The sequence below is a fragment of the Arthrobacter sp. zg-Y750 genome, assembly GCF_020907365.1.
GTDB lineage: Bacteria > Actinomycetota > Actinomycetes > Actinomycetales > Micrococcaceae > Arthrobacter_B.
In genome coordinates, this window is the sequence record NZ_JAJJOC010000023.1 from 1 (window position 1) to 57671 (window position 57671).

Genomic DNA, 57671 nt, shown 5'->3' on the forward strand with positions numbered 1-57671 from the left:
TCAGCCGGACGAATTCACCCCAACAGGTAAATCCCTTTCCGCTTGCCGGTAACCCCTATCAAACCCACCAAAACAAAACCGGTCAAGGAAAACACATGGGCAGAACTACCCATCCCCCGCCCATCCCCCGGACGCACGGCGCCGTCGCCGCTGTCGTCCGTCCGGACCCGCCGTGCTTGCAGCGGCGGCCCGCGGCTGCTAGGCCTGTAGGTAGGAGAACCCCGTGCCGGAACACTGCCGCCCGGGTGGACCTGCAACGGAGCGATGAAGGGAAGTGCGGCGTGGCCAGGAAAGAACCCCGGATAGAAGACGTCAACGAAAAGGACATCAAGGTCGAAAAGGGGCCCAAGGAATGGGCTGCGGGTATGCCTGCGGTCTACCACTCCATGAAACCCGCCATCGAGCACATGGGGCTTGCCCGGGCGCTGGGAACCACGTTCCGGATGAACCAGAAGCACGGTTTCGACTGCCCCAGCTGCGCGTGGCCGGATCCCAAGGACCGCAGCCCCTTTGAGTACTGCGAAGAAGGCGTCAAGGCCGTCACCTGGGAAGCTACCCCTGTAGTGATCTCTTCCGAATTCTGGGCCGAGCACAGCCTCACTGAACTGCGCGGACGCACCGAATACTGGCTCGGCATGCAGGGCCGCCTGACCGAGCCGCTGTACAAGCCGGCGGGCGAGGACCACTACCGGCCGGTCAGCTGGGACGAGGCGCTGACCATTGTTGCGGACCGGCTTAAGGCCTTGGAATCCCCGCATGAGGCGGCGTTCTACACCAGCGGACGTACGTCCAACGAGGCCGCGTTCCTCTACCAGTTGTTCGTGCGCGCCTTCGGCACCAACAATCTGCCCGACTGCTCCAACATGTGCCACGAATCCTCAGGATGGGGCATGGGCCAGACCATCGGCATCGGCAAGGCCACAGTCACCTATGACGATTTCGGCCAAGCGGACCTGATCATCCTGATGGGCCAGAACCCGGGCACCAACCATCCCCGGATGCTCACCGCCCTGGAACTGTGCAAGCGCAACGGCGGCAGCATTGTCGCCGTGAACCCGCTGCCCGAGGCCGGCCTGCGCCGCTACAAGAACCCGCAGAAACCGCGCGGCATCGCCGGCAAGGGCACCGAGCTGGCGGACCAGTTCCTGCAGATCCAGCTCGGCGGGGACATGGCCCTGCTCCAGGCCATTTCCAAGCGCGTCTTCGAGGCCGAGGAGAAAAACCCCGGCTCCGTCCTGGATCACGACTTCCTGGCGAAGCACTGCGAGGGACTCGAAGACCTCAAGGAACACCTGGCCATGCTCGACGACGAGGAAGTCCTCACCGCCACTGGCCTCCGCCCCGAGGAAATTGACGAGCTGGCCGAGCGCTACATCAAGGCCGACAAGGCGATTATTTGCTGGGCGATGGGCATCACCCAGCAGAAAAAGGGTGTCGCCACCATCAAGGAAATCATCAACCTGCTGCTGCTGCGCGGAAACATCGGCAAACCCGGGGCCGGCGCCGCACCCATCCGCGGCCACAGCAACGTCCAGGGTGACCGCACCATGGGCATCTGGGAACAGATGCCGCCGGCCTTCCTTGACTCGCTGGGCAAGGAGTTCAACTTCGACCCGCCGCGCGACCACGGAGCCGACGCCGTCGAGACCTTCCTGCAGATGCAGGACGGGAGGATCAAATTCTTCATGGCGCTGGGCGGCAACCTGGTTTCGGCCATCTCGGACACGCAGTTCGCCGAGGCGGCCATGGAGAAGACGGACATGACCGTCCAGATGTCCATCAAGCTCAACCGGTCGCATCTGGTCACCGGCAAAGAAGCGCTGATCCTTCCGGTGCTGGGCCGAACGGAGATAGACGTCCAGGAGACCGGCCGCCAGTTCGTCTCCGTAGAGGACACCGTCTGCGTGGTCCACGCTTCGCACGGCGGGGTAGAGCCCGTCTCCAAGAACCTGCTCTCCGAACCCGCCGTCATCGCACGGCTCGGAGCCATGGTGATCGGCGACCGGATCGACGCCGACTGGGCAGGCTACGAAAAGGACTACGACCTGATCCGCGACCACATCTCCCGGGTGGTGGAAGGCTGCGAGGACTACAACGAGCGCATCCGGCACGAGGGCGGTTTTGTGCTCCCCAACGGTCCCCGGGACTCCCGGACCTTCAACACGCCCACCGGCAAGGCCATCCTGACGGTTAATGACCTGGAAGCGGTGAAGCGCCCGGCCGGGACCCTGCTGCTGCAGAGCATGCGGTCCCACGACCAGTGGAACACCACCATCTACGGCCACAATGACCGTTACCGCGGCATCAAAGGCGGCCGGCACGTGCTGTTCTTGAACGCCGAGGACATCACGGAACTGGGCCTGGCGGACGGCCAGTACGTTGATATCCACGGCGTGCACCACGACGGCGTCCAGCGGGTGCTGCGCAACTTCCGCGTGGTTTCCTATCCCACCCCCAAGGGCTGCGTGGCGGCGTACTATCCCGAAGCCAATGTGCTGGTGCCGCTGGACCATGTGGCCGAGGGCAGCAACACCCCGGTGTCCAAGACGGTGGTGGTCCGGGTGGAACCCGCGGCCCATGCTGCCGCCGGTCCCGAGGACAAGATGCGGCGCGCGGCAGCACCTGCCTAACGTTCCGGAGATACAACGGACGAGGGCTGAACCGCCGCGGCGGTTCAGCCCTCGTGTCTGTGATGCGGCCGCAGGAATTACTGGGCGGAGCCCTTCCACCCGGGGTTGTCCGGCCCTTCCAGGCCTGTCTCGGCCAACTGGAAGGCGGTGTCCGCCGCCTTCTGCACCGCTGCCTCCGCCGACTTCCGTCCACTGGTTTTGGTCAGTCCGGCGGCATAGCCCACCACGAAACCGCTGATGATGTCCGCGCCGCCTCCGACCGTCTCTTCGGATTTCCTCCCCAGCTCCAGCAGCATGGGGGTATCCACCTCCAGGTCCAGGATCTGCAGTGCCTGGGTCAGGCGCCTGCTCCAGTCGTCGAGCCGGCGTTCTTCAGTCTCCGGGTTGGTGCTCATGTTGTGCTCCTTCACTGGGGCGAATTGCGGGTGCTGGTCCCCTCAAGCATTAGCACCCGGGGCATGGCAGGCACAACGTACGGCAACCCCTGCGCTTGTCTTCGGCGACGGCGCCCCGGCGCGTGTGACGCAGACCGCTCCCGGATCGTGTAAGGATATGTCCGGTACTTGTCCATGTGGTGGGGGGACTTATTTTGGCGAGCGACTATGACAATCAGCTGATCGAATCCGTTGCCGTGCGCCGGAACCGGCTGCTGACTGCCCTGCTCTACGGCGAAAACGAGAACGAGCGGCGCTGGGTGGACAGTGTCCGCCTGTTCCTGTTCAGTGTGGCCGCTGCCGCGGTGATCGCGGCGGTCTGTGTGGGGTACTCCTTTGTGAGCAACCTGCTCGAGGAGAACCGGCAGAAACAGGAACAGCAGCGTCAGCAGCAAAGCTCGGCTGCCTTTCATCCCATGGACTACGACGCCGGCCCCGCCGCGGGCAGCTTCCGCCTTTCCTTCCCAGCGCAGACAGGATCCTAGCCGCCATGGCGCATGCCTTCACCCGAGTGACCCTGATTGGTTCCCGGCGACACCTGGACCTGCTGCTGCCCTCCGACCAGCCCGTCGGCGCACTGATGCCGCAGGTACTGGAAATGCTCAACGATCCCCCGGCCGACGAAGTGGCGGCCAAGGTACTGGTGGGACCGGACGGCACCGAACTCTCCGCGGAAGCCACGCTGAGCAGCGCCGAGGTTGCCGACGGTTCCTCCCTGATGCTCACCAACGCGTCCGAAGCACCGCCGGCTCCGGTGGTGTACGACGTGACCGACCTGGTGGTTCACGAAACCGAAGCCGTCGCTGGCCGCTGGACCGACCGGTTCCGCGACCTGACCGCCGGGGTGTCCGCCGCCGTCGGGCTATGGGCCGGTGCCGAACTGCTGCTGGCTGCCCTGGCGCCCGGCGACGCCTGGTGGCTGCTGCTCTCAGCATCCCTGATCCTTTTGGTTGCCGGGACCGCTGCCGCGCGGCCGCCCCGGACCTCCGCCATCGGGCCCACCATGCAGGGCGCCGGCTGGCTGCTCGGCTTCGGCGCCCTGCTGCGCGCAGATCTGCCGTTAAGCGGCACCGCCCTGCTGCTGGCAGCCCTGTCCGTCCTGACCCTGGTCGGCATGGGCCTGAGCGCGGCCAATCCGCGGGCCCTGTTTACCGGAGCCGGCACCCTCGCCCTGGCCGCCGGCGTCTGGGCGGTTGCCGGGCTTGTTTCCCAGGAACCGGCACGCGCGGCCGCGCTGGCCTCAGTGGCCAGCGTCCTGCTGCTGGGGCTGCTGCCGAAGCTGGCACTGGCCACCTCCGGCCTGGCCACCCTGGATGACCAGCGCGCAAAGGGCGGTACCATCGGCCGGACCGACGCCCTCGAAGCCGTAGCCGGCGCCCACCGCGGCCTCACCCTGGGCACCGTCCTCACCGCCTTGTCCATTGCCCTGGGCCTGTGGGTCCTTGGAACCGATACGGCGCACCAGAAATGGACGCTGCCGCTGCTGCTGGCCCTGACACTGGCCGTGTTCCTGCGGGCCCGCTCCTTCCCGCTGGCCGCGGAACGAATCTCGCTCTACGCGGCCTCCGGCGTTGGCGTAGTTGCACTTGCCGCCGCGTCACTGCACTTCTTCGCGGACCGGCCCTGGCTGACCGGCCTGGCCGTGCTGATCCTGGCCGCAGGGATCGCCGTGAGCCTCACCCTGAACCTGCCGGACCACACCGAGGCCAGGCTGCGGCTGCTGGCGAAGCGCCTGGAGACCCTGGCCATCCTGGCCTCGGTGCCCCTGGTCATCGGCCTGTTCGGCATCTTCAGCCAGCTGCTGGGCAGTTTCTGATGCTGCCCGCACCGCAGGCACCCATTACCTTCCGCACCGCTGATCCGGCAGCTGCTGCCGGTGGAGGACACCTGTCATGACCCAACCGCCAAACGCCGCTCCCGCCGCCTACGGAGCCCCGGGCATCGCCACCGCTGACGGCTTCGAGTCCACGCCGCAGCGCCTGCGCCGCACCTTGAAGACCCGGCCTGCCGAAGGGCCGGTCCGCCGCGCCCTGGGCACCGCCGGAAACCTCTTCCGCGGGGACGACTATCCCCGCCGGCTGGCGGAGGCAGCCGCCGGCGCCCAGGTGCCGGTGTCCACGGGCCGCCGGATAGCCGTCATCGGTTCGCGCGGCGGCGCCGGGAAAACCACGGTGGCCGCCCTACTGGGCGCCGTGTACGCCTCCATGCGCACCGACGCCGTCACGGTCCTGGACAACGCTCCGGCCGGCGGAACGCTGGCGCTGCGCACCGGGGCGCCCGACGCGCCGTCGCTGGATGCCGCAGCGGAGCAGCTCGCCCGCCGCCAGCCCTCCTCACTGTCCGATCTGGCCGCCCTGCTGACCCAGGCCGGCCCCGGCAACCTCCTGGTGACCGGCCGGCGGGGCACCCTTCCCCGTCCTGCCGGCGACGGCGCCGCCAGCGCACTCCTGCTGGCCGTCTCCCGGTACTGCCCCATCACCGTGCTGGACTGCGGCACCGGGCCGGACCTGCCAGCCACGCGCTGGGCCCTCGGCCAGTCACACCTGGCCGTTTTCGCCACCCCCGCCTCGGTGGCCGGGCTCGAAGACGCTGCATCCTATGCCGCCGCTTGGCGACGCGACCCGGCGCTGGCCGCCAAGCCGCTGCTGGTGGTGGTGGTGCAGACGCTGCCCGACGGGCCGTTCCGGGCAGACGTCGAAGCGCGCCGGCTCGCCCGGGCCGGGATCGACGCCGTCGGCCTGGGGTATGACCGGCACCTGGCGGCAGGAGTGGAGATCAGTCTGGGGCTGCTGGCCCGCCGCACCCGGCTGGAGGCCGCCGGCCTCGCGGCCGGAGTCCTGGCAAGGGCATCGGCATGAGCACCCGGGTAATCCACCGGCCGGCACGCACCACCGCGCCTGCCCGCGGGCTGGAACCGTTCACCATGGATGCCCCGCCGCAGATGGAACAGGGCAAGGGCGGCATGAACATGATGTCGCTGGTGCCGCTGCTCGGCGCTGGCGTGTCCATGACCGTGATGATGCTCTTCCGTGGCTCGCCCCTGGCCGCCGTCGGCGCCCTGATGATGATCGTGACCATCCTGGCGTCCGTGATCATGATGGTCAGCCAGCGGGGCAAGCAGGGCCGCCAGCGCAAGGACCAGCGGGAAAACTACCTCGAATACCTGGAGCGCTGCCGCGCCACCCTGCGGACCGAGGAACACGACGCCGCGAAGGTGGCCCGGGTGGCCAGCCCGCCACCGGAAGCCCTGTTCGACATTGTCCGCAACACGAGGCGGCTGTGGGAACGGCGCCGCCACAACGAAGACTTCCTCGATGTACGCATCGGCACCGGACCCCGCCAGAACCGTGAAGTGCAGATCACGAACTCCGGTTCCGCGGTGGCCCAGGGTGACACCTTCATGACCACCGAGGTGGAAATCCTCAAGCGGCGGTATGAATCCAGCCCCGATCTTCCCCTGACCGTGCCGCTGGACTGCGCCGGGAACGTCAGCATTGTGGGCTCGCGGGAATTCGTGCTGCGCGTAGCCCGGCTGCTGCTGGTGCAGGGTGCGGCGTTCCACTCCCCGGAAGACCTGCACGTGGCGCTGGCCGTGCCCGACGCCGAACGGGACAACTGGGAATGGGCCACCTGGCTGCCGCACCTGGCGGACCAAAAAGCCGCGCACCGCACGGGTCCGGTGCGCCGCCTCGCGCCGTCCATGGACACCCTCTCCGACCTGCTCGCAGCGGACCTGCACGGACGGTCCACACTGGCCGCCGAATCGCGGAAGAACTTCCTGCGCGGCGGCGTCGGCACCGCCCTGCCCCGCCTGCTGGTGGTGGCCGACTCCTACGGCGAGCTGCCAGTGGAACTGGCCGTCCCGGACAAGCAGGCCGCTCCCGGCACGCTGGGCATCACCACGCTGTTCCTGGTCCGGGAACGCCGGGAAGAGCCCGGCGAGGTAGCCATCCGCATCAGCGAAGAGGGCGAGGGGTTCCGGGTGGAAAACTTCCGCGCCGATCCCGTGGAGCCCGTGATCGAGGCCGGCACCCTGGACCTGCTTCCGGTCCCGCTGGCCGACGCGCTGGCCCGCACCCTCGCCCCGCTGCGGCTCTCGCCCGACTCCCTGGAACACGATTCCTCCGAAAGCTCCGAAGGCTTCCTGGAAATGCTCGGCCTGTCCCCGCGGCTGGACGAAGCCGACATCCGCCGGCTGTGGAAGCCGCGCGGCGAGGTGGACTTCCTTCGGGTTCCGCTCGGTCCCGATGACCGCGGCCGCCCGGCCCTGCTGGACCTGAAGGAATCCGCACAGTTCGGCCACGGCCCGCACGGCCTGTGCGTGGGCGCCACCGGTTCCGGAAAATCGGAAATGCTGCGCAGCCTGGTGGTTGGCCTGCTGGCCACCCACTCCCCCGAAGTGCTGGCCATGGTGCTGGTGGACTACAAGGGCGGCGCCACCTTCGCCCCCTTCGCCAACGCCCCCCAGGTCACCGGTGTCATCACCAACCTCTCGGACGACGTCAGCCTGATCGAGCGGGTCTACGCCAGCCTGTCCGGTGAAATCCAGCGCCGCCAGGAAGTCCTCAAGGACGCCGGCAACCTGGCCAACATCACCGACTACCAGCTGCACCGGCAGGAACTGCTGGCCCAGGGCAAGGACCTCGCCCCGCTGCCCCACCTGGTGGTGATCATCGATGAGTTCGGTGAACTGCTCACCGCCCGCCCTGACTTCATCGAGCTGTTCCTGTCCATCGGCCGGATCGGCCGGTCCATCGGCGTCCACCTGCTGCTCTCCAGCCAGCGGATCGAAGGCGGCAAGCTGCGCGGCCTGGACACCTACCTGTCCTACCGCATCGGCCTGCGCACGCTGTCCGAGGCGGAATCCCGGACGGTCTTGGACACCCCCGACGCGTTCCACCTGCCGCCGGTGCCCGGTTTCGGCTACCTGAAGGTGGACACCACCACTTACACCCGGTTCAAGGCCGGTTACGTTTCCGGGCCCCTGGAAATGGAAGACGAAGAAGACGAGCCGCAGACCAACGACGCCGGGCAGCAGGCCGTCCTTCAGGTGCCGCGCTACGCGGCCACGCTCCAGGACGCGGCCGCCGCCCGGACCGACGCGGGCAAACCGGCGTCCACCTCCGGGTCCAAGCGGACCACCGGCCCGACCGTGCTCTCCACCCTGATGGACACGCTGGCCAAGTTCCCGCGCGCCGTCGCTCCCATCTGGCTTCCCCCGCTGCCCGGCGGCATTGCCCTGGATACAGCCGCCGGCGGCCTGGACGTCACGAGCCAGGGCATCCGGCTGGCCACCGGCGGCGGGCTGAAAATCCCCGTAGGCCTGCTGGATGACCCCGCCAAGCAGTGGCAGGGCATCTGGGAACTGGACCTCACAGCCAACGGCGGGAACGCCGCCATTGTCGGCGGGCCGCAGACCGGTAAAAGCACCGCGCTGCGCACCATCGTGGCGAGCCTGTCCCTGACCCACAGCCCCGCCGAGGTGGGCATCTACGCCGTGGACCTGCTCGGCAGCGGACTGGTTCCGCTGGAAGGCCTGCCCCACGTGGGCGGCGTGGCCGTGCGCACCAACCGGGAGGTGGTCCGCCGCACGGTCGATGAAATCCTGGCCATGCTCTCGCAGCGCGAAAGGATTTTCGAGAAGTACCAAATCGATTCGCTGCCCACCCTGCGCCGGCTCTGCGCCCAGGGCAGCATCCCCGAACTGCCCAGCGCCGACATAGTGATGGTGCTGGACGGCTACGGGCAGCTCTCCGACGAGTTCGAGGAAATCGAGAAGTCCGTGCACGCCCTGATCGGCCGCGGCGGCGGATACGGCATCCACGTGGTGGTGACCTGCTCCCGGATGAATGAAATCCGGATTGCCCAGCAGAGCTTCTTCGGCAACCGGGTGGAACTTCGTCTGTCCGATCCCGGGGAATCCGCCCACGGCCGCAAGCTGGCGGAGTCGGTGAGCCCGGGCACCCCCGGGCGGTCCATGACCGACCGCAAGCTGCAGGGCCACTTCGCCCTGCCCCGTATCGATTCCAACCCTGACCAGGACACCGCCGTAGGCGGTATGCGCGATCTGGTGGAAGCGGTCTCCGCGTCCACCGACGAGCGCGCCATGCAGGTACGCGTGCTCCCAGCCGTGGTGGACGCCGACGTCGCGCCCACCCCCGCAGCGCCCGCCACGGTGCCGCTGGGGCAACGCGAAACCGACCTCGGCACCGAACTGCTGGACCTGCACAGCAAGGAACGTCACCTCGTGGTGATGGGCGACGACGGCGCCGGCAAGACCAACGTGATGCGCTCGGTGATCCGGCGCATGGTGGCCCAGCACGACGCCGACGACATTGTCTTTGCCGTCTTCGATCCGCGCCGCACCCTGGCCGACGAGGTCCCCGACGCCTACCTGGGCGGCTATGCGACCAGCGCCGCCCTGGCCGAGCAGTTGGCCTCTGCCGTGGCCGGCGAACTGCAGAAGCGCGTCAACGCCACCCCGGAGGAAGTGGCAGCCCTCCCCCGGGTGGTCCTGGTGATCGATGACTATGACGTGCTTACTGCCGGCGGCTCCTCCCCGCTTGCCAGGCTGACGCCCTTCCTCCCGCTGGCGCCGGAGATCGGACTGCACGGGATACTTTCCCGGCGCGTGCGCGGCGCCAGCCGGGGCATGTACGAGTCCTTCTTCACCGCACTGCGGGATTCCGGTGCCGCGGCCCTCATCCTGTCCGGTGACCGCGGTGAAGGGACGTTGATCAACGGTGTCCGTGCCCGGGCACTGCCGCCGGGACGGGCCCAGTTGGTCCAGCCCGGACGGCCGGTGCAAACCCTGCAGCTGTTCTGGAACGAAACCGCCGACGAGGCCCTGGCCGCGGGAGCACCGTCGGCAGGAGTGCCCCGGTGAGCCGGGACTGGACGGTTCTGGGGGTGGAGGAACCCACGCAGCAGCGGGTGGTGGATTCGCTCGTGGCGACCATGCCCCACCTCACCCTCCGGCAGGGGGCGGACAGCAATATGCTTGCGGTACTCGACGACGACGGAACGGTCCTGCTTGCCCTGGAGCTGCCCCGCCTGGTCCGGGTACCTGAGGAAGCCCTGCGGCTGCTGACCGGTGCACCCGTCAGCGCCCCGGCCGGAGCGGCAGTGCCTGCCCTCTTCGCACCGGGGGGCAACGGGCACCCGGATGACCCCCTGTGGTGGCAGGAGATCCATGCCATGGGCGGGGAGCCCGCCACGGATGAACTCGCCGACCGGTTCAGCCATGTCCTGGCCGGCCTGTGCTGCGGCGTCGTCATAGCCCCCTTTACGGACGCCGACAATGTCTGAGGCCAGCTTCGACCTGGTGCTTGGTTCCAGCGCCGTCCTGTTCCAGGACAAGCCCGTGGCCGCCCTGACCCCCTGGGTGCTGCGCGCCCACACTGCCGCCGCTGCGGCTGGCCTGGACTTTGTGCTGCTTACCCCTGGCAGTACCCGGATCACCCTGCCGCTCGCCGAGCTGCTGGGCACCGGAGGCGGCCAGTGGCTGGTAACCGGCTCCGGGGGTTCCCTCTATAACGGGATGACCGGACGCGAATATGACTGGTCCGATGTTTCCCTCACTCCGAAGGATTCCCTGGCGGAGGAATTCCTGGCCGTGGAGCCGAACCAGACAGGTTACGTACACGTTCGTGCCGCCACCCTGCATCCGGCGTCCTACCGGACCCGGGCCGGCAGCTTCACCGAGCAGATTTTCGCCGCCGTAACCGGCCTGCCGCCGCGCGGCTGGGGCGTCTGCGAACCAGTCAGCGAGCCGTGGAACGTGGACGCGGCCTCGGCGTTCTGTTATGACCGCTCCCCCAACGCCACCCGGCTCGAGGTGGTGGGCTCCGCCGTGCGGCAGGAGGCCAAGGGCCGTGCTTCGGCCGGCTCCATCGGCGTGATGACCGTGGAGCGGACTTCACGGGGGGTCCTGGAAAGCATTGAGCTGCTGGCCGCCAGCCCGGATCCGCTCAGCCCGGAGCAGGTGCAACGTTTCGCGGACGGCGCCCACCGGGCCCGCGCCCGCACAGCGGTTCTGGGCCAGGGCATCGGCTATCACAACCTGAACCGGCCGGCGCGCTTCACCGGCCTGGTGGTGCCGCGCTGCGCACTTTTCGGCCCGGAGGCGCTGGCCGGCGTCGGGCCCGAGCGGGCACTGGCTGCTGCCGGAGAGGGGTCGCGGCTCACCGGCGGAGCGCCCCTGCAGTCCCTGGTGGTGGAATACCCCGCCGAACCGCTTGCCGGGCGTGTCCATCCCGTGGAGGCCTACGCCGTGCTCGCCGCTGCACTGGGCGCCGGTGAGCCCGGCGCTGTGCCGGGCCGGTAACACCCCACCGCTAAAGCCCGTGCCGGTAACTAGACCGGAGCGACCGTGAAGCTGCGGTCGCCGAAAAAGACCGTGCTGCCGGGCGGAGCCAGGACCGGACGGCCCGGTTCGAGTTCCTCGCGCAGCCCCTGGACGGTTACGACGGCGCTTCCGTTAGTTGAGTTGCGGTCAGTCACCCAGATGCCGTTCGGGTCGGCCTGCAGATGCAGATGCGTCTTGGATACTGAACGGCCCATATCGGCAAAGTCAAGCAGTTGATCCGCTGTCTCCTGCGGCTTGGGGCCCGGATTGCGGCCCAGCAGGGCGGTGCCCGTGATGACCGAGGAGTTGCCGTCATCAAAGCGGATCCTGATGCCGGCGGAACGGCGGCGACGGGCCACCCGGGTCATTTCCAGTTCCTCGTCCGGATGCACTCCCGGCGGGGCGGGTACCGGCGCGGGTGTCGGTGCTGACGCCGGCACGGGTACCGACTGGAACGGCATGCTCTGTGCGGCCGGGGGTGCCGGGACGGCCTGGGCCGCGGGCGCCTGGAACTGTTGCGCCTGGTACTGCGGTGCCTGGTACTGCGGAGCCGCGACGGGGGCAGCCTGGAACTGGGGTGCGGCAGCCTGGTGCCGGCCTTGGGCCGGCTGTGCGGCGGCGGAGAGACCGGGAACGGACGTCAACGGGCCCGGCCCCGGGACAGCGGTGGATGCAAGGGGACCAGCCGACGCAAGGGAACCGGCCGGACTGGTCCGCCCCGCCCCGGCGGCTGTATGGAGCCCGCCGGTCAGCAGCGGATCCCGGCCTGCCCGGACGTCCACCACCAGGGTCCGGGCCACTTTGTCGTGCCATCCCTGCCGCTGGCTGTTCCGGTCCCAGAGGTTGGAGAGGAGCAGCACCACGGGGCCGGCCACGGTGATACCTGACAGGGCCAGGAGCACGTTGCGCAAGAGGACGGGTATCAGGCCGGGAGCCCGCCCGTCTTCACTGGTGGTCCGGATGCCCATGGCCAGGTTTCCGGGGGTCTTCCCGGTTCCTGCTTCCCAGATCCACAGCCAGAGGGCAAAGCCGCCCGCGAGTGCTCCTCCGGCGGCGAAACCTACGGGCAGGGCGTCACGGCCGGGCATGGCCAGTGACAACAGCAGCGGAGCTGCCGCCAGCAAAGCGGCAACCGGCAGTGCGTCGAGGATTTTCGCTCCCAGCCGTTGTGCTGCTGTGGCGTTGACGAGATTCGGGCTTGGAGACATCTAGCTGTTCCTTGTCATTCCGCGGGCCGCTGTTCGGCTCACCGGGGAAACCGCCCCGGGGACTGGACCTGCTGCAGCGCGCACCGGGGACTGCCGCCCCGTCGCCGGTTCCGGCCGCTCGGCGAGCTGGTCCAGCAACGGCAGGTCTGCCGAGGTCACCAGCTGTGAAGTCACTGCGTGTTCCACGAGGCGGGCACGGCGGTTCGACGCCGGTTTGCCTTCCTCTCCGCGCAGTCCCGCCACGCCTACGCGGGCCAGTTTGTCGCACACATTGTCCAGTTTCCGGTTGAACCGGGTTTGCGACCAGCCAAGACGGCGGGCCGCTTCGGCAGAGGTGGGCAGGGCACTGTAGCCGGTGCCGTCGCGCCGCAGCAACGGCTCTGCCAGGGCGACCATCACCGCTTTCTGGGTCTCGGTGAACAGCACCGGGCCAATGGTGGTTTCCCCGCCGTCGCCGACGCTGAGCGGATCCTGCCGGAACGTGGGTGTCTTGAGGTGTACGTCAAACTCGTAGGTGGTGGACCCGGCACTGAAAATGACCCGTGTCTGTTCGAAGACCACCGGCATCCTGGCGCCGGGAGCCAGCCACGCCTGCATGCCTCCGCCGGAATCAGCGATGGTGGCAGAAATCCGGCTTCCGATGTTGGTGAGCCACCAGATCCCATTGTCCTTGGCAACGCTGAGGAACTTGCGGTGCAGGTAGGGGTTGTCGTCAATGGCGAGGTCGCCCTCCCGGCCAATGCTGAACGTTCCGCCTTCTTCCGGCTCGTACCATTCGCCGCAGTACTCTATGCCAAGCTCCCCCATGCTTTTCCCCCTCATCCGGTTGCCCGGCTGCCCGGACGGTTCCCCCATGGTTCCGTTCCGCCCCTCATTGTCCATGCCTGCACACCCCATACTCACTGCGGCGCGCAGAAGGCCACCGGAGCGGAAGACTTCCCGTTGCTCCGTGCCACCTGCACCTCGATGCAGGTTTGCGGCCCCGCCGCCGGCACCTTGGCCTGCGCCTCGGAGGTGCGCACCAGGTCTCCCTTAGCCGTGGCGCTGACCGTCCGCCAGAGGTAAATATCGCCGTCCTGCGGTGCCGGGTTCTCCCATCCGAACACGACCGCGTCCCCGGTGACCGACGCCGTCAGCGATTCCGGCGGCAATACCGTGCCCTCGCTTCCGGCCAGCGCGTCCCGGGCCGACTCCGACGGTGTAGGCAGCGCGCTTTTCGGTTCCGCACCCGGCAGGAGCAGGGCAGCAGCCACAATGCCGACGGCTGCAGCCGCTGCTGCCACTGCTGTGATGCGCAGGACCTTGCTCCTGCGCCGCGGAGGAGCCTCGGGCCATTGCAGGGCAACCGGGTGTGCTGCCTCACCGTTGGCTCCAGCCAGGTCTGAACGCAGCACGGTTCCCTCAGTGACTGAAGGATGGTGGGCCGACGGCTGCCGGGGTGCCGGCCCGCCCGAATTTGTCCCCGGGACCGGTGCCGAAGGCGGCTGCGGTGCCTGCCGCTCGCGCACGGACGGGCGCTGCAGCGGGGCACGCCGGGGCGGGGCGGTAGTGCCGGGGTCAATCGAGACCACACGGCGGATGCGTGTGCGGTCCTCTTCTTCCCCGCTCTCTTCTGCCTGATCGGGCTCGGCCAGCACTTCGAACGGCGTGTTGGCGAGGTTCAGTTCGCTTTGGATCCGCTGCAGCGCCAACCCGAAGGCATAGGCCGAGGAAAACCGGGACTCCGGAGCCTTGGCCATGGCCGTGGCCAGGGCAAGTTCCAGCGATTCCGGGACGTCGGCCCTGCCGGTGGGGCGCAGCGGCTGGCTGTTGATCCGGTCGATCAACTCCCGCTGGGTATTGCCAAGGCCCGGCACCACAAACGGGGACCGGGCCGCCAGCAGGGTGTAGAGGGTTGCTCCCAGCGCCCACACGTCCACCCGGATGCCGTCCGCCCGCCCGCCGGCCAACGCTTCGGGCGGCGACCAGGGAATGGACAGGCCCAGGTCCTCGTCCTCTGCCCCTTCGGTGGTCCCGGAAATACCGAAATCCGTCAGCGCGGGGCGGTTGTAGTCCGTGGTGAGGATATTGGCCGGTTTAATGTCGCGGTGGGCAATGCCGGCGCGGTGGGCGGTTTCCACGGCGGAAGCCACCTGGATCCCCAGCGTCAGTACCTCCGCCACCGGCAGTCCGCCCTGGCGGTAGCGGATATCCAGACTCGGCCGGGAGCAGTACTCCATGGCCAGGTAGGAATGGCCGTCGTCGGTGATGTCCGCTTCGTAGATGGTGACGATGTAGGGGTGGGAGGACAGCTGTGCCATGAGGTTCGCTTCGGCTTCGAAGCTGCGTCTGGCACTGTCCGTCCGCAGGTCCGAAAGCAGTACCTTCACAGCAACCCGGCGCCGGGGATGGTCCTGCTCATAAAGGTATACATCGGCAAAGCCGCCCGAACCGAGATGCCGGAGGTAGCGGTAGCCGGAAATTTCCGGAGGTGGTGCGGGAGCCCGCTTTTTGTTCACGCCAGGCCCTCGAACCGCACCCAGACGCCGTCGCCGAGCTCCGCCACGTCACCGTCGAGCACAATCACGGCCTCGCCCTGGCCTAGCCGGTGCGGCAGCTGGCCCTCACGGACCATGACGGTCCCGTTGGTGGAGTTCAGGTCACGCAGCATAACGTGCCAGCCTTCCAGGCGGATCTCGGCATGGGAGCGTGAAATGTCGCCGCCGCTGCTGGGCACCTGCACCATGCGCGGCATCACCGATCCCGGAGTACGGGCCACTGAAGGCTGCCGGCCAATCACCATGTTCTTGTCCAGCGGTTCCACCTGCCCGGTGGAAAACACTGCCGTGCCCAGGGACGGACGGGGCAGCGGCTGCGGGTCCTCGCCAAGCGGCTGGCCGCAAAGGACGCATACAGACCGGGTGGGAGGGTTGGCGTGCCCGGAGGGGCAGGTGCGGGCCAGCACCGTGGGAGCCGTGTTCGGGCGGCTGTCCGGCGCCGGCGGAGGCAAAACCTTGGCGAGGTCGCTGCTCATGATCGTGTCGCCGTCGTGGTCCAGGTCGGCGTCGTCCAGGTCCAGTACGTCCAGGCCGGTGGCAGCCGCGGGAACCGACGGGGCAGGGGCCGGCGGCGCAGGGACGGGGGCAGGGGCCGGCGGTGCAGGAGCGGGGGCCGGTTTGGGCGCTGCCGGCGCGGCTGCGGCAGCGCCGTTGCGGAGCCAGGGCACGGAATCGATGAGCTGCCCGGCCGGCGACGCCGAGGCGGCCGTCTGCAGGGAGGCGGTCGACTGCAGGGAGGCGGTCGACTGCAGGGAGGCGGTCGGCTGCAGGGTGTCCCCGGGGTCCACCGTTTCCGCCGGCACCTCGGTCTCCTCGGGCGGGCGGACGGTCAGTCCGAGGTCAGGGTTTTCCGCCTCTGCAGCTTCCGGGGTCCGCGGAGCTTCCCGGTGACGGCCGGGCTCACGGACATCCGCGTCGGGGGCATGCCCGGCCGAAACCGCCGGGTCCGGCGGAACGGGCGCAGCCGCCACAGCTACAGGCTCAGTTGCAGCAGGCGGAGCCGCCACAACGACAGGCGCTGCCTCAACAGGCGCCGTTTCGCCGGGTTCCCCTGCTCCGGGCAGGCTCCGGGCGGGAGCACCGGCCCGGGGGGCGGCATCCTGCGTTGAATCGAACTCAAGCACCGAGACCAGTGCTATCCCGCTTTCCAAGGGCAGCAGCATGCCTGCCCCCGGCGCTCCAGCGACGGCGGGAGCAGTGACGCGCATGGTGAATCGACCGGGCCCGCTGAGGACACGTTCACTCCACGTGGTGACGAATTCACCGGACGCTGCCGGTTCGCTGTGACCGGCCTGCTGCAGTTCCAGCGGACCGCGCAGCAACACGTGCCGGCGCTCCCCCAGGGAAAGGACACCGAAGGCAGGCATGTCCGCCAGGTTGGTGCCCAGTCCACCCGAGACCGCGGAAAACACACGGTCCAAAGCGGGCTTCGTGCCGAGCAGGGACCAGATCTCCTGCACACGGTCCTCGCCGGTATCCGGGGGCAGCAGACACAGGAGGGAGTCCTGCACCAAGCAGATCCAGGTGCCGGATCGGTAGCGGAGCCCCTCCATCAGGTTGCGGCCCTTCCCTGTTCGGCGTCGCCTTCGGCTGCGCGGGCCGCGCCGTCGGGGCGGACGGCCGTTGCACCGGCTGCGTGCCGCGGCGACGTGACCTGTTCTTCCATCGACATTCCCGGCAGCGTGATGGCGGCTGATTCGTGGACGTCAGGACCGCCTTCGGCATCCACGACCAAAACGCTGATGTTGTCCCGCCCGCCTGAACGCAGGGCTGCCTGCACCAGGGCGGCGCAGGCGTCCTGCGGGCTGCCCACGGATGTCAGGATCTGCAGGATGTGCCCGTCGGCAACCTCGCCGGTCAGGCCGTCGGAGCAGACCATGAGCCGGTCTCCCGGTTCCACCGGAATCAACCAGAAATCGGCCTCTGAGTCGTTGCCCGTGCCCAGGGCGCGGGTCACCACATGCCGGCGGGGATGGACCAGTGCCTCGTCGGCGGTGATCTGGCCCAGGTCCACCAGTTCCTGGACTTCGCTGTGGTCCACGGTGATCTGTTCCAGCACGCCGTGGCTGAGCCGGTACGTACGGGAATCCCCCACGTTGAATACCAGCCAGTATGGATTGCCCGCCTCCCGGACGAGGACGGCGCCGGTCAGCGTTGTGCCGGCCCGTCCGCCGGTGGCTTCGCGGATGCGGCGGTCGGCCTCCTGCAACAGTGCCTCGAGTTGCTCGGCGGAAACCTCCGGCAGGTGCCTGCCCACTATCTCGGAGTCGCCCAGGGTGCGGACACAGATACTGCTCGCCACCTCCCCGGCCTCGTGCCCGCCCATGCCGTCGGCTATGGCGAAGATGGGATCTGCGGCAATCAGCGAGTCCTCATTGAGTTCCCGCCGGAGTCCGCGGTCGGAGGCGTAGCCGAACACGGCATGCAGATCGGTATCCGGGGATGTCGTTTCGTCGGAGTTCATTCACGCCCTATCCGGAAGTATCACTAAAGTGATCTGGCTTACTAGTTCTCCTCCATACCCTAACCGACGGCAGCGCCCATCGGCCCGGGCTCAAGCGGCGGGTCCGCATCCGGGCATCCAGCAGCAGGGACCGCGGGGAATATCTTGCCCGCTGCCGCCGCCAGAACCCTACCGAACCGGTCATGGCACCCAGCTGTTCCTCCACCTGCTTCCAGTACTCCTCGACCTCTTCCTCGGAAGGCTCTCCGGGGCCGAAAATGCCGGCGTCGGCACGGCGTGCCAACAGCACCGTGGAGTCGGCTGCCGCCGGGAACGAGTCCTGCAGCAGGGCGGCGTGTTCGCGCCGGGTGGCACGGCTGGGCGGCTTGGCACCGAGGTCCGTTGCCATGCTCACCACCTCGTTCCAGCCGCCTCCGACCCGCCGCGAAGGCGGGCCGGTACGGCGCCGCTTCCGGCGCCGTCGGAGCTTGACCAGCAGGATCAGCAGCAGCGGACCGAAAAGGATGACGAGCGGCAGCGAAGCCAGCCCAACCAAACGCAGCCAGTAGCGGAAGGTGGCCCAGAAGTCCTCCTGCTGCTCCTCGGGTTCCTGCGCGTCCGCGTTGGTGTCCGGCGGCAGCTCGGCAGGTTCCTGCGGCGGAGGCGGCGGCTGCAGGACCTGGGGCTTGGGCGTGGACTTGGGCTGCTGCTGCGGGGGGACGGGCTCGTTGTCCTCGTCGGGGGTCGGGAAGAACGGCACCCAGCCCACGTGCTCAAACTCCACTTCCACCCATGCGTGCACGTCATCGCCGGTAATCTCCAGGGGTGCGGACGGATCGTCCACCTCCTCCCAGTCCGGATAAAAGCCCATCACCACACGCGCCGGAATGCCCAGCTTGCGTGCCATCAGGGCCATGGTGACGGCGTACTGCTCGTCGTCACCGACCATCTGGTCCGCGTCCATCAGGGTCTGCAGACGGGCAGCTCCGTGCCCGGGCAGGGACGGTGTTTCCCCTTCCTTGCCGTTGCTGAAGTAACCCTCCGACGCCAGGATCTGCTGGAGCCGGCGCACCCGCTGGACCGGGCGGGCTTCGTCGCCCACATAGTCGGCGGCTTTGGACCCCAGTATGGGCGGGTCGTTGAAGACCCGGGGAAGCTGCGTGCCGGAGAAGCGGTACTGCGCCAGCTGCGCGTCGTCGGGCTCGTCCGGCAGCAGCACGTTGGCTTCGTAGGAATCCCCGGGCTGCAGCTGGGCCACCGTCAACGCCGTGCCGGAGGTTTCGCTGTAGTACAGGCCGGAGGCCAACTCCGCCGCCCGCTCCCCGTTCACTTTGAAACCGGTTGCCAGGCCCGCGGCCGGCACCCAGACCCCGCGGTACTCGCCCACCGTAATCTTGAGGTGCGCTTCCGTGCCCTCGCCGCCGGCCTGGACCAGGTCGGATCGGGCGTCACCGACCCGGGTGAAGTTTCCGTCCGTGCCCGGATCAACGCTGTACACCACGCCGTCGTAGGCGTCCAGGGCGGCCAGGCGGATCCGCTGGCCTTCGGGCAGGCCTTCCACGGTAAAGAGGGTGGTATCCGGTTCATCCTTGACGTACCGCCGGAAGTCCGTGAGCGGGCTGGGATAGTCAAAGAGGTCAACGGGAGGCTCGACGACGTCGCGGAGCACCTTCCGCTCGGTCCCCTGGTCCAGCAGCGGGGCCACGCCTACGGAAGCACCCAGGGCCACCGCAAGCACCGCGGCACCGAAGCCCAGGCGCCGGGCCCGGGCAGCCCTTGCTGCTCCCGACACCTGCTCCGGCCCGTCGCGCAGGCTGCGCCGGGAGGCGTCCATGGGAGCTGCCGCACCGGTCCGCGCCGGGCTCTGCAGGGTAACGGTCTCCACGGTCCCGCGGCGCATCTCTCGCCGGTAGGCCAGCCAGGGCATCAGCAGGCCGATCAGCAGCGCGCCGCGGATTCCCGGCAGCGGGGCCTGATCCGTCCCCAGGGCAATCGCAGCCGTGAACAGCAGCACCACAGGAAGCAGCACCCAGTACTGACGCTTGGCACGCCAGGCCAGCAGCCCGGAGACCAGGGCGCAGGCAAACGCCAGCAGGAAGGGAACCACCAGCATCCCGGCGGCTGAGCCAACCGGCGGAGCAATGGTCAGCAGGTCCTTCCAGGCGAACACCACGCCCAGCACGATCACCCGGACGGAGGCGAAGGAAGGGAGAATTCCGGCCAGTGCTTCCCGGGGAGCCGCAAAGGCACTCCCCAGCAGTACGTACGCTGCGGCGGCAGCGCCGGTGGTTGCCCAGAAGCCCCAGCGGAGCCGGGCAGAAGTTTCCGCGAGTCCAAGCCCGAGCAGGATGCCGCCCAAACCGGCAACCAGGAACCGGGGATCCCATCCGAAGGTTGGGCCGAAGCCGAGTACCCCGAGGGACAGCATGGCGGTGAGCAGCGCCCAGTCCGCCAGCCGCGGCATCAGGGCGTTCGGCCTGGGGCCGGTTAGCCCGGCACTCATGCCACGGCCTTCCGCAGTACGGCCGGAAGGCCGTCGAGGTTCCCTACGTCCAGCACGGCCAGGTCGCCAATGGCAGCCAGGGCCGGTTCCAGGCCGGCGCCGCACCGCAGCGCAATGCAGCGGATGCCCGGTGGAACCTTGGTGGACGCGGACCGCAGTGCCGCACCGTTGGGTTCGGTGCCGGTCACCAGGAAAACCACGGAAGCGTTGGGAACTGCGTCCGCCGTCGTCCTGGCCAAATCAACAATCCCCGGGGTCCGTTCCTGCCCCTCCGCTTCGGTCAGACCGTCGAGCATGGTTCCCGGCGCTGTGCACCGGATCGGCCCGTCCTGGGAAAGCACCGATAGTGCCAGCTGTTCGCGGAATGCCTGCAGCCCCAGTGAACCGGCAACGGACACAGCCAGTTCCAGGTCATCTTCGGAGGAGTATTCGGCGGTGTTCAGGGACAGCGCCACCGCGACGTGGGAGCGCCGGGTCTCCTCGAACTGGCGCACCATGAGGGCGCCTGTCCTGGCCGTTGTTTTCCAGTGGATATGCCGGCGGTCGTCACCGGGGACGTAAGCCCGCAGGGCATGGAAGGCGACGTCGGAGCTGGACAGGTCCGTGGTCGGTTCCCCTTCGAGGTCGCGGATGAACCCCGTTGTGGATCCGCTGAGGGACACCGTGCGGGGATGCACATACAGGTCCACGGGGTCCGCCCAGGTGACGCGGCGTCCGATCAGCCGCAGCGGGTCCTGGCGGACGGATTCCACCGGGCCCACCACAATGACCGCGCGGCGGCGGGTGGGGATGCTGAACAGTTCTTCATGGGTCTGGCCCGGGCGCATGCGCGGCAGTTCGAAGGCGGCCGTGGCGCTGCCCACCGGCAGTTCAAAGGTCACCGGCAGCAAGGTTCGAGCCGCAGTGCTGGTGATGCTCAGGCTGCCAACCGCAGCGTCGCCCACGGCAACCCGGGTGCGGGCCAGGTCCAGCTCTACGTTGTAGGACAGCCGTCCCACCACAAAGGCGGTTCCCAGTACCAGCAGGACGGCGGAACCGACGGCGGCAACCAGGGCCTCCTGCCAGTCAAAGACCGCTCCCAGCAGCCAGAACATGGCAGTGAGCCCCAGAGCCAGCCAGCCGAGCGGGCTGACGGCGGCGGCGCCTGCGCGCAATCCTGCCGAAGCGGTTGCTGCGAGGCTTCCGGTCCGGGCCAGGACCGGGCGGAGGCGGCGGGCTGCCGGGGCAAGCCTTGGCGCTGCGGCCCGCCAATAAGCCGAGCGCTGCATGGTCCGGCGCAGGCGCTGGAAACGACGGCGCAACTGGACTGCGGCGCGCCGGCCCCGGCGGGCGCCGCGCTTGGTGATGTTGGGCATGGATCAGGCCTGCGCCTCTGCACGCTGCTGGGGTGCGGGTACATCGGCCAGCACGGACAGCAGGACTGCCTCGGGGCTGGCTCCGGCAAATTCCGCTTCGGGATCCATGACCAGACGGTGCGTCCAGACCGCCGGCGCCAGTGCCTTTACGTCGTCGGGCAGGACATAGTTCCGCCCTTCGGATGCAGCCCGGATTTTCGCCACCCGGACCATGGCGAGGGCGCCGCGGACGCTGACGCCGAGCCGGGTTTCGGTAGCCGTACGGGTGGCCGAGACCAGGTGGGAAATGTATTCCAGCACTGCGGGTTCCACATGCACGGTGGTGCCCAGCTCCGCCATGTCGCGCACGGCCGTTGTGGTGATGACCGGGGTCAGGGCAAGTGACCGGTCCCGGGTGGAGGAGCCGGAAAGCAGTTCCAGCGTGGCCTCGTGGTCCGGGTAGCCAATGGAGGTCTTGATCAGGAAACGGTCCAGCTGGGCTTCGGGCAGCCGGTAGGTGCCGGCCTGTTCAATCGGGTTCTGGGTGGCGATGACCATGAACGGCCGATCCTGGGTGTAGGTTTCACCGTCCACCGTGACCCGCGATTCCTCCATGACTTCCAGCAGCGCGGACTGGGTCTTGGGCGAGGCACGGTTGATCTCGTCGGCCAGCACGATGTTGGCGAAGATCGGCCCGCGGTGGAACTCGAACAGCTGGGTTTTCTGGTCGTAGATGGTGATGCCGGTGACGTCCGAAGGCAGCAGGTCCGGTGTGAACTGGATGCGGGAGTTCGAGCCCTGCACGGTCGCTGCCAGGGACCGGGCCAGCATGGTTTTGCCGGTACCCGGTGCGTCCTCGAGCAGCACATGCCCCTCGGCCAGCATGGCAGTAAGGACCAGCCGCACGACGTCGGTCTTGCCCAGCACCGCTTGCCCCACGTTGGCCGTGAGGCGTTCAAAGGTCTCGGCAAACCATGCTGCCTGTTCTTGGGTCATTGCCATGTTGTTCTTATCTCCAGTTGCTTGATTCGTAGTTAGTCGTGGTGCTACCAGGTGGCCGGACAGTTCCCGATCTGGCTGAGAGCGTTGCCCTCGGCAGGTGCCACGTCCCGGTTCAGTACGTATGCGGGGCGCCCTCCGCGTCCGGGCACACGCAACCACGTCTCGCCCTTCCACATGCCGGTGCACTCCGCCTGGACCTCTGAACCTGCGTCCACGCCTCCCCAACCGCTGCAATCGCCGCTGACGGAGTCGTCCGGGTTGCGCCAGCAGGTGTGGGCAGTCGCAGTGCCCGCGTAATAACGGCCGCTGTTCACCGTTACTTTGACCGGCGCGCCGGCCTCACCCCTGGAGTTCACGGCGCGTACCTCGAACGAGTGCGCCTCGTTCAGCTTGTCTTTGCCCAGGACCGTGTTGTCTGAGTAGACCGGGATAAACGGCTCATCGTCCTTTCGTGCCTCCAGATGATGGACGTCGAAACTTCCGGAATCCGGTGGGGTCCATGTGACCGTGCCTCCGAGTTTCAGCGGTTTCCCGTCGGTGCCTGTCACCGTGGGCAGGCCCGGCGCCCCGTAAGGCATGACGTCGCCCGATGGCGGTCCTGGCTGACCGTCATATGTAGAGCCCGGGACGGTCACCACTGCCATGATTTGGGCACTGACCGTACCTCCGTTGGTGAACCCGCGCACCACGTCTCCGCTTCGGACCTGCTGCCGGTTTCCGTTGGAAAAGACCGCCACGTAGGCGATTTCGTCCGCTTTGGCACCGTTGCGCTGGGATGCATTCAACTCTTGGAAGGTGACCTTGACTGCCCGGCCGGCACCAGCGGTCTCCGCCGGCTCCAAGACGGGAGCGGGCGGCCCGTCAGGAATACCCCGGGCACGCCGGGGCGCGGACTGCGGGCCGGTCTCGCCCCATCCTGAGCGGTTTTGTGCCTGTACGGCGTAGGAGTAGTCCTGCTCCGAGTTGGGGACGGTGATGGTCACCCGGGTTTCCCTGCCGGCCGGAATGGTGCGAATGAGGTTGCTGCCTTGGTATTCGTACACCTGATAGGCCAGGATTTCGGCCCCGTTTCCGGGAGCGGCACCCCATTCCACGGTCAGCTGGGATTCTTTCCCCACGCTTGGTGCCGAGGACGTGCTCGGTGCGCCGGGCGCGCCCGGCAGTCCATTGGGATGCTCGGGGGCTGAATAATCACTCCATTCGGAGGGATCCGGAGCGGAGTTCCGGGCCTGGATCCGCACCCGGTAGCTGGTGCCGTTATCCAACCCGGACCACACCAGGGTGCCGCCCGCTGCTGGTGCGGATTTCTGTACCGCTCCGTTCGGCGGGGCAGGGGAAATCTGCAGGTCGTACCCGGTGATGGGCGAGCCGTCGTTCGGCGGCGCAGTCCAGGCAACCTTCAGTTCCCGGTCACCGTAAACCAAGGTGGGCGGTGCCGGGCGCCCTGGCTGGGTGTCCGGGCGCGCGACGGCGGAGGTGGGCGACGGCGCGGACGTGCCGTGGGCGTTGGACGCCGTGACCCTGAAAACGTACTCCACGTTGTTGGTCAGCCCGGTAAGCGTGCACGTGGTTGCCGGGCAGGCCTGGCTGAAGCCGTTGGCTGCCGTGACGGTGTAACCGGTAATCGGCGAACCGTTGGCAGCGGGCGGATTCCAGGCGAGCACAACGGTGCGGCTGCGGGTTGATTCAACCACGGGCGTGGAGGGAGCATTCGGCTTGCCTTGTACGGTGAGCCGGATCTGGCCGGCGGCCCGGCGGCTCAGCTCACCCGTCCGGTCCCGGACGATGTACTGGACGTTCATGCTGCCCACGAAGTCCGATCCCGGTGTCACCACCACATTCGAGCCCTGCAGGACCGCGGTGCCGTTGGCGTCGGACCGCACTTCGACAATCTCAAGCGGGCGGTCCTGGAACGGGTTGAAGTCATTGTCCAGTACCGGCACCGTCACGGGACGTCCCTGGACTGCGTCCGGGACGACGTCGTCGGCCGCTACGGGCAGTGCACGCATGGAGGCGATAACCGTGAGGTCCACCCGTCCCCGCACCGGTTCGCCGCGGCCGTCCGATACGGAGACCCACAGTTCCCCGGTGGTTCCTACCGCCGCATCATCGGCCGCGCGGATCTTCAGGACACTGCCGTCGATTTCGCCGTCAAAACCGTTCGGCACGTCGGCGGCCAGCTTGAAGCGCAGCCGGCTGGCATCCTCAGGGTTCGGATCAGATGCCAGGCCGGCCAGGTCCAGGGTCACCTCCGGCTCGCCCTTGGCCGTTTCGAGTGATCCCGAACTGATCGTGGGCGGGTAGTTCTGCTCCGGCAGCGGAATCACGTTGACGAGGACCGTCAGGGTCGCCTTCAACCCCTCGGGATCCTCCGGTCCGGCGCCGTCGGTGACCTCGAAGGTCACCGATCCCAGACCGGAATAGTCAGGGTCCGGGGCGTATCGGAGCGAGGAGGCACCCATGATCCGGGCTCCCCCGTCCTTCGTGCCAATGGCGCGGACGTGCTCTGCGGTGGTGATCCTTGGAGTGCGGCCGTTGCGCACCACCACGAGCGACTTAAGGTTCAGGTCCAAGGTGCTTCCGGCCTGCACCTCCAAGGGTTCCCCTTCACGCAGCATGGGGTACTGCGTGCTCAGGCCCGGCACCCAGATGATGGCGCTTGAGGTGCCGCCGTCCTGGTCTTCCGCCGTATAGGGAATGATCTGCGCCTCGTTGGTCAGGTCCACCCGGACCTTCCCCCCGGAAACCGAAGCGGAGGGATAGTCGCCCATGATCCGTACGGACATATCGTCCGCCAGCCCGTCCGGATCCTCATCATTTTCAAGCACGGGAACTTCCACGAAACTCTTGTCCCGGGTCTCGGATGCGTCCACCAGGTCATCCCGGGACGTGGGCGGCAGCAGGGGTGCGTCCTCGTCGACAACCACCATCACGTTGCCTGTTGCCACCCCTCCCCTGTTGTCCTTAACGCCGTAGGTGACGCCGTACGCGCCAGGTGTCTTGGGCGACTTCAGCAGGACCCGGGACAGGTCGGTGCGCGTCTCCAGCGCCGGGTCGCTGCCGGTGACCGCTGCGGTGTTTAGGGAGATGGGGTCCCCGTCCGGATCGGAGTCGTTGCGCAGCACCGAGGCCGCGTGGGACCGCCCGGGACGGAGCGTCACGGTATCCTCCACTGCCACAGGCTTCTGGTTGGCCTGTGCAGCGGGTGCAATTCCCACTTGGACCGTTCCGGTGTTTTCCACGCCCAAGCGGTCCCGGACGGTGTAGGTGAAGGAATCGGTCCCTGCGGCCTGGGCCAGGGCGGTGTAGTCGATGTAATTCGGGCCGGCGAGGGCAGCACCGCGGGTCGGAGCGCTGCCGATTCCGTTGAGCACCACGGAATCACCGTCCGCATCCAGCCCGTCCAGCGGAATGGGGATACGCACGGTGGTTCCGGCAACAACGCGCCCCTCCACGTTCACCGGCACCGGGGGTGTGTTCTTCTCGTCGTCGCGGGGCCGGATATTGATGCGTACCTGCGCAGAGTTCTTTTGGCCCGTCTCGTCGGAGACCTCGTAAATGGCATACACCGTCTTGGCACTTTGCCCGGCCACGAACCGCAGCTTGTTGTCGGAGACGAACATTTGCCCGTCCTGCGGGTCAACAGGCTGCGGCAGGACCGGATTCAGCGTCAGCTCACCGCCGGTGGGAGAGGAATCGTTATCAAGCACGGGGATGGTGACGACGTCGCCCACCCGCACCACTGCTTCATCCGGGCCGGCGGTCGGGGGCAGGAGAGTGGCCGGCTGCTCCACCGGAATGATGTTCACCTCGCCCGTCTTGGCGGCAGTGCCGTTGGAGACGGAGTACTCAATGGTCATTTGCTGGCGCAGGCTGCGGGTGTCATGGATCTGCAGGAGATGCCGGTCCAGCACTGCCACGTTCACCGGCGCGTCATCGGGAGTGCGGACAGACTGCACCACCAGGATCCCGCCGGTGGGGTCCGTGTCATTGCCCAGGACGTCAACCAGGACACTTTCGCCGCGGGGCAGCAGGGCGACGTCGCGCACCGCCACCGGGACTCCTCCCCGGCCGGACGGGTTGGCATCAACGCGGATCAGCCCGCTGGCGCTCTGCGGCCCGTTGGTCACCAGATATTCGATGTAGTAGGTGCCCGCCTCGGTTGGCATGAACCCAATGGACCCGGTCTGGTAGTCCGGGGTGACCACCACGCCTTTTTCGCCCTCGGCCTTGGCCAGGGTCAACTGGCCTCCTGCCGGATCCAGGTCATTCTTCAGCGGGAACATCTGAACGGGCTGGTCCACGGTGGTAGTGACGTGGTCAAAGTTGGCCACCGGCGGAAGGACGCCTGAGGGCCGCACGTCGTAGGTGACGGTCCCCTTGACTTCGTCAGTACCGTCGGAAACCGTGATCGCCACTTCCTTGACACCCTGGGTTTTCCCGACGTCCCGGAAGTCCAGCAGGCCGTCGGAGGCAGGGCGGACCTGGTCTCCATCTTCCGTGGGCTCCGCGCTGATGAGGACCAGGTCATCCCCGTCGGCGTCTTTCCAGTCGTTGAGGACGTTTTGGCTAACCGATTTTCCCTGTTCCAACAGGATTTTCGTGTTCCGGCGAGGTTCAGGCGGGGTATTTTCCCCGGCTCCCACTACCCGTACGCTCACGCTGGCGGTGTCCGTGCCGCCGCGGCCGTCACTGACCTGGTACGTGAAGGTTCCTGTTCCCGCGGGGGTATTAAGCGGGACCACGATCTGCAGGGCTGCGCCGTTGTAAATGGGTTCCACGCCGCCCACCATGGGCATATCCCCCACCACGGAAGCAGTCAGGAGGTCGCCGTCGGGGTCGCTGTCATTTTCAAGGACCTGCAGGATGGTGGTCCGCCCGGCACGGGCTCCCACAGTATCGTCCGAGGCCACCGGCGCACGGTTGTCCGTGGTCCGGTCCGGCAGGGCATTGACCGGGTTCTCGCTGGCAGCCTCCTCTTCATCGTCGTCATTGCTCTGCTCGGGCGGAATGACGTCCCCCCAGTTGTCCACCAACTGCATGTTCTCCAGGACCAGCCATACGCCGCCGCCGTTGACGTCGTTGAGGACCACCACGTCGCGGTTCACGCGGAAAACCAGTTCGGAAGACGGGCTCAGGCCGGGGATGTCCTCGCGGGTGTCCTCGGCGTCGTTGCCGCAGTCCCGCACATGGGTCCCTGAGCCTGCCCATGCCGCGTACACGCAGTCGCCCAGCCGTACCGGAGCCGCTGCGCCGCCGCCGCCGGAGTCGAGCTCAGTGATTTCCGGTTTCCCGCCGTCCAGGGGCTGCAGGATCAGGGCATCCTCCGTGGCGACGGCGACAAACTCGCTCTCCGGTCCGCTCTGCTGCAGCTTCGCGTTCTTCCCCTCCGGAATGCTGACGGTTTCACCGTTGGGCAGCAGCAGTGTTTCGGTTTCCGTGTTCAGCACCACGGGACGGGCCCCGACTGCAGCAATCTGCGCGTCCTTGAAGTCCTTCAGGGCGGCGGCTTCCCGGGTTTCGGGCTCGCCGAACTCACCGTCCTCGTCCTTCTCGAACGTGTAAAGAATCCCGTCCGACGGCGCCGCGACCACAACGTGGTCCTCTGAAGAGACGGCAGCCAGCACGCCGGGTTTCCCGTCAAGCACCGGTTTCGCGTCGTCCTCGCTGAAAAATCCGACGTCGCTGGCAGGCGTGATCCATACCCTGCCCTGGGCCGGGTCGGTAATGGCAACCGTGTCCCCGCCGAAGGAAAACTCGGCGGCACCGGGAAGCTGCACTTCGGCCCCGCGAGCCACGTTGGCCACGTCCACCGGGCTGGCCTTGGACTGGTCCGTGTTGAGGTTGAAGACGGTGCCGGCGTTCTGCAGCACATCGAAGTTGTCACTGTTCGCGGTGTAACCGCCGTCGAGCAGCCGGGAAGGGTAGTTCAGGTGGCCCACCATGCCCTGGGTGCGGTTGGTGACCCAGACCCCGCCGTCGTTCAGGTCCACATCGGCGCTGGCGAACCCCGGATACAGCAGTGCTCCGGTCACCAGCCCTGCGGTGACCGCAACGGCCGAGCCAACCGACACTGCCCTGCGCCGCTTGCGGCTGAGCAGACGTGCATTTCCCCCATGCGCTGCCACGATGTTTCCCCCTGGTTTTGACCTGCAGCGGAAAGGGGTCCGGCAACCCCCGAGACAGGGAGCGGACACCACAGTTCCACCGCATAGTGTTACACAGATCTCATCTGGAGGTAACTTGCGTCACTGCCCAAGGGAACGGGCCGCGGGGCGGGCCGCGGAGGGACCCGGAATCAGTCCAGGACCAGTCCCGATCCGGTGCCGCGGGCCAAAGTCACCGGGTGGATTTCACCAAACCCGCGCACGTTGCGCGGCTGATGCGGGATGAGGACAAACTTCGGGTTGTCCTTCAGCGCGGCCGCGGTGGAGGCATCGGTCAGCACAGTGCCGGGCTCGGCCAGGGACGTCAGCCGGGAGGCAAGGTTCACGGTGGGGCCGTAGATGTCTCCCAGCCGGGACAGGACGCGTCCCCAGACCAGGGATACGCGGGCCGAGGGCAGCAGCTCATCTTCGGTGAAGGCCTTCGCCAGTGCCAGTGAGATTTCGGCACCGGCCTCAGGTGTCTCGGCATTGAAGAGCACTTCGTCGCCGATGGTCTTGACCAGCCGCCCGCCGCCCACCGAAATGATCTCGGCACACTTGTGCTCAAAACGCTGCACCATCTGCGCCAGGGTCTTCTCGTTCATCTGCCGGGAAAGGCTGGTGTAGGAGACAAGATCAGCGAAACCCACCGCCCGTGCCAGCGGCAGCGGGGCATCATCCGAGGCGCTGCCGTCGTGGCTGGCCAGGCCCGCTTCGGCGCGCAGGGCCAGCCGCTGGATAGCCGCATTAAGCTGCCGCTTCCAGGCGTAGACCAGCGTCTTTTCCAACGGTTCAATCAAATCGGGCAGCGCCGCCACCAGGTTCTTGCGGGCCTCGGCGTCGGTGATTCCGCGCCTAGCCACCATTTCTTCGACCAGTGCTTCAACCTGCCACACCACCATGCGGTCCGTCATCTGGCCGATGGAACGCATTATGGAAATGGCCGCTTCCTCGGTGAGCTGCTCGTCGCGCACCAGTTCAATCACGGTGCTGAGCGCCTCCCGGTCCTGCTCGGTGAAAAAGACCGCGTCGTCGTCGAGGTTCGGGAAACCCATGGCGCGCCAGAGCTTGCGGGCGGAGAGGAGCGAGACGCCCGCTTCCGCGGCAGCTTCACGGCGCCTCAAAGTCCGTGGACCGCCGATCAGCTGCGCCTCGAGCCTGCGCACGTCCTCCCGGTCAATTTCCGTACCCGTGTCCGCCGCCGAATAGTCCGGGCGGGGCGCCGTTGCGGCCTGCAGCGGGTCCGCCGGCACGGAATCGGCAGGCACTGACAGGGGTTCGGGGTGGCTGGCGGCTCCGGCCTCGCCGTGGCCTGCGTCAGTCATTGTCCCTCCGTTCGTAGTCGTATCCCCCGTCTGAATCAATATCTACACCATCAAACATGGCGGTCAGCGGCAGCTGGCCTATGGCCGAGACCACTAGCGACCGGAAGCGGTGCACTTCGGGCACCGCCGGGTACTGCATCACCCGCCCGTGTCCGAGGTCCAGCACCAGCGTGCCGCTTCCCTGCATCCGGTCCGGCACGGACTGCCGTATTTCCAGCTGGTAGATGGCAGCCAGGGCAATCTCATGCTCACGCCGCAACAGCACCCCCTGGCGCTGGATCAGCCGGCGGTCGGTGAGGATGATGCGGCCGGCCAACCAGCGCAGCACGGGCGGGACGCAGTAGCGCAGCAGGAGCAGCACGGCCACGGCAGCGACGGCGGGCTGCAGATACGGACTCCACTCGCCCAGCTGCCCGGGCAGGCTGTCCCGGCCGAGCCAGCCGTATGCGTATCCGGCGGCGGCGCCGGTGACTCCGGCCAGTACCAGCGGTTTCCACAGAGAACGGGCGTGCGGGCGCCCGGCGGTTATGAGGTGTTCGCCGGGATACAGTCTCAGGCGCACCGCCCACCGCCTGCCGAAAGGGACAGTCCGGTCCTCATATGCTCAGGCCTGCCCGGCGCGCAGGTGCACCACATCGGCGGCGCTGACCGTGTGCGGGTGCCCCTGCTCATCGACAATAACGAGGGCTCCCGTGGGCGCCAGCGCCGCAGCACGGCCCAGGAGGGCTCCGCCCCCGGGCAGCTCGGCACGCACGTCCCGGCCCAGGGTGGTCAACCGTGCGGTAACCCGGCCCCGCAGCGAGTCCTGCCCGCCTGCGGGCACGGCGTCGGCGTCTCCGTCTACGGAGCAGAACAAGCGGTAGCCGTCCGCCAGGGCCAGCAGGTAGTCCTGGAGCAGGATGTTGCGGTCCGTGGTGGAGGCATACTCCATCAGCAGGCTGGTGGCCGTGGGAACCGGCAGGTCCTCATCGGTGAGGCTCACGTTCAGGCCGGCACCCACCACTACGGCCGGCGGTGCGCCGTCGCTGGAGGGAACCAGCTGCGCCAGCACCCCGGCGAGCTTGCGTCCGTCCACCATCACGTCATTCGGCCATTTCAGCCGGGCTTCCACGCCGGTGCGGGCGGCTATGCTCTCTGCCATCGCCAGCGCAGCCAGCAGCGACAGCCAGCCGTAGGAGTCCGTGGGCAGCGGGCGCCCGTCCCGGTTCACCGGCCGCATCAGGACGCTGACAAACAGCGAGGACCGTTCCGGTGCCACCCAGCTGCGGTCCATCCGGCCCCGGCCGGCGTTCTGCAGTTCGGCGGTCAGCACCGTAAGGTCCGGAACCTCCCAGGGGCGCAGGCGGGCGGCGTCGGCCAGGTCCGTGTTGGTGGAACCTGTTTCCTGTACTACTTCCAGGTCCGCATACGGGCCGGCGGGGGCCACCAGGGCCGCCCGCAGGCGGTCCGGATCCAGGGCCGGTCTTTCCATGCTGGAGTAGTGCAGTTGCATGCATCCGATCTTACGCGGGCGCCCTGACATTGACGGGCACCCGGTTCCGTGCAGGCCCGGCTAGAGGAAGAAGTCCGGCATCAGCGACTCTGCGGGCACGCCCGGCGCGTACCGGCTGAAATCGGTGATGCCTTCCTCCCGGAGGACGGCTTCATCGGTGTAGAAGTTGCCGGTCGACTGGCTGCTGGGCCGGGTCAGGATGGCATGTGCAGCATCGGCCATGATGTCGGCGCTGCGCGACGCCGCCGCCAGCTTGTCGCCGCCGGGCATGTTGCGGATTGCCGCGGTGTCGATGCCGGTGACCGGCCACAGCGAGTTCACCGCCACGCCGTCGTTCTTCAGTTCCTCCGCCAGGCCGAGCGTAGTGAGCGACATTCCGTACTTGGCCAGGGTGTAGGCGAGGTAGTTGCCGGCCCACTTGGGGTCCATGTTCAGGGGCGGGGAGAGCGTCAGGATGTGGGCGTTATCGGACCGGCGCAGGGCGTCCAGGGAGAACTTGGACAGCATAAAGGTGCCGCGGGTATTAATGTCCGCCATCAGGTCATAGCTCTTCATCGTCACGGCGTCGGTGCCGGACAGATCAATGGCCGAGGCGTTGTTCAGGACAATGTCGATCCCGCCGAAATGTTCCACGGTGGCTTGGACCGCGCGGGCAACGTCTTCGTCGCGGCGCACGTCGCCGATGATCGGCAGGGCCTTGCCGCCGGCAGCCTCCAACTGTTCGGCGGCGGTGTAGACCGTGCCTTCCAGCTTGGGGTGCGGCTGCGCCGTTTTGGCGAGCATTGCAATGTTGGCGCCGTCCGCTGCGGCACGCAGGGCAATGGCAAGTCCGATGCCGCGGCTGCCGCCGGACATCAGGATGGTGCGTCCGGCCAGGGACCGCGACGCCGTTTCCGGGGTGCTGTTGGGTGTGCTCATGCCTCGACAGTAATACACACCACAGCTAAGTTACCCGTCAGTAACATCGTGTCCGCATGTCGGCCCACATTTGCGCCGGACCAAGCACCGGGACGCGAAATTGTAGGATTTCTACACTCAGTCCCGGTGCAGGCGCTCACTAGACTGGGTAAACCACACCCCGTAAACCGCACGCATTTTGTGCGGAACCTACTTAACGCCCAGCACGGCCCTTCCCGCCGGAAGGTTCCCGCGCTACTCGACCGGCACCCGGAGGCCTTCTTGAGCATCGACCAGGACACGAACCTGCACACGACCGCAGGCAAGATCGCCGAGTTCCGGCGGCGCCAGGCCGAGGCAGAGCTGCCCTCCGGACAGGCCGCCGTCGAGAAGCAGCACGCCCGCGGCAAGCACACTGCCCGGGAGCGCATCGATTTGCTGGTCGACGCCGGGTCCTTCGTGGAGTTCGATGCACTGGCTGTCCACCGCTCCACCGCGTTCGGGATGGAAAAGAAGAAGCCCCTGGGCGACGGCCTGGTTTCCGGCTACGCCACTGTGGACGGCCGTCCCGTGGCCGTCTACAGCCAGGACTTCACTGTGTACGGCGGTTCCCTGAGCCAGGTCAACGGCGAGAAGATCGTCAAGGTGCAGGAATTCGCGCTGCGCACCGGCTGTCCCGTGGTGGGCATCCTCGACGGCGGCGGCGCCCGCATCCAGGAAGGCGTCGCGTCGCTGGCCATGTTCGCTGACATCTTCCGCAACAACGTGCATGCGTCCGGGGTGGTGCCGCAGATTTCCCTGATCATGGGCCCCTCCGCCGGCGGTGCCGCGTACTCCCCCGCCCTGACCGACTACGTCGTTATGGTGGACAAGACCTCCCACATGTTCATCACCGGACCCGACGTCATCAAGACGGTCACGGGCGAAGACGTGGACATGGAAACCCTGGGCGGTGCCCGCCAGCACAACGCCACCACGGGCACGTCCACGTACCTCGCCTCGGACGAGGAGGACGCCATCGAGTTCGTCCGCGAACTGCTGGACTTCCTGCCGTCCAACAACCTTGCCGAAGCACCGCTGACCGCTTTCGACTCCGATCCGGAACCCACCGAGGCGGACCTGGCCCTGGACACCCTCATCCCGGACTCCGCCAACCAGCCCTATGACATCCGGGCCGTCATCGAGAACGTGCTGGATGACGGCCACTTCCTGGAAATGCAGGCCCTCTACGCACCGAATGTGATCATCGGGTACGGGCGGGTCGAAGGCCACACCGTGGGCATCGTGGCGAACCAGCCCATGCAGTTTGCCGGCACCCTGGACATCGCCGCTTCTGAGAAGGCCGCACGCTTCGTCCGGAACTGCGACGCCTTCAACATTCCCATCCTCACCTTCGTGGACGTGCCGGGCTTCCTGCCGGGCAAGGACCAGGAGTTCAACGGCATCATCCGCCGCGGCGCGAAGCTGCTCTACGCCTACGCCGAGGCCACCGTCCCCAAGCTCACCGTCATCACCCGCAAGGCCTACGGCGGGGCCTACATTGTGATGGGCTCCAAGAAGCTGGGCGCCGACCTCAACCTCGCCTGGCCCACCGCGCAGATCGGCGTGATGGGCGCCCAGGGCGCCGTCAACATCCTCTACCGGGCGCCGCTGAAGGCAGCCGCCGACGCCGGGGGCGATGTCGAAGACGTCCGCCGCCAGTACATCGAGCAGTATGAGGACGAGCTGCTCAACCCGTACCAGGCCGCCCAGCTCGGATACGTGGACGCCGTGATTGCCCCCTCCGAAACCCGGCTGCAGCTGATCCGCGGGCTGCGGGCCCTGCGCGAGAAGCGCGCCGCCCTGCCGGCCAAGAAGCACGGGAACATGCCGCTGTGAGCACCGCGGACCTATTCCCCGAGGCGCCGGCCCCCGACGCACCCCTGCTCTCCGTGGTGGTCGGCAACCCCACGGACGAGGAGCTCGCGGCGCTGGCCGCCGTCGTCGCCGGGCTGGCGGCTGAAGAAGCAGTGCTGCCGGCACCGCGCCCGGCACACCGGATTTGGGCCCGGCGCCGGATGCTCCGGCTCGAGCCGACCCCCGGGCCGGGCTCCTGGCGGCGCAGCTTCCGTTAGCCCCCTTGCGGAACGGCGATTAGGCCCGCCGGGCGCCTCTGCGGTTAGGCTACCTTTGTGAGCCAACAGACATCATCTTCCGAGCCCATGTCCACCGCGGCCAGCGCGCCGGCGCGCCAGCCCACTGCCATCGACGCCGTGGCCAATGCATACACCGCCACCCTCCTCGACCTGGATCCGTCCCTTGCCACCTCCCTGGGCATCCCGGGGCGGGAAACCGAATACGGCGACTATTCCCCCGCAGGCCTGGAGTCCTTCGCCGAAGCCATCCGGGAAACGCTCAGCCGCCTGGACGGCCTGGAACCCGCGGACGACGTCGACCGTGTGACCCTGGACGCCATGCACGAGCGCCTCGGCCTGGACCTGGAGATCCACGAATCCGGCTGGGACCTGTCGGACCTGAACAACATCGCTTCCCCCGCCCAAGGCATCCGCAGCATCTTCGATTTGATGCCCACGGATACCGAGGAGCAGTGGCACCACATTGCCGGCCGGCTGAACAACGTCGACGACGCCGTCGCGGGCTACATCACCAGCCTCCGCAGCGGACTGGAACAGTCGCTGGTGCCGGCCCGCCGGCAGGTCAAGATCGTCATCGAGCAGGCTTCCGCCTATGCCGAGGACGGCGGGTTCTTCGACGCCCTGTCCGCCAACGCATCCCTGCCCGGCGGCGAAAACCTCCCCGAGTCACTGCTGGCCGAGCTGCGCACCGGCGCCGAGTCCGCCCGCCGCGCGTACCTGTCTCTGGCCACTTTCCTGGAATCCGAGATGCTGCCCGCAGCGCCGGAGAAGGACGCCGTCGGCGCCGAACGCTACGCACTAATGTCCCGCCGGTTCCTGGGCTCCTCCGTCAATCTGGAGGAGACCTACCAGTGGGGCGTGGAAGAGCTGGACCGCATCATCGCCGAACAGGAAGCCGTGGCGGAGCAGATCCGCCCCGGCGCCACTGTGCAGGAGGCAATGGACATCCTGAACGAGGATCCGGCCCGGCAGTTGCACGGCACCGATGAGCTGCAGTCCTGGATGCAGGACCTGGCGGACCGCGCCGTGGAAGACCTGGCCGGCTCGCACTTTGACATCACCGGACCCATGCGCCGGATCGAGTGCATGATCGCCCCCACCCAGGAGGGCGGCATCTACTACACCGGCCCCAGCGATGACTTCTCCCGGCCCGGGCGCATGTGGTGGTCCGTTCCTGCGGGCGAGGACACCTTCACCACATGGCAGGAGACCACCACGGTCTACCACGAGGGCGTACCCGGGCATCACCTCCAGATTGCCACGGCGACGGCGGCGCGCGGGCTGCTCAACGACTGGCGGCGGAACATCTGCTGGGTTTCCGGCCACGGCGAAGGTTGGGCGCTGTACGCCGAGCGGCTGATGGATCAGCTGGGCTACCTCAGCGATCCGGGCGACAAGATGGGCATGCTTGATGCCCAGCGGATGCGCGCGGCCCGCGTGGTCTTCGACATCGGCGTCCACTTGGAACTGGATATTCCCGAGCGCTGGGGTGAAGGCACCTGGACAGCCGAGAAGGGCTACGACTTCCTTAGGCAAAACCTGACCATCAGCGAAGGCCAGCTGAACTTCGAGTTCACCCGCTACCTCGGCTGGCCGGGCCAGGCGCCGTCCTACAAGCTGGGCCAGCGGCTCTGGGAGCAGATCCGCGACGAGGTCCGCAGCCGCGAAGGGGACGCCTTCGATGAGAAGGCCTTCCACACCCGGGCCCTGCAGCTGGGCTCGGTGGGCCTGGACACCCTGCGGCGGGCCCTGCTGGGGAACTAACCCGGTTCCGGCTCCTTCCTCCAGTGCGAGGTTCGTCACAGTGCCCCGGGGAATACCCCGGGGCACTGCCCTTTCTCCGCAGGACGCCGCGGGCCTGCAGCGCGCTACCTGCAAAGCACCCGTTTTGGCCGGCGTAATATTTCGCAACTTCAAGGCAGGTCTGGTAGTGGTCCGCCGTTAGAGTCTTCTCCGTGACCACACAGACCTCCTCCCCTGATTCCCCCGCCCGGCGTTTGCCCAAGTGGGCAACGTCCTTCGGGCCGCAGATCATCGCTGCGCTCATCGCCGGCCTGGCCCTTGGCCTGCTGGCCAAGTCGATGGGCTCCAACGGTGACGAGCCGAACTGGCTGACCACCACCCTGAGCACCATCGGCACCAGCTACGTTTCGTTGCTGAAGACCGCCGTTGTGCCGTTGATCTTCACGGCCGTCGTCAGCTCGATCGCGAATCTGCGTGCCGTCTCCAACGCGGCCCGGCTGGCCTGGCAGACCCTGCTGTGGTTCGCCCTTACCGCACTGATCAGCGTGGTCATCGGCATGGTGCTGGGCACCGTGCTGCAGCCGGGTAACAATGCCGACGTCGCCCAGGAGGACTTCCACGGCAGCCAGGGCAGCTGGCTGGGCTTCCTCACCGGCCTGATCCCGGGCAACTTCCTTGGCCTGGGTGCCAGCTCCAAGGTCGCCGAGAGCGGCGACGTGAGCACCAGCGTCAGCTTCAACGTGCTGCAGATCCTCGTGATCGCCATCGCCGTCGGCATCGCCGCCCTCAAGGTCGGCAAGGCCGCAGAGCCGTTCCTGGCCTTGAACGCGTCGGCGCTGGCCGTGATCCAGAAGGTGCTGTGGTGGATCATCCGCCTGGCCCCGGTGGGCACCGTCGGCCTGATCGGCACGGCCGTGGCCACCTACGGCTGGGACACCATCGGTTCCCTGGGCATGTTCGCACTGACCATCTACATCGGTCTTTTCCTGGTCCTGTTCGGCGTCTACCCGGCACTGATCAAGAGCCACGGCCTGTCCGTACGCCAGTGGTTCTCCGGCGCCTGGCCGGCCATCCAGCTGGCCTTCGTGTCCCGCTCCTCCGTGGGAACACTGCCGCTGACCCAGCGCGTCACCGAACGCAACCTCGGTGTATCCCGGGCCTATGCGTCCTTCGCCGTACCCCTGGGCGCCACCACCAAGATGGACGGCTGCGCCTCGATCTACCCGGCCGTATCCGCGATCTTCGTGGCACAGTTCTTCGGCATTGACCTCGGCTTCACCGACTACCTGCTGATTGCCCTGGTCTCCGTGCTGGGTTCAGCCGCCACCGCCGGCACCACCGGCGCCGTCGTGATGCTGACCCTGACGCTGTCCACGCTGGGCCTGCCGCTGGCCGGCGTCGGCCTGCTGCTGGCCATCGATCCGATCCTGGACATGGGCCGCACGGCGGTCAACGTGGCCGGCCAGACCGTGGTTCCCACCCTGGTGGCCAAGCGCAACGGCCTGCTGGATGCCGAGCTGTACAACGCCAAGCGCGAGGGCGACCCGTTTGCGGACGACTCGGAGCAGATCGACCCGGTGCGGACCGCTGCGGAGCAAACCGCCATCCAGGTACCCGGAGCGGGTGTCAGGAGCTAGGTTCACCGCTTTGGCAGGGCCGTCCCCTTGGGGGGCGGCCCTGCTGCGTTAACGGCCGGCCGGGCTGGCTGAACCGGCTCCGGCGGCGTTTTCCCGGCGGCTTCCGCCGGCACTAGGCTGGATGCCGTGACCAACCCAAACCTGAGCCTCATCCTGGCCTCCGCCTCCCCCGCCCGCACCAAGCTGCTGACCGACGCCGGCATTGCCCACACGGTCCTTGTATCCGATGTGGATGAAGACGCCGTCACCGCCCGCTACGGGCTGACCGACCCGCACGACACCGCCCTGCTGCTGGCCCGCGCCAAGGCCGAAGCCGTGGCCGCACTGCCGGAGGCGGACGGCGCCCTGGTGATCGGCTGCGACTCGGTGTTCGAGTTCGACGGCGAGGCGCACGGCAAACCGTGGGAGGCCGACGTCGCCCGTTCCCGGATCCGGCGCATGAGCGGTTCCTCCGGGGTGCTGCACACCGGGCACTGGCTGGTGGATTGCCGCGACACCGATGAGGACGGGTCCGGCGCAACCCTCGGCGCGGTCAGCTCCGCCGAGGTGCACTTCGCCAAGCTGTCCGATGAGGAAATCGAGGCGTACATCGCCACGGGCGAGCCGCTGCAGGTGGCCGGTTCCTTCACTATCGATTCCCTGGGCGGCGCGTTCATCGAGCGGGTCGTCGGTGACCCGCACGCCGTCGTCGGGCTGTCTGTGTCCACGCTGCGCCAGCTGCTGTCCAGCGCAGGGGTGCGGATCATCGATCTCTGGAAGTAGGTCGGGTGGCCGGGCCAGGGGCTTGGGTCTGGTGAGCACTTCCCGGGCTTTTCCGGCCCTGCTCGCCGTCTACTGAGCACCTGCCGGGGCTTCCCTGGACCGCTCCCCATCTACTGAGCACATCCCGGGCTTTTCCGGGCTCCTATACCCCGTTATCTGCTCACTCGAGCCCTGCCTGGCGGCACGTCACCGAGCAGGTCCTGGGAGGCCCTACCGAGGAGGCTCCCACCCGGCTAGCGTCAGTCCTCGGCGCACTTTCGCTTGGACCCAGCCTGCCCCTTGCAGCAGATCGGCCCGGCTGATCTTCACCTGGACCCAACCCAATTCGGCCGCCAGAAGGTCCCGGTGATGGTCTTTCGCCTGCTGTTCAGGGGTCAGGTGGTGGGCACCCTCGTACTCCAAGCAGGTCCGGAACTTGCGGCAGCCCAGATCAACCCATACCTGCGGTGTGCCGTCGACATCACAGATGGCCACGTTGGGAAGGAACTCCGGCAGATGCGGATCGTGCGCGAGCATCAGCCGAAGCCGGGTTTCGGGAGGGGAATCAACTCCGACACGCAGGTGCCCAAGCGCTGTCCGACACTTCGATAGATGCGCAATTCCGGACTTCCCCTCGATGTAACGCTTCAGTTCCGGCAGCGGCACCCGTGCCACTCTGCGGGGGCCGAAACTACGATGATGCTCGCTCACCACTTGGTCGCCCGAGATGATCAACTCCTCCAGCGTGAGCATGCCTCCAAGGTCCAGCCAAGTGCGGGCGATGCTGGTGACCGGCAACCCCAGAATGTTGGTGATCTCACCCGGGTGGAGCACCAGACGATGTCCGACGACGTGGCGTCGCCGGGATTGGCTTTTGCCCGGGGGCCGACTCAAATGGATGACCGGTTCCTCAGCCAAGCGGCGCGGCAGCACCATGCCGTGGAGCCGGGCGGCCGTGGCATGGCTTACGACGGCGTCTGGCAACAAGTCAGCGTACGGCCGGCACCTGTCGGCCAACGTGTAATGGCCGCCTAATGGCACACGAATGGAACGGCTGGGCGTTCTCATGTCCGACGCACGGAGTCGATCCTCGGGGATGCTGAGGGCTTTGGCGGCGGACAACGTAAAGGGTTTAAGAGCCACTGGCAAGGGGCGCGGATACCTCATGCAGCCATTCCACTCCACCCTGCACTCCGGGGCGGCAAAAAGCGTCCGCCGGTGCGGAACCAGTCCAGGACTTCCCCCGCGGGAGGAACAGTCCCCATGCTGCAGCGGGTTGGCGGTGGAGCACCCCGCAGACGAATCTCCGGCCCGAGACCCGTCCCCAAAGGATCCTCCCTCGCCGAAGTCCCTCGCCGGTGCCCCAGCCGGGACCGACCCTCACTGGCACCATGTTCTTTGTAGAAACTCCACAACGAACAGCTGCGTCCCACGCAGAAACAGCACGCATTATGGCCCGAGACCACAAAACCGCGCTAGGCTCCGAACAGATCAAAAGGAGCCAGTGCACCAATGAGCCAGAACATCCCCGAGCCTGCCGCGACCTCCGCCAAGGCACTCACCAAGGTCCTCATTGCCAACCGCGGCGAAATTGCCGTCCGGGTAATCCGCGCAGCGCGTGATGAAGGCCTTGCCGCCGTTGCCGTCTATGCCGACCCCGACAGGGACGCGCTGCACGTACGCCTCGCCGATGAGGCCTACGCGTTGGGCGGCAGCACCGCCGCGGAGTCCTACCTGGACATGGACAAAATCCTCGACGCCGCGGCGCGCTCCGGCGCAGATGCCATCCATCCCGGCTACGGTTTCCTCTCCGAAAACGCCGAGTTTGCCCAGCGCGTCATCGACGCCGGCCTGACTTGGATCGGCCCCTCCCCCAGCGCCATCTCCTCACTCGGCGATAAGGTCCAGGCCCGGCACATTGCCGCCAAGGTCGGCGCCCCGCTGGTACCCGGCACCCCGGATCCGGTCGAGTCCGCCCAGGACGTGCTGGATTTCGCTGACCGGCACGGCCTGCCCCTGGCCATCAAGGCTGCCTTCGGCGGCGGCGGACGCGGCATCAAGGTGGCCCGCACCCGCGCCGAAATCCCCGAGATGTTCGACTCCGCGGTCCGCGAAGCCACTGCGGCGTTCGGCCGCGGCGAGTGCTTCATTGAGCGCTTCCTGGACGCTCCCCGCCACGTGGAAACCCAGTGCCTGGCCGATGCCTACGGCAACGTCGTTGTGGTTTCCACCCGTGACTGCTCCCTGCAGCGCCGCAACCAGAAGCTGGTCGAGGAGGCGCCCGCCCCGTTCCTCACCGAGGAACAGACGGCCAGCCTGTACACGGCGTCCAAGGCCATCCTGAAAGAAGCCGGTTACCAGGGCGCGGGCACGTGTGAGTTCCTGGTCGGCACGGACGGAACCATCTCCTTCCTGGAAGTAAACACCCGCCTGCAGGTGGAGCACCCGGTGTCCGAGGAAGTCACCGGACTGGACCTTGTGCGCGAGCAGTTCCGCATTGCCCGCGGCGAAGCCCTGGGCTACGGGGACCCGGAAATCCGCGGGCACGCCTTTGAATTCCGCATCAACGGCGAGGACCCGGGCCGCAACTTCATGCCGGCGCCGGGCACAGTCTCCGCGTTCAAGCTGCCCACCGGCCCCGGCGTCCGGGTGGATTCCGGTATTGAGGCCGGCGAAACGGTGGGCGGAAACTTCGATTCCATGCTCGCCAAGCTGATTGTCACCGGTGCCACCCGCAGCCAGGCGCTCCAGCGTGCCCGCCGCGCCCTGGCGGAGATCGACGTCGTTGGCATGCCGACCGTCCTGCCCTTCCACCGCGCCGTGGTGGCCGACCCCGCCTTCACCTCCGAAACCGGCTTCGGTGTCCACACCCGCTGGATCGAGACCGAGTTCGTCAACTCCCTGCCGGCTTGGAGCGGTGAGGCGGGCGAAGCGAACGACGATGACGAACGCCGCCGTGTGACCGTGGAAGTGGGCGGGAAGCGGCTTGAGGTTGTGCTGCCCGCCGGGCTGGGCGGTGCCGGAAACGGCGCGTCCAACGGTGCCCGCAACGGCAGCAGCGGCAAGGGCCGCAAGCGTTCCCGCGGCGGTGCTTCCGCGGCAGCAGCCGGCAATGACCTGACCTCGCCCATGCAGGGCACCATCGTCAAGGTGGCGGTGGAGGACGGGACGGCCGTCCGGGAGGGCGACCTGGTGGTCGTCCTGGAGGCCATGAAGATGGAACAGCCGCTGACCGCGCACAAGTCCGGCACCGTCACCGGACTCACGGCGGTGCCCGGTGCAACCGTGTCCGCCGGCGCCGTCATCGCCACCATCGCCGACTAGGCCCGGGCCCGCAGGCCCACAGGCCCGCGCCAGGGCAACACAGGCCCGCGCGCGAGACAACACAGCACAACGGAAAGGCCCGGCTCCCCTGGGGGAACCGGGCCTTTGCCCTGCCGCTGAACAGCTGTCGGCCGGAGCCTGCCTAGCGGACCTTCACGGCCTCACTGGTGTTGTTCTCGTAGTCGACGTCGCGGGTTTCCTTCGTGACAAACAGTGCCACCAGGGTCAGCACCGCCATGGAACTGAGGTAGATACCCACCAGCCACGGGCTGCCGTCTGCGGCCTGCCACAGGGCGACGGCGATGAACGGTGCCACGGCCGCACCCAGGATCGAGGAGACGTTGTAGGCAATGGCGGAGCCGGTGTAGCGGACGTTGGTCGGGAACAGTTCCGGCAGCATGGCGCCCATCGGACCGAAGGTGAGTCCCATCAGGGTGAAGCCGATGATCAGCAGGGTCATGACCCCCACGGTGCCGCCGGAGAACAGCGGCGCGAAGGTGAAGCCGAAAAGGAAGATCCCCGCGGTCACGGTCAGCAGGGTCTTGCGGCGGCCGAACTTCTCCGCCAGCGGCCCGGCCACCAGGGTGAAGATTCCGAAGAACACGACGCCAACAATCAGCATGATCAGGAAGTCGTTGCGGGCATAACCCAGGCCCGCCGAGAAGGTCTCGGGGTCGAAGGCTTTGTTGGCTTTCTCGGCGGCGGCGCGTGCCGCCTCTTCCGTCTTCGCCGCAGTGCCGTAGGTGAGGGTGAAGGTAGTCATCAGGTAGAAGAGGACATAGGTGGCCAGCATGATGAAGGTGCCGGCAATCATCTGCCGCCAACTGAAGCGGAACGCCCGTCCCAGCGGCAGCTTGCTCACTTCACCGGAGTCCACGGCCTTCTGGAACGCCGGGGTTTCCACCAGCTTCAACCGCACGTACAGGCCGATGATGACCATGACGGCGCTGGCCAGGAACGGCACGCGCCAGCCCCACTGGTCAAACTGTTCGGGGGTGAGCTGGAAGCTCAGCAGCAGGAACAACCCGTTGGCGAGGATGAAGCCGATGGGAGCGCCCAGCTGCGGGAATGTTCCCCAGACGGCGCGCTTGTTGGCCGGTGCGTTCTCGGTCGCCAGCAGGGCAGCGCCGCTCCACTCCCCGCCAAGGGCCAGGCCCTGGGCGAAGCGCATCACAACCAGCAGCGCCGGCGCCAGGATGACCCACCCGTCCTTGGCCTCGGGCAGGCACCCGATCAGGAAGGTGGCAATGCCCATGGTCAGCAGCGAGACCACCAGGGTCCCCTTGCGGCCGACTTTGTCTCCGAAATGCCCGAAGATGATCGACCCCAGCGGGCGGGCAATAAAGGCCACCCCGAAGACGGCAAACGAGCTCAGCAGGGCCGTGGCGCCTTCCGCGTTCGGGAAGAACAGCCGGGGAAAGACCAGGACGGCAGCCGTGGCGTAAACGTAAAAGTCGTAGAACTCAATGGACGTGCCGATCAGGCTGGCAACGATCACGCGGCTCTTCGAATTGGCCTTGGCCGGCACCGCTTCCGCAGAACGATTCGTAGTAGGCATTGGGAGTCTTTCGCAAGAGGAATTGAAGTATCCACATCGTAGGCAACGGCGTCCGTTATCTGAGATTCGATTCCAGATAGTGGACAATGTTTCGGCGTTTGTCATATTCCGGGCACAAAAAACCCGCGCCCGCGGTCGGAATACTCCGCCGCGGACGCGGGATGGGGAAGCGTAAAACGCTACATATGTACGTGCAGGCGCCGAGCCGCCTCGGAAATGGAGCCGGTGAGCGAGGGGTAAACCGTGAAGGTGTTCGCCAGGTCATCCACGTGCAGCTTCTGCGTCACGGCAAGCGCGATGGGGAAGATCAGCTCGGAAGCACGCGGACCCACAACCACACCGCCGATCACGGTGCCGGAGCCCTTGCGGGAAATGATCTTTACGAAGCCTTCCTTGACGTCCATCATCTTGGCCCGCGCATTGGTGTGCAGCGAGAGCTTGATGACGTCGCCCTGGTAGCGGCCTTCGGCAACGTCCGCTTCGGAAACGCCCACGGACGCGATTTCCGGTGACGTGAAGATATTTGAGGCAACCTGCTTGAGCTTCAGCGGCTTCACGCCGTCGCCCATCAGGTGCGCCACGGCGATGCGGCCCTGCATGGCGGCCACGGACGCCAGGTTGAAGACGCCGGTGCAGTCGCCCGCCGCGTACACGTTCGGCGCCGTGGTGCGGGAGACGCCGTCGACCTTGATCTGGCCGCGGTCATCCAGCTGCACCCCGGCCTCTTCCAGGCCGATGCCGGCGGTGTTGGGAATGGCGCCCACGGCCACCAGGCAGTGGCTACCTTCCACGGTGCGGCCGTCGGAAAGGGTGACCAGCACGCCGTCGCCGGTATTCTTCACCGAATCGGCGCGGGAACGGCTGAGCACCGTCATGCCGCGGGCCTGGAACACGTCTTCGAGTACGACGGCGGCATCCGCGTCCTCGCCCGGCAGCACCCGGTCGCGGCTGGAGATGAGCGTGACCTTGGTGCCCAGGCCGTTGTAGGCGCTGGCAAACTCGGCTCCGGTCACGCCGGAACCAATGACAATCAGGTGTTCGGGCACCTCGGTGAGGTTGTAGATCTGCTTCCAGGTAAAGATGCGCTCACCGTCGGGCAGGGAGGTGTCCAGCTCGCGGGGGTTGGCGCCGGTGGCGATCAGCAGGGCCTCGGCCTCGACGGTTTCGACCGTGCCGTCGTCGGCCGTGACCTCAATGGTGGTGTTGTTCAGCAGCCGGCCGGCACCGATCTTTACCTTTACGCCCACGCGTTCGAGCGTGCGGCGGATGTCATTGGACTGTTCCTTGGCCAGCGCCAGCAGGCGGTGGTTGACCACTTTCAGGTCAGCGAAGACCGGGCTGGCAATATCGCCGAATTCAACGCCCAGGTTCCGGGCGGCAGTCATGCGGGTCATCACATCGGCGGTGGCGATGAGGGTCTTGGAGGGAACGACGTCGGTGAGCACCGCAGAGCCACCCAGTCCCTGCCGCTCGACAATGGTTACGTCCGCCCCGAGGGATGCGGCCACCAGGGCGGCCTCGTAGCCGCCGGGGCCACCTCCGAGGATGGCAATTTTCCGGGCAGTGAAATCTAGTTGGCTCGTCACAAGGCTCTATTGTGTCCCATCCCGTGACGGCGCTCAAACGGCGCCGCCAGCCCCGCACCCGGCCAGCGTGTGAAGACGGTAGGTTGTAGGTGTGACTAACGACCCATTTGAACTTGCCCAGCAGGCCGCCGACTACATTGCCGAGCACACCGGTGTGCCCTCCCATGACATTGCCCTGGTTCTCGGCAGCGGCTGGGGGGAAGCAGCGGAGCTCATCGGCGAGACCACTGCCACCCTCTCCGCCTCCGACATCCCCGGCTTCTCCGCCCCTGCCGTCCAGGGCCACGTCGGCACCATCCGTTCGGTGCTCACTCCCGACGGCAAGCGTGCCCTGGTCCTGGGCGCACGCACCCACTATTACGAGGGCAAGGGAGTACGCGCCGTCGTGCACGGTGTGCGTACCGCAGCCGCCGCCGGCGCCAAGGTCATGGTCCTGACCAACGGCTGCGGCGGCCTGAACCCGGCTTGGAAGCCCGGCACCCCGGTGCTCATCAGCGACCACATCAACCTCACGGCCACCTCCCCGCTGGAGGGGGCAACGTTCGTGGACCTCACCAATCTGTACTCCCCGCGCCTGCGGGAGGTGGCCCGCAGCGTGGATCCCACCCTGGACGAGGGCGTTTACGCGCAGTTCACCGGCCCGCACTACGAAACCCCGGCCGAGGTCCGATACGCCAAGACCATCGGCGCAGACCTGGTGGGCATGTCCACCGCACTGGAAGCCATTGCTGCCCGGCACGCCGGCATGGAGGTCTTCGGCATCTCCCTGGTCACCAACCTCGCCGCGGGCATCAGCCCGGTGGCCCTGAGCCACCAGGAGGTGCTGGAAGCCGGGCAGGCCGCCGGCCCCCGCATCTCCAAGCTGCTCGCCGAAATCATCAACCGGATCTAGCGGCGCTCCGCCGTTGCCCAGCAAGGTACACATCATGACTATGAATTCCGTTGAACTGGATGAACTCGTTGCCGCAGCAAAAGCATGGGCAGCGAGTGACCCCGACACCGATACCGCGGCGGAACTGCGCGCCGTGCTCCGCGCTTTGGAAACCAACGACGCCGCAGCGGCCGACGACCTGGCCGACCGGTTTGCCGGCACGCTGGAATTCGGCACCGCGGGGCTGCGGGCGGAACTGGGCGCCGGTCCCATGCGGATGAACCGGGTGGTGGTACGCCGCACGGCTGCGGGCATCGCGTCCTTCCTGCAGGACACCGCCGGGGACAACTGGACCCCCAGCGCCGTGATTGGCTACGACGCGCGGCACAAGTCCCGGGACTTCGCGCTGGAAACCGCTGCGGTGTTCGGCGCTGCCGGCATCGAGACGTTCCTGCTTCCCTGCACCCTGCCCACGCCGCTGCTGGCCTATGCCGTACGCGCCCTGGACACCGACGCCGGAGTGATGGTTACCGCCAGCCACAATCCGGCCCGGGACAATGGCTACAAGGTGTACCTGGGCGGCCGCACGGTCAAGGGGCCGGGACGCGGCGCCCAGATTGTCACGCCGTACGACGCCGAGATCGCGGCGCGGATCGATTACACGGCGCCGCTGGACTCAATCGAGCTGGCACCGGACGGCTACACCGAGGTCTCCGAATCCCTCGTGGCTGACTACATCGGCGCCGTGGACGGGCTGATGCACCCCGAAGGCTACCCCGAGCGGGACCTGGACATTGTGCTGACACCCATGCACGGCGTCGGCGGCGAAACCATGACGTCGGTGCTGCGCGGAGCCGGGTTCACCTCGGTGGCGCTGGTGGCCGCGCAGGCGCTGCCGGACCCGGATTTCCCCACCGTAGCCTTCCCCAACCCCGAGGAACCCGGCGCGCTGGACCTGGCCCTGGAACTGGCCGTCGAACGGAATGCGGATCTGGTCCTGGCCAATGACCCCGACGCCGACCGCGCCGCCGTCGCCGCCAAGGACCCGGCCACGGGTGAATGGCGGATGCTGCGCGGCGACGAAGTGGGGGCCCTGCTCGGCCGCCATATCTCCCGCCGGATCGCTGCGGGACGGTGGAAGGTCCGCGGCGAAAAGAGCCGTAAAGGCGTGGTCTTCGCCAACTCCATCGTGTCCTCCCGCCTGCTGGCCCGAGTCGCCGAAGCGGCCGGGTTTGAGCACCAGGAGACCCTCACCGGTTTCAAGTGGATCTCGCGGGTGCCGAAGCTGACCTACGGCTACGAAGAGGCCCTGGGTTACTGCGTGGCTCCCGGACTGGTGCGGGACAAGGACGGTATCTCCGCCGGTGTGCTGATTGCCGAGCTGGCCGCGTCGCTGAAGGCCGCCGGCCGGACCCTGTTCGATGAGCTCGACGACCTGGCCCTGGCCCACGGCCTGCACCAGAGCGACCAGCTCTCCGTCCGGGTGGACAACCTCGGCCTCCTGACCGAGATGATGCAGCGCCTGCGCGAACACCCTCCCGTGTCTTTTGCCGGCTCCGAGGTGGAATCCGCCGTCGACCTTTCCCTGGGCGACGCGGGCCTGCCGCCCACCGACGGACTGCGGTACATTACCCGGGACAACACTAGGGTCATCATCCGCCCCAGTGGAACCGAGCCAAAGCTCAAGTGCTACCTCGAGGTAATTGAGCCGGTGGCTTCGGCCGAGGAGCTGCCGGCCGCCCGTGCCAAGGCACGCGCTGCGCTGGACGCCGTGCTGGCGGGTGTACGGACGGCCCTGGGACTCTAACTAAGCGGGAGACCGGCATGGGACGGCTGATCTACACAGGCATTACCTCGTTGGATGGCTACATTGCGGACGAGTCCGGGTCCTTTGACTGGAGCATGCCCGACGAAGAGGTGCACCGCTTCGTCAACGGACTGGACCGCAACATGCGGACGTTTCTGCTGGGGCGTCAGCTGTACGAGGTGATGGCGTACTGGGATTCCGTGCCGCCGAACGAGCCCGAAGCCATCCAGGAGTATGCCCGGATCTGGCAGGCGGCGGACAAAGTGGTGTATTCCCGCTCCCTCACGGAACTGGATGCACCGCGCACACGGCTGGAGCACAATTTCGACCCCGACGCCGTACGGACCCTCGTTGAGGCGTCCGACGGCGACGTCTCGGTGGGCGGAGCGGCCCTCGCCGCGCAGGCGCTGCAGGCCGGCTTGGTGGACGAGGTGCAGCAGCTGCTCTCCCCCGTGATCATCGGCGGCGGCAAGCGTTTCCTGCCGGCCGGGCTCCGCCTGGACCTGGAGCTGGTGGAGGAACAGCGCTTCGGCAATGGTGTGGTGTTCCTCCACTACCGGGTGCAGAAGTAAGCCCGGGCGGCGGAGGGCGCTTGGCCGGCGGCGTGCAGTCAGGCGAGCAGTTCGGTGGCCAGGGGCAGGCGACTGCCGCTGGCCAGCAGGGTCCCCACCTGCTCAGCCGACAGCGGGCGGCTGAAGAAGTAGCCCTGCGCGCTGGAGCAGCCCATCTGGCGCAGGAGGCGGGCCTGGTCACGGGTTTCAATGCCCTCAAAGACGGCTTCCATCCCGGCCGCCTGAATGAGGCGGTGCACGGCGTCCACGAATTTCAGCTGGCCTTCGTCCCGGCTGATGGTGGCAATCAGGGCCCGGTCCACCTTGACGGTGGCCACGGGCAGTCGCCGCAGGTAGCTGATGGAGGAATACCCGGTTCCGAAGTCGTCGATTTCCAGCCGTACTCCCAGTGCCTTGAGTGACTTCATGGAGTACGTCTCCACGTCTCCGCTGCCTACAAACGCACTCTCGGTGATTTCCAGGACCAGATCCCGCGGAGCTGCTCCCGTTTCCCGCAGCTGGGCGCGGACGTAGTCCACCAGGTCCATGCTCTGCAACTCAGACGGGGAGACGTTGACCCGGATGTGGAAGCCGTCCTGGTCGTTTCCGGCGGCCCGCCAAGCCGCCAACTGCTCGAGGGAAGACCGCAGCACCCAGCGGCCTATGCCCCCAATGGCGCCGCACTCCTCAGCCAGGGGGATAAAAGCGTCCGGCATGATCAGTCCCTGTGTGGGATGCTGCCAGCGCAGCAGGACCTCAACGCCTTGCATCCGCCCGCTGGCCAGGTCCACCACCGGCTGGTAGTCCAGCCGGAATTCGTTGCGTTCCACGGCGTTGCGCAGTTCGGACACCATGTCCCGGCGCAGCTGCCGGGCATACAGCATGACCGGTTCGAAGGCCCGGACCATCCCGGGGCCCTCATCCTTCGCGATATACATTGCGGTGTCGGCACGCAGGAGGAGATCGGTGGCGGACTGTCCTGCTTCGGCCAGGTGAACCCCGATGCTGGCCCGCGGCCACACATCCAGTTCTTCCACCTCGGTACGGATGCTCAGTGCCTCCTGAAGCCGCTCTGCCGCTGCACGGGCGGACAAACGATTCACGCGCGGCAGCAGGATTGCAAATTCGTCCCCGCCGAGCCGGGCCACGGTGCTCCTCGGCGGCACCGCGCGGAGCAGCCGCACGGCAACCTCCTGAAGGACGCGGTCCCCCGCGTTGTGGCCGAAGCTGTCGTTGATGTCTTTGAACCCATCGAGATCGATCATCAACATTGCAGGCGCAGGCTCCGCACCGTTCCACTCACTCAACGCATCCTCGGTTACCTGCATCAGCGCCAGCCGGTTTGCGACGCCGGTGAGCGGATCCGAGAGTGCCATGTGCTGCATCTGGGCATGGGCCTCCCGCAATTCCTCGGTGCGGTTTTCCACGCGCTGCTCAAAGTCGCGGTAGATGTCATCCAGCTCTGCGGCCAGCAGGTTAATACCGGTGCTGACCGCGTCCACCTGGTCACGGGCAGCCGATATGGGAATCCGGGCAGACAGATCACCGGCGGCAATGCTGACAATGCCCTCCACGATCTTGTTCAACCGGGCGTCGTTATATGCCGAGGGGGCTGCCTGATCTTGATCCGCCATCACGAGGCGAACCGTTCCAGCCAGATCAGGGCGTCCACCTCGGAGGAGAAATAACGGGTGGGGCAGGGCTGGACTTCCCCGCCCAGAAGGAAGTTGGCGATAACGCGGTCAACCGGTGAAACACCGATGACGGCGACGGCGGAGAGGGAGCGCGCAGCACTGAATACCTCCCGGGCACCCCGGGTGATGGATTCGACACCGGACAGGGTCAGGAGCAACGGCAACTTACCGCTGCTGGCCATCCTGATGATGTTCTCGGCCGCAATCTCGGCCATGGTGCCCGTCACAACCTCGCCCGGCGGCAGCTCAAGCACCAGGTGCCCCTCCTCGGACAGATGAACGTCCATGGATCCGGGCGCGGGCGGGTACTGCACCGTTGTCGGGTGCCCCTCGTATCTAGCCATGTTTCCCCCAAGTCGCCGCGCGGGACCTCTATGCAGCGGTATGCCTCGCCGTATTGGAATAACTGATAGCGCCGCCGCCGGTAGTTCGGAGACCGTGCTTGTATTGTGCGCCTTCAATGCTTAAATATCGAGTTCCTGTGGTTGTGTTGCTCCCTGCTTTCGAAGGGGCCTATTGTTCGCGGGCTGCTTCCATGGTGTCAATGAATGTGCGGACTTGGAACGCACGCTCGGCGCCACCGGTTTCCAGGAAGATCTGCTCGCTTTCCAGCGCGACTTTGAGTGCCTCCCCCTTTCGGCCCGCCTGCAGCAGGCACCCGCTGAGCAGCTGAAGGGATTGGGCTCGAATATACGGGAACAGCTCCTTGGTTTGGGCCGCAACCTCACGGAGCTTATTCTCAGCGACTTCCAAGTTCCCTGACGCATATTCCCAATGGGCGCGTGCCAGGAGAATTTCCACCTTGTCCGCAACGTTGCCGCCCGCAACGGAAATAGCAACCTCTGCCCGTTCAACACATTCAAGTGTCGCGCTGTTTATGAGACCTGCTTCGAGGCGCATATTGGCAGCAGCCTTGTTAAAGAGTGCCCACAGATTCACGTCGCCTACACGGACGAGGTCGATTGCCGCCCGGTCGTGATACTCCTGTCCCTCGGTGATTCGTCCGGACATAAAGCCGGCATTTCCGATGGCCCAATAAGCCATGCCGCGGACTTTGGTGCCGGATTCCGGTCCAACCAAAGTGTCCAAGACCAGCGCCTCCCGCCAGGCATCTTCTGATTCGCCCTTCTCCGCAAGAGTGGAAACGATGGAGTGCTGAAGTGCCAGACGGAGCTGTCCCGGCTCATCCGGAATAACGCTCGCCGCCTCTTCGGCGGCGGTCAGGGCTCGATCGGTCGCCCCGCTGTTTTGCAGCGCGTGGGCCAGTAACGTCCGGGCCTGGGCAACCAACTCAGGGTAATCAGCCATGGCAGCGTGCTCCACCAGTTCCTCAATGGTGCGAATGCAGTCGTCCATTCGTCCCAGTGCGTACTGAAAATGAGCGATATTGAAAGATGACCGGTGAAAGGCCCACTTGTCGCCGTCGCTTAGGGCTGCATCGCGGGCAATTGCGGAGTATTCAATAGCCTTTGCATAGTCATGCTCAGCCTTGGCCTGCTGCGCTCGATACTCGTTGACTATAACGACTGGATTCTGTTCCAACGCTGCAGGCCTCTTTCAGGGGTCAAGATCCAACGGTTACATAAAATATTTGCTCAGCATTCACCAAAGAAGGCGCGCCGCACATCAATTGGATCCTAAGCATAGCTACACTCCAATTGTCCCACCCCGAATGAACTTTCCCCCAAGGAGCACTCCATGAAAAAACTTGGTGCAGCAGCACTATTGGCCGCTGTCCTCCTCGGAGCGGGCGCGGCAGCGCCCGCTTCGGCTGCCACTGTATCGGCCGCCGCGGGCAGCTCTAATATCCAGCTGATGGGCAACTGGCCCGGCTACCACTAAAAACAAAGCAGTCTAAACGGCCGGGCGCCTGATTTCGGGGGCCCGGCCGCTTATTTTTCCCGGGCTCCGGGGAGCTCCCGCCGCATTCCCGCGGCTTTCCACCACTGCCCCTGTGGCAAGATAGATCCATGCCTACCCCCATTGCCTCGTACATTGATCACACGCTCCTGAAGCCCGAGGCCAGCCGCGAGGACATCCTGCGGGTCTGCGCCGAAGCCGCCGAATACCAATTCAAGTCGGTATGCGTGAACCCGCTCTGGGTAGGTACCGTCCGCAACGCCCTGAAGGGCAGCGGCGTGCTGACCTGCTCGGTGATCGGGTTCCCCCTGGGTGCCACCACCACCGAGGTCAAGGTCTTCGAAGCCCAGGGTGCACTGCAGGACGGCGCCGACGAAATTGACATGGTCATCGACATTGCCGCAGCACGCCGCAACGACCGCGCCGCGCTGGTCCGCGACATCGCCGCCGTCGCCGACGCCGTCCACGCCGCCGGCGGCATCCTGAAGGTCATCATCGAAACTTCCCTGCTCACCGACGAGCAGAAGGTCCTGGCCTGCGAAGCATCGGTTGACGCCGGCGCTGATTTCGTCAAGACCTCCACCGGCTTCAACGGCGGCGGAGCAACGGTGGAAGACATTGCGCTGATGCGCCGCACGGTCGGTCCCGGCCTGGGCGTAAAGGCCTCCGGCGGCGTCCGTTCCGCCGAAGATGCGCAGGCTTTGATCGACGCCGGGGCCACGCGTATCGGAGCGAGCTCCGGAATCGCTATTGTTAATGGAAGCAAAGCCACGTCGGACTACTGACCCGCAACGCTACTGAACACTTTTTGAAACGGAGAACTCCATGGTTGGAACACGGTCAAAGCAGCCGACACACTCAGGCGAGGGTCACCTGGTCAGCAACATCCTTACCTTCGTAGTGATGTTTGCGGTCTTCCTCGGCGCCATCTTCTCACTGAACTGGCTGAGCCTGGACAACGTCTGGCCCATGGCCATCCTGCTGGTTGCCGCCTGCGGCATGTACTTCGTGGCCTTCACCATCGGGCGTTCGGACACCACCACCGAACTGGCCAAGGGCTACTCCCACAACGAGTAGGTCCGGCACCACACAGCACCACACCAGCGATGCACCCGAGGCCACCGGCCCGGGTGCATCGCTCGCTTAACACCGCAGGCTGCCCGCAGCAGCGGGACCGCGGCCGGGGAAACTGAGTAGCGGCCCGGGGCAAGCAGGTAGCCCTTACTCTTAGCGCACGCATGAAGCGCTCCCTAGATTCGCTGCATGACTACCATGATGACCCGCAGGGAATGGCGCCGGGACCGGGCCCGGCAGCAGCGCATCACCTTCATTGGCTACGCGGTCCTGGTCTCCTGCCTGGTGGCCGCCGCCGCACTCTTCCTGGTCGCCGTGACCGGCTGACCGCCCCGGGAGCCCCGGGGAGCCCCTACTCCTTGAAAACGGCGTCCAGCACCTGCTTGGCCCACGCCAGTATTTCGGCATCCATCAGGTCCCGTCCGCCAATCCGCGCTGTCTTCGGCTTCGGCACGAGCACCGCGTTCAGGGCCGGCTTGACCTGCGCCCCCGGGTACATCCGCTGCAGCCGCATCACGCGTGATTCCGGCAGGTCGGCAGGGGCGAACTTGATGAAGTTGCCCTGCAGTGCGACGTCGGTCAGCCCGGCTTCCCGCGCGTCCACCCGGAACCGGGCCACATCGATGAGGTTCTTCACTTCCTGCGGCGGCTCGCCGTAGCGGTCCACCAGTTCGGCCAGGACCTCATCGATCCCCTCGTTGGTCAGTGCGGAAGCCAGCTTGCGGTAGGCCTCCAGCCGCAGCCGCTCCCCCGGCACATACTCGTGGGGCAGATGGGCGTTGACCGGCAGCTCGATCTTCATCTCGGCGGCCTTCTGCTCAGCCTCGCCGCGGTAATCGGCCACAGCTTCACCCACCAGCCGGATGTACAGATCAAAACCAACACCGGCTATGTGCCCGGACTGTTCCCCGCCCAGCAGGTTGCCGGCGCCGCGGATTTCCAGGTCCTTCATTGCCAGCTGCATGCCGGCGCCCAGTTCGTTGTGAGTGGCCACTGCCTTAAGGCGTTCAAGCGCCACCTCGCCCAGCGGCTTCTCGGACGGGTAGAGGAAGTAGGCGTAGGCCCGCTCCCGGCCGCGGCCCACCCGCCCGCGCAGCTGATGCAGCTGGGACAAGCCGAAGTGGTCTGCCCGGTCCACGATCAGCGTGTTGGCGTTGGAGATGTCCAGGCCGGTCTCGATGATGGTGGTGCACACCAGCACGTCAAAGCGCTTCTCCCAGAAGTCCACAATGATCTGTTCAAGCTTCGACTCGCTCATCTGGCCGTGCGCGACGGCGATCCTCGCCTCCGGCACCAGCTCCTGGAGGTGCGCGGCGGTCCGGTCGATGGAGGACACCCGGTTGTGCACAAAGAAGACCTGCCCTTCACGCATCAGCTCCCGGCGGATGGCGGCGGAAGCTTGCTTGTCCGTGTACGGACCCACGTAGGTCAGCACCGGGTGCCGTTCCTCCGGCGGGGTCGCCAGGGTGGAGGTCTCCCGGATCCCGGTCAGGGACATTTCCAGGGTGCGGGGAATCGGGGTGGCGCTCATGGCCAGCACATCCACGTTGGTGCGCATCTTCTTCAGCGCTTCCTTGTGTTCCACGCCGAAACGCTGCTCCTCATCCACGATCACCAGGCCCAGGTCCTTGAACTGGACCTCCTGGGAAAGCAGGCGGTGGGTGCCGATCACTACGTCCACCGAACCGTTTTTGACGCCCTCAATGGTGGCCTTGGCCTGCTTGGCGGTCTGGAACCGGGAGAGCGAATCCACCCGGACCGGGAAGCCGGAGAAGCGTTCGGCGAACGTTTCCATGTGCTGCTGGGCCAGCAGCGTGGTGGGCACCAGCACCGCCACCTGCTTGCCGTCCTGCACCGCCTTGAACGCCGCCCGAACCGCGATTTCCGTTTTGCCGTAGCCCACGTCGCCGGACACCAGGCGGTCCATGGGCACTTCGCGCTCCATGTCCGCCTTGACCTCGTTGATGGTGGTCAGCTGGTCCGGGGTTTCCACATAGGGGAAGGCTTCCTCCAGCTCCCGCTGCCAGGGGGTGTCCGGGCCGAAGGCGTGGCCCCTGGAGGCCATTCGGGCCGAGTACAGCCGGATCAGTTCCCCGGCGATCTCCTTGACGGCCTTCCGGGCCCGGCTCTTGGTCTTGGCCCAGTCGGAGCCGCCCATCTTGGACAGCACCGGGGTTTCGCCGCCAACATAGCGGGTGATCTGGTCCAGCTGGTCTGTGGGGACAAACAGCCGGTCCCCCGGAGCGCCGCGCTTGGAGGAGGCGTATTCCAGCACCATGTACTCGCGTACGGTCTTGTTGGCGCCGGCTCCGGTGGCGCGCTGGATCAGTTCAATGAACTTGCCGACGCCGTGCTGTTCGTGGACCACAAAGTCGCCCTCGTGCAACTGCAGCGGGTCCACGGCGTTGCGCCGCTTGGAGGGCATCTTGCGCATGTCGCGCGTGGAATATGCGCTGGCCCGGCCCAGCAGATCGGCTTCCGTGAGGAGCCCGGTCTTGAGCGTGTCGAAGACGTATCCGCGGCCGGCGCTGGCCGTGGTGATGGCGATGACGCCGGGGCGCGGTTCGGTGTCCACGGACTCCACCAGGGCGGCGGGGATGTCATTCTCGCGGAACAGTTCGGCCAGCCGTGCTGCCGGCCCGGGGCCTTCGGTGACGACGACGACGCGCCACATGTCGCGCACGCGGCCGCCGATGAAGTCCATCATCTCGGCCACATCGCCCTGGTAGCCGCGCGGTTCGCGGGCGTTGATGGTCAGCGTGTCGATATCCAGCACTGTTTCGTCGTCCGGGTTAAAGGACGTGATGGACCACCAGGCCACACTGTTGGCGTGCGCAGCGGTGCGCGTTTCGGCCAGGGAACGGAAGCTGGCGGCGTTCAGGTCCGCCGTGAGTCCTGCGGACAGGTCCAGCGGCGCCGAGCCGCCGTCGGAGGCCGTGGCCCACGCCGCGGCAAGGAATTCCTCGTTGGTGGCGGCCAGGTCATGGGCGCGGGCACGGACCTTTTCGGGTTCAATCACCACGGCAATCGAGCCGGCGGGCAGCTCGCCCATCAGGGGAACCATCCGGTCCACCAGGACCGGTGCGAGGGATTCCATACCCTCCACGGCAATACCGCCGGCGATCTTCTCCAGCATGTCCGCCGCTGCGGGCATCTGGTCCTTGAGTTTCGCGGCCCGGCTCATCACTGAGGGAGTGATCAGGATTTCGCGGCAGGGAGGAGCGTAAAGCTCGCTGGGGTGGGTGATGTGCTCACCTGACAGGGTGCGCTGGTCGGCGACGGCGAACCAGCGCATCGAATCCACTTCGTCGCCGAAGAAATCAATGCGGATGGGGTGGTCCTCGGTGGGCGGGAAAACATCCAGGATGCCGCCGCGCACCGCGAACTCGCCTCGGTGGGAGACCATGTCCACCCGGGCGTAGGCCGCCTCGGACAGTGCGGTGACCACGGAGTCGAAGGGCTGCTCCTGCCCCACCTTCAGTGCGACCGGCTTCAGCTCCCCCAAGCCTGCCACCAGCGGCTGGACAACGGCACGCACCGGCGCCACCACAACCTGCACGGGAGCGGTTTCCGGATGGGCCAGCCTGCGGAGGACGGACAGCCTGCGTCCCACCGTGTCCGAGCGGGGCGAAAGCCGTTCGTGCGGGAGCGTCTCCCAGCTCGGGAACTCCTCGATGCCCGCCAGCGGAAGGTAGCTGCGCAGCGCAGCGGCCAGGTCCTCGGCCTCACGCCCCGTGGCGGTCACGGCCAGCACCACCGGGGGCACGCCGTCGCCGGCCCCCGAGGCAGCCAGGCCGTCCACGACTTCGGCCAGCAGCGCCGCGCGCATGCCCTGCGGCGCACCGATCTGCAGGTCCTCACTGCGGTTTGCGGGCGGCCGGGAGGAAAGGGTGCGCACCCGGGCGTAGGACGGGTCCTCGGCGAGGGCGGCACGCAGTCCGTTCAGGCTCATGGGGGTGTTTTCTCCTTCACGACGCAACGCAAATACCCGAAGTTCACAGACGGAACCCCGGGGTTTTCTTCCACCCTACCCGCTGCCTGAGGGCTCCGGCGCACCTGTCGCTGAGAGCGGAAAGACGGTTTTCCGGCCCTGCGCTTCCCATCGAATCCGTTGCTGGATTTTCCCTGTGCGCCCTGCGACGCTTGAAAGGCACTGGCGTCACTGCAGTTCCCCACAGCTTCCTTTCCGGCAGCTGGCCTTGCGGCTGCCTTCACCAACGGAGGATTGCCCCATGACACGCAAAGCACCGGCACGCAAAGCGCCCTTCCGGGCTATCGGGTTGGCGGTACTCACCCTCGCACTTGGTGCCTGCGCCGGCACCAACGGCGACGGCGGGGGCACCGCCACCGGCAGCTCGAGCTCCTCGGCATCGGATGCGTCGTCCTGCTCCACCATCTCCCCCAACAGCCCCGGCGAAGAGAACTGCCAGGCGGCAGGGATCCCGGGAAGCACAGCTGCCAATGAACGCTGCTCCGGAACCCCGGCCGCATCCCCCACCGACGGACTGAACGAAGGAACCTTCGGCCCGTACTGCGAAAACGCGGTCGCCATCAGCTACAACGCGGGCCTGATCCCGGACGACGCTGAGGGCATCGTGACCGTCACCGAGACCAATGCGGACACCACCGTGGAACTGACCGCCCAGGGCTTCTCCCCGGACATGACCTTCACCGCGCAACTGCACGAGCGCACCTGCGGAGCGGACCCTGCCGATGCCGGCGGGTTGGTCCAGAATCCGCAGGACAGTACCGGCGGCAACGGACTGGCCGTGGACTTCACCACGGACTCCTC

The 57671-nt window shown here is 67.0% G+C and carries 42 protein-coding genes (1 of these 42 running past the window's edge); 21 read left to right on the forward strand and 21 right to left on the reverse strand.

Going from position 1 to position 57671, the window contains the following annotated elements; genetic code table 11:
* The first annotated feature begins 281 nt into the window (after window positions 1–281).
* Window positions 282–2630: an FdhF/YdeP family oxidoreductase gene (locus LOC57_RS14995; RefSeq protein ID WP_229960700.1), complete on the forward strand. Its 2349-nt coding sequence runs from the start codon at window positions 282–284 to the stop codon at window positions 2628–2630.
* A gap of 77 nt (window positions 2631–2707) precedes the next feature.
* On the opposite strand, the gene LOC57_RS15000 is transcribed toward LOC57_RS14995, so the two are convergent.
* A complete protein-coding gene (locus LOC57_RS15000; RefSeq protein WP_227914207.1) occupies window positions 2708–3025 on the reverse strand; it encodes a DUF6457 domain-containing protein in 318 nt (105 codons plus the stop codon).
* Between the two features lie 194 nt (window positions 3026–3219).
* Between LOC57_RS15000 and LOC57_RS15005 the strand changes: the two genes are divergently transcribed.
* From LOC57_RS15005 to LOC57_RS15030, 6 genes are all read left to right on the forward strand, one after another.
* Window positions 3220–3549, forward strand: a complete 330-nt coding sequence (locus LOC57_RS15005) for a hypothetical protein (RefSeq protein WP_227914206.1) — start codon at window positions 3220–3222, stop codon at window positions 3547–3549.
* Between the two features lie 5 nt (window positions 3550–3554).
* Window positions 3555–4880 carry a type VII secretion integral membrane protein EccD gene (gene eccD / locus LOC57_RS15010; protein WP_229960702.1) on the forward strand — a complete coding sequence of 442 codons (1326 nt, stop codon included), beginning with the start codon at window positions 3555–3557 and terminating at the stop codon, window positions 4878–4880.
* Between the two features lie 76 nt (window positions 4881–4956).
* Window positions 4957–5922: a hypothetical protein gene (locus tag LOC57_RS15015; protein WP_227914204.1), complete on the forward strand. Its 966-nt coding sequence runs from the start codon at window positions 4957–4959 to the stop codon at window positions 5920–5922.
* Window positions 5919–9950 (forward strand): type VII secretion protein EccCa, encoded by a 4032-nt coding sequence (gene eccCa, locus LOC57_RS15020; RefSeq protein WP_229960704.1) that lies wholly within the window; start codon window positions 5919–5921, stop codon window positions 9948–9950. The genes LOC57_RS15015 and eccCa overlap by 4 nt, the downstream gene beginning before the upstream one ends.
* Entirely contained in the window at window positions 9947–10372 is a 426-nt protein-coding gene (locus LOC57_RS15025; protein WP_229960708.1) for a hypothetical protein, read from the forward strand. The genes eccCa and LOC57_RS15025 overlap by 4 nt, the downstream gene beginning before the upstream one ends.
* Complete coding sequence (locus LOC57_RS15030; RefSeq protein WP_229960710.1) at window positions 10365–11390, forward strand: DUF6177 family protein; 1026 nt, start codon at window positions 10365–10367, stop codon at window positions 11388–11390. Before LOC57_RS15025 ends, LOC57_RS15030 begins: the two co-directional genes overlap by 8 nt.
* Window positions 11391–11419: 29 nt before the next feature.
* Here the strand turns inward: LOC57_RS15030 and LOC57_RS15035 are convergent, their stop codons facing one another.
* The 13 genes from LOC57_RS15035 to LOC57_RS15095 form a co-directional block, all read right to left on the reverse strand.
* A complete protein-coding gene (locus tag LOC57_RS15035) occupies window positions 11420–12619 on the reverse strand; it encodes an RDD family protein (protein WP_229960712.1) in 1200 nt (399 codons plus the stop codon).
* Window positions 12620–13426: a hypothetical protein gene (locus LOC57_RS15040; protein ID WP_229960714.1), complete on the reverse strand. Its 807-nt coding sequence runs from the start codon at window positions 13424–13426 to the stop codon at window positions 12620–12622.
* Window positions 13427–13518: 92 nt separating this feature from the next.
* Window positions 13519–15117 (reverse strand): serine/threonine-protein kinase, encoded by a 1599-nt coding sequence (locus LOC57_RS15045; protein WP_229960716.1) that lies wholly within the window; start codon window positions 15115–15117, stop codon window positions 13519–13521.
* Window positions 15114–16709 (reverse strand): FHA domain-containing protein, encoded by a 1596-nt coding sequence (locus LOC57_RS16550; RefSeq protein ID WP_229960718.1) that lies wholly within the window; start codon window positions 16707–16709, stop codon window positions 15114–15116. The genes LOC57_RS15045 and LOC57_RS16550 overlap by 4 nt, the downstream gene beginning before the upstream one ends.
* Entirely contained in the window at window positions 16709–17620 is a 912-nt protein-coding gene (locus tag LOC57_RS15055; protein WP_229960721.1) for a PP2C family protein-serine/threonine phosphatase, read from the reverse strand. Before LOC57_RS15055 ends, LOC57_RS16550 begins: the two co-directional genes overlap by 1 nt.
* Window positions 17621–17627: 7 nt before the next feature.
* Complete coding sequence (locus LOC57_RS15060) at window positions 17628–20102, reverse strand: transglutaminase family protein (protein WP_229960723.1); 2475 nt, start codon at window positions 20100–20102, stop codon at window positions 17628–17630.
* Window positions 20099–21457, reverse strand: a complete 1359-nt coding sequence (locus tag LOC57_RS15065) for a DUF58 domain-containing protein (RefSeq protein WP_229960725.1) — start codon at window positions 21455–21457, stop codon at window positions 20099–20101. Before LOC57_RS15065 ends, LOC57_RS15060 begins: the two co-directional genes overlap by 4 nt.
* A 3-nt stretch (window positions 21458–21460) precedes the next feature.
* On the reverse strand, window positions 21461–22438 hold the full coding sequence (locus LOC57_RS15070; RefSeq protein WP_227914193.1) for an AAA family ATPase: 978 nt from the start codon (window positions 22436–22438) through the stop codon (window positions 21461–21463).
* A gap of 44 nt (window positions 22439–22482) precedes the next feature.
* Window positions 22483–28566, reverse strand: a complete 6084-nt coding sequence (locus LOC57_RS15075) for an Ig-like domain-containing protein (protein WP_229960727.1) — start codon at window positions 28564–28566, stop codon at window positions 22483–22485.
* Between the two features lie 170 nt (window positions 28567–28736).
* Window positions 28737–29909: an adenylate/guanylate cyclase domain-containing protein gene (locus tag LOC57_RS15080; protein WP_227914191.1), complete on the reverse strand. Its 1173-nt coding sequence runs from the start codon at window positions 29907–29909 to the stop codon at window positions 28737–28739.
* The gene (locus LOC57_RS15085; RefSeq protein ID WP_227914190.1) at window positions 29902–30471 is read right to left on the reverse strand and encodes a PH domain-containing protein; all 570 of its coding nucleotides are present in this window, start codon (window positions 30469–30471) and stop codon (window positions 29902–29904) included. Before LOC57_RS15085 ends, LOC57_RS15080 begins: the two co-directional genes overlap by 8 nt.
* Window positions 30472–30513: 42 nt before the next feature.
* The gene (locus LOC57_RS15090; RefSeq protein WP_229960729.1) at window positions 30514–31401 is read right to left on the reverse strand and encodes a biotin--[acetyl-CoA-carboxylase] ligase; all 888 of its coding nucleotides are present in this window, start codon (window positions 31399–31401) and stop codon (window positions 30514–30516) included.
* Window positions 31402–31461: 60 nt separating this feature from the next.
* A complete protein-coding gene (locus tag LOC57_RS15095) occupies window positions 31462–32319 on the reverse strand; it encodes an SDR family oxidoreductase (protein ID WP_229960731.1) in 858 nt (285 codons plus the stop codon).
* 261 nt (window positions 32320–32580) lie between these two features.
* Between LOC57_RS15095 and LOC57_RS15100 the strand changes: the two genes are divergently transcribed.
* From LOC57_RS15100 to LOC57_RS15120, 5 genes are all read left to right on the forward strand, one after another.
* Window positions 32581–34176, forward strand: coding sequence for an acyl-CoA carboxylase subunit beta (locus LOC57_RS15100; RefSeq protein WP_227927011.1), 1596 nt, complete (start codon window positions 32581–32583; stop codon window positions 34174–34176).
* A complete protein-coding gene (locus tag LOC57_RS15105) occupies window positions 34173–34412 on the forward strand; it encodes an acyl-CoA carboxylase epsilon subunit (RefSeq protein WP_229960734.1) in 240 nt (79 codons plus the stop codon). Before LOC57_RS15100 ends, LOC57_RS15105 begins: the two co-directional genes overlap by 4 nt.
* A gap of 87 nt (window positions 34413–34499) precedes the next feature.
* Window positions 34500–36197 carry a DUF885 domain-containing protein gene (locus LOC57_RS15110; protein WP_227914211.1) on the forward strand — a complete coding sequence of 566 codons (1698 nt, stop codon included), beginning with the start codon at window positions 34500–34502 and terminating at the stop codon, window positions 36195–36197.
* A gap of 191 nt (window positions 36198–36388) precedes the next feature.
* The gene (locus LOC57_RS15115; protein WP_227914185.1) at window positions 36389–37813 is read left to right on the forward strand and encodes a dicarboxylate/amino acid:cation symporter; all 1425 of its coding nucleotides are present in this window, start codon (window positions 36389–36391) and stop codon (window positions 37811–37813) included.
* Between the two features lie 126 nt (window positions 37814–37939).
* Complete coding sequence (locus LOC57_RS15120; protein ID WP_227927009.1) at window positions 37940–38575, forward strand: Maf family protein; 636 nt, start codon at window positions 37940–37942, stop codon at window positions 38573–38575.
* 210 nt (window positions 38576–38785) lie between these two features.
* Here LOC57_RS15120 and LOC57_RS15125 read toward each other — a convergent pair whose 3' ends face one another.
* Window positions 38786–39538, reverse strand: coding sequence for a hypothetical protein (locus tag LOC57_RS15125; RefSeq protein ID WP_229960736.1), 753 nt, complete (start codon window positions 39536–39538; stop codon window positions 38786–38788).
* A 528-nt stretch (window positions 39539–40066) separates the two neighbouring features.
* Here LOC57_RS15125 and LOC57_RS15130 point away from each other — a divergent pair.
* Window positions 40067–41878, forward strand: coding sequence for an acetyl/propionyl/methylcrotonyl-CoA carboxylase subunit alpha (locus LOC57_RS15130; protein ID WP_229960738.1), 1812 nt, complete (start codon window positions 40067–40069; stop codon window positions 41876–41878).
* Window positions 41879–42020: 142 nt separating this feature from the next.
* On the opposite strand, the gene LOC57_RS15135 is transcribed toward LOC57_RS15130, so the two are convergent.
* Window positions 42021–43436, reverse strand: coding sequence for an MFS transporter (locus tag LOC57_RS15135; RefSeq protein ID WP_227914181.1), 1416 nt, complete (start codon window positions 43434–43436; stop codon window positions 42021–42023).
* Between the two features lie 179 nt (window positions 43437–43615).
* A complete protein-coding gene (locus LOC57_RS15140) occupies window positions 43616–45022 on the reverse strand; it encodes an NAD(P)H-quinone dehydrogenase (RefSeq protein ID WP_227914180.1) in 1407 nt (468 codons plus the stop codon).
* Between the two features lie 91 nt (window positions 45023–45113).
* Here LOC57_RS15140 and LOC57_RS15145 point away from each other — a divergent pair, with 91 nt between their 5' ends.
* From LOC57_RS15145 to LOC57_RS15155, 3 genes are read left to right on the forward strand one after another with little or no spacing between them, the layout of a single operon-like run.
* Window positions 45114–45914: a purine-nucleoside phosphorylase gene (locus LOC57_RS15145; protein WP_229960740.1), complete on the forward strand. Its 801-nt coding sequence runs from the start codon at window positions 45114–45116 to the stop codon at window positions 45912–45914.
* Window positions 45915–45948: 34 nt separating this feature from the next.
* On the forward strand, window positions 45949–47700 hold the full coding sequence (locus LOC57_RS15150; RefSeq protein WP_229960743.1) for a phospho-sugar mutase: 1752 nt from the start codon (window positions 45949–45951) through the stop codon (window positions 47698–47700).
* Between the two features lie 17 nt (window positions 47701–47717).
* On the forward strand, window positions 47718–48272 hold the full coding sequence (locus LOC57_RS15155; protein ID WP_227927004.1) for a dihydrofolate reductase family protein: 555 nt from the start codon (window positions 47718–47720) through the stop codon (window positions 48270–48272).
* A gap of 38 nt (window positions 48273–48310) precedes the next feature.
* On the opposite strand, the gene LOC57_RS15160 is transcribed toward LOC57_RS15155, so the two are convergent.
* From LOC57_RS15160 to LOC57_RS15170, 3 genes are all read right to left on the reverse strand, one after another.
* Entirely contained in the window at window positions 48311–49885 is a 1575-nt protein-coding gene (locus tag LOC57_RS15160; protein WP_227927003.1) for a putative bifunctional diguanylate cyclase/phosphodiesterase, read from the reverse strand.
* Window positions 49885–50289: a DUF7793 family protein gene (locus LOC57_RS15165; protein ID WP_229960745.1), complete on the reverse strand. Its 405-nt coding sequence runs from the start codon at window positions 50287–50289 to the stop codon at window positions 49885–49887. Before LOC57_RS15165 ends, LOC57_RS15160 begins: the two co-directional genes overlap by 1 nt.
* A gap of 169 nt (window positions 50290–50458) precedes the next feature.
* Window positions 50459–51487, reverse strand: a complete 1029-nt coding sequence (locus LOC57_RS15170; RefSeq protein WP_229960748.1) for a hypothetical protein — start codon at window positions 51485–51487, stop codon at window positions 50459–50461.
* 156 nt (window positions 51488–51643) lie between these two features.
* Between LOC57_RS15170 and LOC57_RS15175 the strand changes: the two genes are divergently transcribed.
* The 4 genes from LOC57_RS15175 (at window position 51644) to LOC57_RS15190 (ending at window position 53206) form a co-directional block, all read left to right on the forward strand.
* Window positions 51644–51787, forward strand: coding sequence for a hypothetical protein (locus LOC57_RS15175; RefSeq protein WP_229960749.1), 144 nt, complete (start codon window positions 51644–51646; stop codon window positions 51785–51787).
* A 128-nt stretch (window positions 51788–51915) separates the two neighbouring features.
* Window positions 51916–52590: a deoxyribose-phosphate aldolase gene (gene deoC / locus LOC57_RS15180; RefSeq protein ID WP_229960750.1), complete on the forward strand. Its 675-nt coding sequence runs from the start codon at window positions 51916–51918 to the stop codon at window positions 52588–52590.
* A gap of 40 nt (window positions 52591–52630) precedes the next feature.
* Window positions 52631–52882 carry a hypothetical protein gene (locus LOC57_RS15185; RefSeq protein ID WP_227914171.1) on the forward strand — a complete coding sequence of 84 codons (252 nt, stop codon included), beginning with the start codon at window positions 52631–52633 and terminating at the stop codon, window positions 52880–52882.
* A gap of 186 nt (window positions 52883–53068) precedes the next feature.
* Window positions 53069–53206, forward strand: coding sequence for a hypothetical protein (locus LOC57_RS15190; RefSeq protein ID WP_227914170.1), 138 nt, complete (start codon window positions 53069–53071; stop codon window positions 53204–53206).
* A 25-nt stretch (window positions 53207–53231) separates the two neighbouring features.
* Here LOC57_RS15190 and mfd read toward each other — a convergent pair whose 3' ends face one another.
* Window positions 53232–56831: a transcription-repair coupling factor gene (gene mfd, locus LOC57_RS15195; protein WP_229960751.1), complete on the reverse strand. Its 3600-nt coding sequence runs from the start codon at window positions 56829–56831 to the stop codon at window positions 53232–53234.
* Between the two features lie 280 nt (window positions 56832–57111).
* Here mfd and LOC57_RS15200 point away from each other — a divergent pair, with 280 nt between their 5' ends.
* Window positions 57112–57671: the 5' portion of a hypothetical protein gene (locus tag LOC57_RS15200; RefSeq protein WP_229960754.1), read on the forward strand. Its footprint extends 133 nt past the window's final position; the window shows 560 of its 693 coding nt (coding positions 1–560); its start codon is at window positions 57112–57114; its stop codon lies beyond the right edge, outside the window.

Excerpts from the sequence above, each read along its gene's own strand:
- LOC57_RS15000 (WP_227914207.1), bottom strand. The coding sequence starts at position 3,025 with ATGAGCACCAACCCGGAGACTGAAGAACGCCGGCTCGACGACTGGAGC.
- eccD (WP_229960702.1), top strand. The coding sequence starts at position 3,555 with ATGGCGCATGCCTTCACCCGAGTGACCCTGATTGGTTCCCGGCGACAC.
- LOC57_RS15015 (WP_227914204.1), top strand. The coding sequence starts at position 4,957 with ATGACCCAACCGCCAAACGCCGCTCCCGCCGCCTACGGAGCCCCGGGC.
- eccCa (WP_229960704.1), top strand. The coding sequence starts at position 5,919 with ATGAGCACCCGGGTAATCCACCGGCCGGCACGCACCACCGCGCCTGCC.
- LOC57_RS15030 (WP_229960710.1), top strand. The coding sequence starts at position 10,365 with ATGTCTGAGGCCAGCTTCGACCTGGTGCTTGGTTCCAGCGCCGTCCTG.
- LOC57_RS15035 (WP_229960712.1), bottom strand. The coding sequence starts at position 12,619 with ATGTCTCCAAGCCCGAATCTCGTCAACGCCACAGCAGCACAACGGCTG.
- LOC57_RS15040 (WP_229960714.1), bottom strand. The coding sequence starts at position 13,426 with ATGGGGGAGCTTGGCATAGAGTACTGCGGCGAATGGTACGAGCCGGAA.
- LOC57_RS16550 (WP_229960718.1), bottom strand. The coding sequence starts at position 16,709 with ATGGAGGGGCTCCGCTACCGATCCGGCACCTGGATCTGCTTGGTGCAG.
- LOC57_RS15055 (WP_229960721.1), bottom strand. The coding sequence starts at position 17,620 with ATGAACTCCGACGAAACGACATCCCCGGATACCGATCTGCATGCCGTG.
- LOC57_RS15060 (WP_229960723.1), bottom strand. The coding sequence starts at position 20,102 with ATGAGTGCCGGGCTAACCGGCCCCAGGCCGAACGCCCTGATGCCGCGG.
- LOC57_RS15065 (WP_229960725.1), bottom strand. The coding sequence starts at position 21,457 with ATGCCCAACATCACCAAGCGCGGCGCCCGCCGGGGCCGGCGCGCCGCA.
- LOC57_RS15070 (WP_227914193.1), bottom strand. The coding sequence starts at position 22,438 with ATGGCAATGACCCAAGAACAGGCAGCATGGTTTGCCGAGACCTTTGAA.
- LOC57_RS15080 (WP_227914191.1), bottom strand. The coding sequence starts at position 29,909 with ATGACTGACGCAGGCCACGGCGAGGCCGGAGCCGCCAGCCACCCCGAA.
- LOC57_RS15090 (WP_229960729.1), bottom strand. The coding sequence starts at position 31,401 with ATGCAACTGCACTACTCCAGCATGGAAAGACCGGCCCTGGATCCGGAC.
- LOC57_RS15095 (WP_229960731.1), bottom strand. The coding sequence starts at position 32,319 with ATGAGCACACCCAACAGCACCCCGGAAACGGCGTCGCGGTCCCTGGCC.
- LOC57_RS15110 (WP_227914211.1), top strand. The coding sequence starts at position 34,500 with ATGTCCACCGCGGCCAGCGCGCCGGCGCGCCAGCCCACTGCCATCGAC.
- LOC57_RS15130 (WP_229960738.1), top strand. The coding sequence starts at position 40,067 with ATGAGCCAGAACATCCCCGAGCCTGCCGCGACCTCCGCCAAGGCACTC.
- LOC57_RS15135 (WP_227914181.1), bottom strand. The coding sequence starts at position 43,436 with ATGCCTACTACGAATCGTTCTGCGGAAGCGGTGCCGGCCAAGGCCAAT.
- LOC57_RS15150 (WP_229960743.1), top strand. The coding sequence starts at position 45,949 with ATGACTATGAATTCCGTTGAACTGGATGAACTCGTTGCCGCAGCAAAA.
- LOC57_RS15155 (WP_227927004.1), top strand. The coding sequence starts at position 47,718 with ATGGGACGGCTGATCTACACAGGCATTACCTCGTTGGATGGCTACATT.
- LOC57_RS15160 (WP_227927003.1), bottom strand. The coding sequence starts at position 49,885 with ATGGCGGATCAAGATCAGGCAGCCCCCTCGGCATATAACGACGCCCGG.
- LOC57_RS15165 (WP_229960745.1), bottom strand. The coding sequence starts at position 50,289 with ATGGCTAGATACGAGGGGCACCCGACAACGGTGCAGTACCCGCCCGCG.
- LOC57_RS15175 (WP_229960749.1), top strand. The coding sequence starts at position 51,644 with ATGAAAAAACTTGGTGCAGCAGCACTATTGGCCGCTGTCCTCCTCGGA.
- deoC (WP_229960750.1), top strand. The coding sequence starts at position 51,916 with ATGCCTACCCCCATTGCCTCGTACATTGATCACACGCTCCTGAAGCCC.
- LOC57_RS15185 (WP_227914171.1), top strand. The coding sequence starts at position 52,631 with ATGGTTGGAACACGGTCAAAGCAGCCGACACACTCAGGCGAGGGTCAC.
- LOC57_RS15190 (WP_227914170.1), top strand. The coding sequence starts at position 53,069 with ATGACTACCATGATGACCCGCAGGGAATGGCGCCGGGACCGGGCCCGG.
- mfd (WP_229960751.1), bottom strand. The coding sequence starts at position 56,831 with ATGAGCCTGAACGGACTGCGTGCCGCCCTCGCCGAGGACCCGTCCTAC.